At 71.2% G+C, this 54,399-nt stretch carries 59 protein-coding genes, 3 tRNA genes and 2 pseudogenes (2 of these 64 cut by a window edge); 37 read left to right on the plus strand and 27 right to left on the minus strand.

Translation table 11 applies throughout. From position 1 onward, the window contains the following. Positions 1-46, plus strand: partial view of a hypothetical protein gene (locus ACZ4TG_RS04475; protein ID WP_468159845.1) — the 3' portion only. Its footprint begins 464 nt before the window's first position; 46 of the gene's 510 nt are visible here — the last part of the coding sequence; its start codon lies off the left edge, out of view; it ends in the stop codon at positions 44-46. 44 nt (positions 47-90) lie between these two features. Here the strand turns inward: ACZ4TG_RS04475 and ACZ4TG_RS04480 are convergent, their stop codons facing one another. Further along, complete coding sequence (locus tag ACZ4TG_RS04480) at positions 91-903, minus strand: VOC family protein (protein ID WP_468159846.1); 813 nt, start codon at positions 901-903, stop codon at positions 91-93. 107 nt (positions 904-1,010) lie between these two features. Here ACZ4TG_RS04480 and ACZ4TG_RS04485 point away from each other — a divergent pair, with 107 nt between their 5' ends. Both ACZ4TG_RS04485 and ACZ4TG_RS04490 read left to right on the plus strand, forming a co-directional pair. Further along, positions 1,011-1,649, plus strand: coding sequence for an HhH-GPD-type base excision DNA repair protein (locus ACZ4TG_RS04485; protein ID WP_468159847.1), 639 nt, complete (start codon positions 1,011-1,013; stop codon positions 1,647-1,649). Between the two features lie 70 nt (positions 1,650-1,719). Next, positions 1,720-2,193: a cupin domain-containing protein gene (locus ACZ4TG_RS04490; RefSeq protein WP_468159848.1), complete on the plus strand. Its 474-nt coding sequence runs from the start codon at positions 1,720-1,722 to the stop codon at positions 2,191-2,193. On the opposite strand, the gene opcA is transcribed toward ACZ4TG_RS04490, so the two are convergent. Then, positions 2,142-3,074 (minus strand): glucose-6-phosphate dehydrogenase assembly protein OpcA, encoded by a 933-nt coding sequence (gene opcA, locus ACZ4TG_RS04495; RefSeq protein ID WP_468159849.1) that lies wholly within the window; start codon positions 3,072-3,074, stop codon positions 2,142-2,144. The genes ACZ4TG_RS04490 and opcA overlap by 52 nt on opposite strands. Before the next feature lie 121 nt (positions 3,075-3,195). Next, positions 3,196-4,776 carry a helicase HerA-like domain-containing protein gene (locus ACZ4TG_RS04500; RefSeq protein ID WP_468159850.1) on the minus strand — a complete coding sequence of 527 codons (1,581 nt, stop codon included), beginning with the start codon at positions 4,774-4,776 and terminating at the stop codon, positions 3,196-3,198. 88 nt (positions 4,777-4,864) lie between these two features. Between ACZ4TG_RS04500 and ACZ4TG_RS04505 the strand changes: the two genes are divergently transcribed. Beyond that, a complete protein-coding gene (locus ACZ4TG_RS04505) occupies positions 4,865-5,161 on the plus strand; it encodes a type II toxin-antitoxin system VapB family antitoxin (RefSeq protein ID WP_008740979.1) in 297 nt (98 codons plus the stop codon). Between the two features lie 103 nt (positions 5,162-5,264). Then, entirely contained in the window at positions 5,265-5,891 is a 627-nt protein-coding gene (locus ACZ4TG_RS04510) for a LytR C-terminal domain-containing protein (RefSeq protein WP_468160417.1), read from the plus strand. Positions 5,892-6,001: 110 nt separating this feature from the next. On the opposite strand, the gene upp is transcribed toward ACZ4TG_RS04510, so the two are convergent. Then, positions 6,002-6,637 (minus strand): uracil phosphoribosyltransferase, encoded by a 636-nt coding sequence (upp, locus tag ACZ4TG_RS04515; RefSeq protein ID WP_403739308.1) that lies wholly within the window; start codon positions 6,635-6,637, stop codon positions 6,002-6,004. A 187-nt stretch (positions 6,638-6,824) separates the two neighbouring features. On the opposite strand from upp, the gene ACZ4TG_RS04520 reads away from it, so the two are divergent. The 10 genes from ACZ4TG_RS04520 (at position 6,825) to ACZ4TG_RS04565 (ending at position 13,709) form a co-directional block, all read left to right on the plus strand. Beyond that, positions 6,825-7,769 carry a universal stress protein gene (locus ACZ4TG_RS04520; protein ID WP_468159851.1) on the plus strand — a complete coding sequence of 315 codons (945 nt, stop codon included), beginning with the start codon at positions 6,825-6,827 and terminating at the stop codon, positions 7,767-7,769. Positions 7,770-7,869: 100 nt separating this feature from the next. Continuing rightward, positions 7,870-8,055 carry a hypothetical protein gene (locus ACZ4TG_RS04525; protein ID WP_468159852.1) on the plus strand — a complete coding sequence of 62 codons (186 nt, stop codon included), beginning with the start codon at positions 7,870-7,872 and terminating at the stop codon, positions 8,053-8,055. Between the two features lie 303 nt (positions 8,056-8,358). After that, positions 8,359-8,907 (plus strand): tRNA adenosine deaminase-associated protein, encoded by a 549-nt coding sequence (locus ACZ4TG_RS04530; RefSeq protein ID WP_468159853.1) that lies wholly within the window; start codon positions 8,359-8,361, stop codon positions 8,905-8,907. A 65-nt stretch (positions 8,908-8,972) separates the two neighbouring features. After that, positions 8,973-9,401 carry a tRNA adenosine(34) deaminase TadA gene (tadA, locus tag ACZ4TG_RS04535; RefSeq protein WP_468160419.1) on the plus strand — a complete coding sequence of 143 codons (429 nt, stop codon included), beginning with the start codon at positions 8,973-8,975 and terminating at the stop codon, positions 9,399-9,401. Positions 9,402-9,460: 59 nt separating this feature from the next. After that, positions 9,461-9,547, plus strand: a tRNA-Ser gene (locus ACZ4TG_RS04540). Positions 9,548-9,724: 177 nt separating this feature from the next. Continuing rightward, positions 9,725-10,015: a hypothetical protein gene (locus tag ACZ4TG_RS04545; RefSeq protein ID WP_468159854.1), complete on the plus strand. Its 291-nt coding sequence runs from the start codon at positions 9,725-9,727 to the stop codon at positions 10,013-10,015. Positions 10,016-10,421: 406 nt separating this feature from the next. Further along, positions 10,422-10,583 (plus strand): hypothetical protein, encoded by a 162-nt coding sequence (locus ACZ4TG_RS04550; protein WP_468160462.1) that lies wholly within the window; start codon positions 10,422-10,424, stop codon positions 10,581-10,583. A 369-nt stretch (positions 10,584-10,952) separates the two neighbouring features. Further along, positions 10,953-11,819, plus strand: coding sequence for an RNA polymerase sigma factor SigF (locus tag ACZ4TG_RS04555; RefSeq protein ID WP_468160421.1), 867 nt, complete (start codon positions 10,953-10,955; stop codon positions 11,817-11,819). Positions 11,820-12,041: 222 nt separating this feature from the next. Next, positions 12,042-12,881, plus strand: a complete 840-nt coding sequence (locus ACZ4TG_RS04560) for an RNA polymerase sigma factor SigF (RefSeq protein ID WP_468159855.1) — start codon at positions 12,042-12,044, stop codon at positions 12,879-12,881. A gap of 57 nt (positions 12,882-12,938) precedes the next feature. Continuing rightward, complete coding sequence (locus ACZ4TG_RS04565; protein ID WP_468159856.1) at positions 12,939-13,709, plus strand: hypothetical protein; 771 nt, start codon at positions 12,939-12,941, stop codon at positions 13,707-13,709. 34 nt (positions 13,710-13,743) lie between these two features. Here ACZ4TG_RS04565 and ACZ4TG_RS04570 read toward each other — a convergent pair whose 3' ends face one another. Further along, complete coding sequence (locus ACZ4TG_RS04570) at positions 13,744-13,992, minus strand: hypothetical protein (RefSeq protein ID WP_468159857.1); 249 nt, start codon at positions 13,990-13,992, stop codon at positions 13,744-13,746. Positions 13,993-14,136: 144 nt separating this feature from the next. Here ACZ4TG_RS04570 and ACZ4TG_RS04575 point away from each other — a divergent pair, with 144 nt between their 5' ends. After that, on the plus strand, positions 14,137-14,562 hold the full coding sequence (locus ACZ4TG_RS04575; protein WP_468160423.1) for a MarR family winged helix-turn-helix transcriptional regulator: 426 nt from the start codon (positions 14,137-14,139) through the stop codon (positions 14,560-14,562). A gap of 77 nt (positions 14,563-14,639) precedes the next feature. After that, a pseudogene (locus ACZ4TG_RS04580) lies at positions 14,640-16,220 on the plus strand (MDR family MFS transporter); the annotation flags it as partial. Positions 16,221-16,288: 68 nt separating this feature from the next. On the opposite strand, the gene ACZ4TG_RS04585 reads toward ACZ4TG_RS04580, so the two are convergent. From ACZ4TG_RS04585 to ACZ4TG_RS04640, 12 genes are all read right to left on the minus strand, one after another. Then, a complete protein-coding gene (locus ACZ4TG_RS04585; protein WP_468159858.1) occupies positions 16,289-16,912 on the minus strand; it encodes a TetR/AcrR family transcriptional regulator in 624 nt (207 codons plus the stop codon). Positions 16,913-17,002: 90 nt separating this feature from the next. Then, positions 17,003-19,228: a glycosyltransferase family 39 protein gene (locus ACZ4TG_RS04590; RefSeq protein ID WP_468159859.1), complete on the minus strand. Its 2,226-nt coding sequence runs from the start codon at positions 19,226-19,228 to the stop codon at positions 17,003-17,005. Beyond that, positions 19,225-20,499, minus strand: coding sequence for a bifunctional glycosyltransferase family 2/GtrA family protein (locus tag ACZ4TG_RS04595; protein WP_468159860.1), 1,275 nt, complete (start codon positions 20,497-20,499; stop codon positions 19,225-19,227). The genes ACZ4TG_RS04590 and ACZ4TG_RS04595 overlap by 4 nt, the downstream gene beginning before the upstream one ends. A gap of 25 nt (positions 20,500-20,524) precedes the next feature. Then, on the minus strand, positions 20,525-22,075 hold the full coding sequence (locus tag ACZ4TG_RS04600; RefSeq protein ID WP_468159861.1) for a sensor histidine kinase: 1,551 nt from the start codon (positions 22,073-22,075) through the stop codon (positions 20,525-20,527). Continuing rightward, positions 22,075-22,842, minus strand: coding sequence for a response regulator transcription factor (locus ACZ4TG_RS04605; protein ID WP_468159862.1), 768 nt, complete (start codon positions 22,840-22,842; stop codon positions 22,075-22,077). The genes ACZ4TG_RS04600 and ACZ4TG_RS04605 overlap by 1 nt, the downstream gene beginning before the upstream one ends. A 77-nt stretch (positions 22,843-22,919) precedes the next feature. Beyond that, positions 22,920-23,813 carry an amidohydrolase family protein gene (locus ACZ4TG_RS04610; protein WP_468159863.1) on the minus strand — a complete coding sequence of 298 codons (894 nt, stop codon included), beginning with the start codon at positions 23,811-23,813 and terminating at the stop codon, positions 22,920-22,922. Next, a complete protein-coding gene (locus tag ACZ4TG_RS04615; protein WP_468159864.1) occupies positions 23,794-24,135 on the minus strand; it encodes an antibiotic biosynthesis monooxygenase family protein in 342 nt (113 codons plus the stop codon). Before ACZ4TG_RS04615 ends, ACZ4TG_RS04610 begins: the two co-directional genes overlap by 20 nt. A gap of 102 nt (positions 24,136-24,237) precedes the next feature. Further along, positions 24,238-25,116 (minus strand): DUF2797 domain-containing protein, encoded by an 879-nt coding sequence (locus ACZ4TG_RS04620; protein ID WP_468159865.1) that lies wholly within the window; start codon positions 25,114-25,116, stop codon positions 24,238-24,240. Continuing rightward, a complete protein-coding gene (locus ACZ4TG_RS04625) occupies positions 25,113-25,547 on the minus strand; it encodes an Lrp/AsnC family transcriptional regulator (RefSeq protein WP_468159866.1) in 435 nt (144 codons plus the stop codon). The genes ACZ4TG_RS04620 and ACZ4TG_RS04625 overlap by 4 nt, the downstream gene beginning before the upstream one ends. A 164-nt stretch (positions 25,548-25,711) precedes the next feature. After that, positions 25,712-26,221, minus strand: a complete 510-nt coding sequence (locus ACZ4TG_RS04630) for a hypothetical protein (RefSeq protein WP_468159867.1) — start codon at positions 26,219-26,221, stop codon at positions 25,712-25,714. Positions 26,222-26,526: 305 nt separating this feature from the next. Beyond that, the gene (locus ACZ4TG_RS04635) at positions 26,527-26,895 is read right to left on the minus strand and encodes a PH domain-containing protein (protein ID WP_468159868.1); all 369 of its coding nucleotides are present in this window, start codon (positions 26,893-26,895) and stop codon (positions 26,527-26,529) included. A gap of 131 nt (positions 26,896-27,026) precedes the next feature. Then, a complete protein-coding gene (locus tag ACZ4TG_RS04640; protein WP_468159869.1) occupies positions 27,027-27,713 on the minus strand; it encodes a histone deacetylase in 687 nt (228 codons plus the stop codon). 596 nt (positions 27,714-28,309) lie between these two features. On the opposite strand from ACZ4TG_RS04640, the gene ACZ4TG_RS04645 reads away from it, so the two are divergent. Next, entirely contained in the window at positions 28,310-29,800 is a 1,491-nt protein-coding gene (locus tag ACZ4TG_RS04645; protein ID WP_468159870.1) for a hypothetical protein, read from the plus strand. Between the two features lie 242 nt (positions 29,801-30,042). Here ACZ4TG_RS04645 and ACZ4TG_RS04650 read toward each other — a convergent pair whose 3' ends face one another. Continuing rightward, positions 30,043-30,738, minus strand: a complete 696-nt coding sequence (locus tag ACZ4TG_RS04650) for an HAD family hydrolase (RefSeq protein WP_468159871.1) — start codon at positions 30,736-30,738, stop codon at positions 30,043-30,045. Continuing rightward, the gene (locus ACZ4TG_RS04655; protein ID WP_468159872.1) at positions 30,722-31,588 is read right to left on the minus strand and encodes a GntR family transcriptional regulator; all 867 of its coding nucleotides are present in this window, start codon (positions 31,586-31,588) and stop codon (positions 30,722-30,724) included. Before ACZ4TG_RS04655 ends, ACZ4TG_RS04650 begins: the two co-directional genes overlap by 17 nt. 414 nt (positions 31,589-32,002) lie before the next feature. Here ACZ4TG_RS04655 and ACZ4TG_RS04660 point away from each other — a divergent pair, with 414 nt between their 5' ends. The 16 genes and pseudogenes from ACZ4TG_RS04660 (at position 32,003) to ACZ4TG_RS04735 (ending at position 42,952) form a co-directional block, all read left to right on the plus strand. Next, complete coding sequence (locus ACZ4TG_RS04660) at positions 32,003-32,473, plus strand: transcriptional regulator (RefSeq protein WP_468159873.1); 471 nt, start codon at positions 32,003-32,005, stop codon at positions 32,471-32,473. 89 nt (positions 32,474-32,562) lie between these two features. Next, positions 32,563-32,832 (plus strand): DUF6284 family protein, encoded by a 270-nt coding sequence (locus ACZ4TG_RS04665; protein ID WP_468159874.1) that lies wholly within the window; start codon positions 32,563-32,565, stop codon positions 32,830-32,832. Further along, on the plus strand, positions 32,829-33,665 hold the full coding sequence (locus ACZ4TG_RS04670) for a DUF2637 domain-containing protein (protein WP_468159875.1): 837 nt from the start codon (positions 32,829-32,831) through the stop codon (positions 33,663-33,665). Before ACZ4TG_RS04665 ends, ACZ4TG_RS04670 begins: the two co-directional genes overlap by 4 nt. A gap of 44 nt (positions 33,666-33,709) precedes the next feature. Next, a pseudogene (locus ACZ4TG_RS04675) lies at positions 33,710-34,087 on the plus strand (DNA cytosine methyltransferase); the annotation flags it as partial. 375 nt (positions 34,088-34,462) lie between these two features. Then, on the plus strand, positions 34,463-34,648 hold the full coding sequence (locus ACZ4TG_RS04680) for a hypothetical protein (RefSeq protein ID WP_468160464.1): 186 nt from the start codon (positions 34,463-34,465) through the stop codon (positions 34,646-34,648). Between the two features lie 73 nt (positions 34,649-34,721). Beyond that, positions 34,722-34,994 (plus strand): hypothetical protein, encoded by a 273-nt coding sequence (locus ACZ4TG_RS04685; protein WP_468159876.1) that lies wholly within the window; start codon positions 34,722-34,724, stop codon positions 34,992-34,994. A gap of 15 nt (positions 34,995-35,009) precedes the next feature. Further along, entirely contained in the window at positions 35,010-35,381 is a 372-nt protein-coding gene (locus ACZ4TG_RS04690; RefSeq protein WP_468159877.1) for a DUF6251 family protein, read from the plus strand. Positions 35,382-35,415: 34 nt separating this feature from the next. After that, positions 35,416-35,592, plus strand: a complete 177-nt coding sequence (locus tag ACZ4TG_RS04695; RefSeq protein ID WP_468159878.1) for a hypothetical protein — start codon at positions 35,416-35,418, stop codon at positions 35,590-35,592. 26 nt (positions 35,593-35,618) lie between these two features. Next, positions 35,619-35,810, plus strand: a complete 192-nt coding sequence (locus ACZ4TG_RS04700) for a hypothetical protein (protein ID WP_468159879.1) — start codon at positions 35,619-35,621, stop codon at positions 35,808-35,810. A gap of 73 nt (positions 35,811-35,883) precedes the next feature. Next, positions 35,884-36,105 (plus strand): DUF6257 family protein, encoded by a 222-nt coding sequence (locus tag ACZ4TG_RS04705; RefSeq protein ID WP_468159880.1) that lies wholly within the window; start codon positions 35,884-35,886, stop codon positions 36,103-36,105. Between the two features lie 92 nt (positions 36,106-36,197). After that, positions 36,198-38,306, plus strand: coding sequence for an ATP-binding protein (locus ACZ4TG_RS04710; RefSeq protein ID WP_468159881.1), 2,109 nt, complete (start codon positions 36,198-36,200; stop codon positions 38,304-38,306). A gap of 295 nt (positions 38,307-38,601) precedes the next feature. Beyond that, positions 38,602-39,519 (plus strand): bifunctional DNA primase/polymerase, encoded by a 918-nt coding sequence (locus ACZ4TG_RS04715; RefSeq protein WP_468159882.1) that lies wholly within the window; start codon positions 38,602-38,604, stop codon positions 39,517-39,519. Then, on the plus strand, positions 39,516-39,830 hold the full coding sequence (locus ACZ4TG_RS04720; RefSeq protein ID WP_468159883.1) for a hypothetical protein: 315 nt from the start codon (positions 39,516-39,518) through the stop codon (positions 39,828-39,830). The genes ACZ4TG_RS04715 and ACZ4TG_RS04720 overlap by 4 nt, the downstream gene beginning before the upstream one ends. After that, entirely contained in the window at positions 39,827-41,221 is a 1,395-nt protein-coding gene (locus ACZ4TG_RS04725) for a DNA primase family protein (protein WP_468159884.1), read from the plus strand. Before ACZ4TG_RS04720 ends, ACZ4TG_RS04725 begins: the two co-directional genes overlap by 4 nt. Before the next feature lie 250 nt (positions 41,222-41,471). Then, a complete protein-coding gene (locus ACZ4TG_RS04730; protein ID WP_468159885.1) occupies positions 41,472-41,669 on the plus strand; it encodes a helix-turn-helix domain-containing protein in 198 nt (65 codons plus the stop codon). Further along, positions 41,669-42,952 carry a tyrosine-type recombinase/integrase gene (locus ACZ4TG_RS04735; RefSeq protein ID WP_468159886.1) on the plus strand — a complete coding sequence of 428 codons (1,284 nt, stop codon included), beginning with the start codon at positions 41,669-41,671 and terminating at the stop codon, positions 42,950-42,952. Before ACZ4TG_RS04730 ends, ACZ4TG_RS04735 begins: the two co-directional genes overlap by 1 nt. 80 nt (positions 42,953-43,032) lie before the next feature. On the opposite strand, the gene ACZ4TG_RS04740 is transcribed toward ACZ4TG_RS04735, so the two are convergent. Both ACZ4TG_RS04740 and ACZ4TG_RS04745 read right to left on the minus strand, forming a co-directional pair. Further along, positions 43,033-43,105 (minus strand) — tRNA-Arg (locus ACZ4TG_RS04740). A 262-nt stretch (positions 43,106-43,367) separates the two neighbouring features. Continuing rightward, positions 43,368-43,458 (minus strand) — tRNA-Ser (locus ACZ4TG_RS04745). Between the two features lie 215 nt (positions 43,459-43,673). Here ACZ4TG_RS04745 and ACZ4TG_RS04750 point away from each other — a divergent pair. The 3 genes from ACZ4TG_RS04750 to ACZ4TG_RS04760 all read left to right on the plus strand — a co-directional run bounded on the left by ACZ4TG_RS04750 (position 43,674) and on the right by ACZ4TG_RS04760 (position 48,374). Further along, complete coding sequence (locus tag ACZ4TG_RS04750; protein WP_468159887.1) at positions 43,674-44,105, plus strand: SSI family serine proteinase inhibitor; 432 nt, start codon at positions 43,674-43,676, stop codon at positions 44,103-44,105. 119 nt (positions 44,106-44,224) lie between these two features. Next, positions 44,225-47,785: a response regulator gene (locus tag ACZ4TG_RS04755; protein ID WP_468159888.1), complete on the plus strand. Its 3,561-nt coding sequence runs from the start codon at positions 44,225-44,227 to the stop codon at positions 47,783-47,785. A gap of 13 nt (positions 47,786-47,798) precedes the next feature. After that, positions 47,799-48,374: an antibiotic biosynthesis monooxygenase gene (locus ACZ4TG_RS04760; RefSeq protein ID WP_468159889.1), complete on the plus strand. Its 576-nt coding sequence runs from the start codon at positions 47,799-47,801 to the stop codon at positions 48,372-48,374. Between the two features lie 14 nt (positions 48,375-48,388). Here the strand turns inward: ACZ4TG_RS04760 and ACZ4TG_RS04765 are convergent, their stop codons facing one another. From ACZ4TG_RS04765 to ACZ4TG_RS04790, 6 genes are all read right to left on the minus strand, one after another. Next, positions 48,389-50,038, minus strand: a complete 1,650-nt coding sequence (locus tag ACZ4TG_RS04765) for a long-chain fatty acid--CoA ligase (RefSeq protein ID WP_468159890.1) — start codon at positions 50,036-50,038, stop codon at positions 48,389-48,391. A gap of 143 nt (positions 50,039-50,181) precedes the next feature. Beyond that, positions 50,182-50,715 carry a SigE family RNA polymerase sigma factor gene (locus ACZ4TG_RS04770; protein WP_468159891.1) on the minus strand — a complete coding sequence of 178 codons (534 nt, stop codon included), beginning with the start codon at positions 50,713-50,715 and terminating at the stop codon, positions 50,182-50,184. A gap of 133 nt (positions 50,716-50,848) precedes the next feature. Further along, positions 50,849-52,015: a lipid-transfer protein gene (locus ACZ4TG_RS04775; RefSeq protein ID WP_468159892.1), complete on the minus strand. Its 1,167-nt coding sequence runs from the start codon at positions 52,013-52,015 to the stop codon at positions 50,849-50,851. Continuing rightward, a complete protein-coding gene (locus tag ACZ4TG_RS04780) occupies positions 52,012-52,401 on the minus strand; it encodes a MaoC family dehydratase (protein WP_468159893.1) in 390 nt (129 codons plus the stop codon). Before ACZ4TG_RS04780 ends, ACZ4TG_RS04775 begins: the two co-directional genes overlap by 4 nt. Next, complete coding sequence (locus ACZ4TG_RS04785; protein ID WP_468159894.1) at positions 52,398-53,549, minus strand: acyl-CoA dehydrogenase family protein; 1,152 nt, start codon at positions 53,547-53,549, stop codon at positions 52,398-52,400. Before ACZ4TG_RS04785 ends, ACZ4TG_RS04780 begins: the two co-directional genes overlap by 4 nt. Before the next feature lies 1 nt (position 53,550). Next, on the minus strand, positions 53,551-54,399 hold the 3' portion of the coding sequence (locus ACZ4TG_RS04790) for an OB-fold domain-containing protein (RefSeq protein ID WP_468159895.1). Its footprint extends 228 nt past the window's final position; the window shows 849 of its 1,077 coding nt (coding positions 229-1,077); its start codon lies beyond the right edge, outside the window; it ends in the stop codon at positions 53,551-53,553.

Below are 54,399 nucleotides of genomic sequence, written 5' to 3' on the forward strand. Positions count from 1 at the left end.
CATGTGGATGATGATCGTCGACGGAGTGACCAGCGCCCTTCCGTAGCCGCACGGCGGGACCGCTCCCCGGGCCCCGCCGCGCGCCCGGGACTACTCGAACTTCGGCATCTCCCCGACCGTCGTCGACAGGTCGATCACCGCGAAGGCCGCCCCCTGCGGGTCCGCCACCGCGGCGAACCGCCCGAACGGGCTGTCCATCGGCCCGAAGTGCAGCTTCCCGCCGTGCTTCTTGGTCTTGGCCACCGCCTCGTCGCAGTCCGGGACCGCGAAGTACACCTGGACGTACGAGGGGATCTCGGGCGGGAACTCCTCGCCCATGTTCATCCGGCCCATCACCGGGTTCTCCGGGCCGCCCGCGCTGTAGACCTTGTAGTCCATCCCTGCGCTCTCGGGGCTGTCGCCCATGTCCATCTTCTGCGTCCCGTACGGGAAGACCTTGGGCAGGAAGCCGTCCACCTTGCCCACGTCCCGCGAGAAGATCTCCGCCCAGGCGTACGCGCCCGTCTCCCCCAGCTTCTCGAAGCCCTTGTGGTCTCCCGGCTGCCAGACGCCGAAGACCGCGCCGCTCGGCTCCTTCGCGATCAGCATCGTGCCGAAGGAGCCGACCTGCATCGGCTCCATCATCAGTTCCCCGCCCGCCGACTTGATCTTCTCGGCCGTCGCGGCCGCGTCCGACGAGGCGAGGTACAGACACCACTGCGAGGGGGCGTCGCCGCCCGGCATCGGCGGGACGACGGCCGCGACCGCCTTGCCGTCCGAGTAGGCCTGCGTGTAGTTGCCGTACTCACTGCTCGACTCACCGAAGGTCCAGCCCAGCACGTCCGCGTAGAAAGTCTTCGCGCCCTCCACATCGGTGAACATCGCGTCCACCCAGCAAGGGGCGCCATCCGGGAACTCAGCCATGATCGATCGACTCCTGTGTCGTGTACGACGTGACCCGTCTCGGTCACACGCTAGGCCGCCGGAGTGCCGCCCGCGCGCGGAAGGCGAGCACGGGGGAGGCTGGAGTCATGGACAAGGAGATCACCATCCGGCTGGCCCAGCAGCCCGAGGCCGACGCCCTGCTCGGCCGGAGCCCGCTCGCCGCGCTGGTCGGGATGCTGCTCGACCAGCAGGTACCGATGGAATGGGCGTTCTCGGGGCCGTACACGATCGCCCGGCGGCTCGGCGCGGACGACCTCGACGCGCACGCGATCGCCGCGTACGGGCCGGAGGCCTTCGCGGGACTGCTCAGCGAGAAGCCCGCCGTGCACCGCTACCCGGCGGCCATGGCGAAGCGGATCCAGCAGCTGTGCGCGTACCTGGTGGAGCACTACGGCGGGGACGCCGAGGCGGTCTGGCGGGATGCGGAAACCGGCGCCGAGCTGCTCACGCGCCTCAAGGAGCTGCCCGGCTTCGGGGAGCAGAAGGCCCAGATCTTCCTGGCCCTGCTGGGGAAGCGGTTCGGCGTCCGCCCCGAGGGCTGGCGGGAGGCGGCCGGCGGGTACGGCCTGCCCGACGTCTACCGCTCGGCGGCCGACATCACGGGGCCGGAGTCCCTGGCGAAGGTGCGGGCGTACAAGCAGGAGCACAAGGCCGCCGCGAAAGCCGCCGCGAAGGCGCCGAAGACCACCGGCGCGACGGGTACGCGGAAGGCCACGAAGGCCTAGCAGATGCCGAGTTGACGGACCGTGGGCCCCGGCCGGGAACGGCGGGACCCGCGCTCCTAGGATCAGCCGCATGACCGAGAACCTCACCCGCGCCGCGACCGCCGAGACCATCACGGATGGCCCCGGCAGCGTCATCACGCTCCTCACCGACACCGCCGAACTCACCTGCAACACCGCGAGCTTCGAAGTGGGAGCGGCCGGGGCCCCGGTGCACTTCCACACCAAGGCGACCGAGTTCTTCCACGTCACCGACGGGGAGCTCGACGTACTGGTCGGCGACGAGATCCACACCCTCACCAAGGGTGACTTCATCAGCGTCCCGCCCGGTGTGAAGCACGCCTTCGCCCCGGCGGCCGGCCGGACCGCCGAGGTGTTCGTCGGCTTCACCCCCGGCATGGCGCGCTTCGACTACTACCGCCTGCTCGGCCGGGTGCGCGCGGGCGAGGCCACCGTGCAGGACATCATCGACAGCCAGCCGGTGTACGACAACCACTACGCGGAGAGCGAGGCCTGGGCCGGCCGCCCGCGCAGCGCCGAGGCGTAGACCTCGTCGGCGTCGAGGCGCCGCAGCTCCTCCGCCAACAGTTCGGCGAGGCTGCGGACCTTGAGGGCGACCTTGCGGTCGGGCCACCCCGGCAGGACCAGGGTGGCCAGCACCCCTTCGGGCCGGTCCAGCCGGATCTCGCCGCCGGTGGTCTCCAGGCGGACCCGGGTGATGACGGGCCCGTCGGTGGTCACCCGCTCCACGGGCACCCGGAGCCGGCCCTCCAGCCAGCGCGCCAGCAGCTCGGCGCTCGCGTTGTCGGCCTCGCTCTCGACCGCCGCTCCCGTCAGCGGCAGCGGCTTCTGGTCCAGGGCGGCGGCCAGCAGCGAGCGCCACGGCGTCAGCCGGGTCCATGCCAGGTCGGTGTCGCCGGGGGCGTACGAGGCCGCGCGCGCGTCCAGCACCCCGACCGGGTCCGCCGCCGCCTGGGCGTCGGTGATCCGCCGCTGCGCCAGGGCGCCCAGCGGGTCCCGGGCCGGGTCGGCGGGGGCCTCGGCCGGCCACCAGGTCACCACCGGCGCGTCCGGCACCAGCAGCGGCAGGACCACCGGACCGGCGTGCTCGGTGAGCTCGCCGTACAGCCGGAGCAGGACGATCTCGCCGGACCCGGCGTCGGAGCCGACCCTGAGCTCGGCGTCCAGCCGGGTCTGGCGCAGCTTGCGCGGGCCGCGCGCGGTCCGCTTGATCACCGCGATGATGCGGCAGGGATGCTCGCGGGAGGCCTCGGAGGCCGCGCGTACGGCGTCGTACGCGTTCTCCTCGTCGGTGACCACGACGAGCGTCAGCACCAGCCCCAGGGCTGGGGTGCCGACGGCCCGGCGGGCTTCGAGCAGAGCCCGGTCGATCTTGCTGGACGTGGTGTCGGTGAGTTCGGTCCGCATACCCCGAGTCTGTCAGCGTCGGCCTCGTCCGCGGCAACCGGTTCGCTTGATTTCCCCTCGACCTGGTCCTCGACCCGGTCCTCGACCCGGTCCTCGACCCGGTCCTCGGCGGAGCCCCCGGCTACCTGCGCCGGCGGGCCGTGCCGAAGATCGACCGGGAGATCTCGCGGCCCAGCTGGGTGCCGATGGAGCGGGCCAGCGAGCGGAAGATTCCGCTGCCCACGACCTGTTCGGCCAGCGAGGGGTCCGGCTTGGGCGCGCTGCGGGCCGTCTTCGCGGCCTCCTTGGCCTGCTTCTCGGCCGCCGCCGCGGCGGCCGCCGCCTCCGCCTCGGCCTCGGCGGCCGCCTGTTCGGCGCTGATCTTCTCGTACGCGGACTCGCGGTCGACCGGCTCGGCGTAGCGGGAGTAGAGCAGGGAGCCCTTCACGGCCCGGTCCAGGGCTGCCGCGTCGATGGGGCCCATCAGGGACTGCGGGGCGCGCAGCCGGGTCGCCGCGACCGGGGTGGGGGCGCCGTTCTCGCTGAGGACGGTGATGACGGCCTCGCCGGTGCCCAGTTGGGTGAGGAGCTCCTCCAGGTCGTACTCGGAGTTCGGGAAGGTCTTCACGGTCGCCTTCAGCGCCTTCGCGTCGTCCGGGGTGAAGGCGCGCAGCGCGTGCTGCACCCGGTTGCCGAGCTGGGCCAGCACGTCGGCCGGTACGTCCTTCGGGGTCTGGGTCACGAAGAAGACGCCGATCCCCTTCGACCGGATGAGCCGCACGGTCTGGGTGATGGACTCCAGGAAGGCCTTCGAGGCGCCGTTGAAGAGCAGGTGCGCCTCGTCGAAGAAGAAGACGAGTTTCGGCCGGTCCAGGTCCCCGACTTCCGGCAGGTCCGTGTAGAGATCGGCGAGCAGCCACATCAGGAAGGTGGAGAAGAGCTGGGGTTTGTCCTGCACCGCGGGGAGTTCCAGTACGGAGACAAGACCGCGCCCGTCCGCGGCCGTCCGGAGGAATTCGCCGGTGTCGAATTCCGGTTCTCCGAAGAACTCCGCGGCACCCTGCTGTTCGAATGCGGTGAGTGCCCGGAGAATCACCCCGGCGGTCACCGTGGAAAGTCCTCCGATGCCTTTGAGCTCCGCCTTTCCCTTGTCGGAGACGAGGAAGGCGACCACCGCCCGCAGGTCCTTGAGGTCGATCAGCTCCAGGCCCTTGGAATCGGCGTAGTGGAAGATCAGCCCCAGGGACTGCTCCTGGGTCTGGTTGAGCTGGAGCACCTTCGACATCAGCACGGGGCCGAAACTCGTCACCGTCGCCCGGAGCGGAATGCCGGGGCCGATCCCGCCCAGCGAGTAGAACTCGCTGGGGAATCCGGTGCCCGACCAGTCCTGGGCCACGTCCCGGGCCCGCTCCTCGACCTTCGCGTTGGCCGTGCCCGGCGCCGAGATACCGGAGACGTCGCCCTTGATGTCGGCGAGGAAGACCGGCACGCCGTTCGCCGACAGCTGCTCGGCGATGAGCTGGAGGGTCTTGGTCTTGCCGGTGCCCGTGGCGCCCGCGACCAGGCCGTGCCGGTTCAGCATCGAGAGCGGGACACGGATCTGGAGGTCCGGCCGGCACTGCCCGTCCCAGAGCAGCGCCCCCAGGTCGAGCGCGGGTCCGGTGAAGGCGTACCCGGCGGCGATCCGGCCTGCCGGGGACGCGGGGTCGGTGCTCTCGCTCATGCATCACTCCCGAAATAGCCCCGAGTGACACTTTTGCACCAACGCCGCGAGGCTGCGCCCGCAGGCACCGGCCCGGTAGGCTTTCCGTGTGATCTTCAAGCGCATCGGAAGCGGGCGGCCGTACCCCGACCACGGCAGGGAAACCACCCGGCAGTGGGCGGACGTCGCCCCGCGCCCGGTCCGGCTCGACCAGCTCGTGACCACCAAGGGACAGCTCGACCTCGAAACGCTGCTCGCCGAGGACTCCACCTTCTACGGAGACCTCTTCGCGCACGTCGTGAAGTGGCAGGGCGACCTGTACCTGGAGGACGGGCTGCACCGCGCCGTGCGCGCGGCCCTCCAGCAGCGCCAGGTGCTGCACGCACGCGTCCTCGAGATGGACTGATTGCGCCTTTCGGGTCTGCCTTACCCGATCAACAGATCATTTAGTAGGCATCGTTCCGGTACGGCACTACGCTGCGCCCATGAGCATGCTCACTCCCCCCGGCATGGGCGGAAAGTACCGCGTAACGGGAGCTGCCTTCCCCCGCATGAGCCGTCCCCGGCGACGCCGCCGGATCGTGCTCGCCCTGCTCGGATCCGTCCTCGCACTGGCCCTGCTCGGATTCGGGGCATTGCAGCTCATCGACGTGTTCCGAGGCGACAGCGGCAAGAAGACGGCCGCGGCGGCCAAGGACTGTCCCACCGGGGCGCCCGGCAAGGCGGGCCCGGCGGCGGCGGCCTCGCCCAAACCCGCGGTCGTGCTCCCCCAGCCGGACCAGATCACGGTCAACGTCTACAACGCGACGCCCCGGGCGGGCCTCGCCAAGCTCGTCGGCGACGAGCTGAAGAAACGCGGCTTCGCCGTCGGCCAGGTCGGCAACGCCCCCGCCGACTTCGACAAGAAGGTCCCCGGCACGGGGATACTGCTGGGCTCGCCCACCACCGACAAGGCCGCGTACTCCGTGCTCGGCGCCCAGCTGCCCGGGACCACCCTGCAGAACGACGCCCGCGACGGCGCGGACATCGACCTGATCCTCGGTGACGCCTTCAAGGAGCTCAGCACGAAGCAGGACGCGGACAAGGCGCTGGCCGCACTGGCCAACCCCGAGCCCGCGCCCGTCAAGAAATGCTGACCCCCCGGGCCTGACCCCCGGGCCTGACCCCACCCAGGCCCCTCAAGGCCCCCCGAGCCCCTCAAGGCCCTCAAGGCCGGCCCTGAGGGGGTGCTGATCGTCGGGCTCGGCTACTCGGCCGAGCCGTACATGCGGTCGCCCGCGTCGCCCAGGCCCGGCACGATGTAGCCGTGCTCGTTGAGCCGCTCGTCCACTGCGGCCGTCACCACCGTCACCGGCGTGCCCGCGAGGTCTCGCTCCATGACCTCGACGCCCTCGGGCGCGGCCAGCAGCACCACGGCGGTGACGTCGTCGGCGCCGCGCTTGATGAGCTCCTGGATCGCCGCGACCAGCGTGCCGCCGGTGGCCAGCATCGGGTCGACCACGTACACCTGGCGGCCCGAGAGGTCCTCCGGCATGCGCGTCGCGTACGTGGAGGCCTCCAGGGTCTCCTCGTTGCGGACCATGCCCATGAAGCCCACCTCGGCGGTCGGCAGCAGCCGCATCATGCCGTCGAGCATGCCGAGACCGGCGCGCAGGATCGGCACGACCAGCGGGCGCGGGTACGACAGCTTCACACCGGTGGTCGGGCCGACCGGGGTGACGATGTCGGCCTGCTCGGTACGCACGTCGCGCGTGGCCTCGTACGCGAGGAGGGTCACCAGCTCGTCGGCCAGCCGACGGAAGGTGGGGGAGTCGGTGCGCTTGTCGCGCAGGGTGGTGAGCTTGTGCGCGACCAAGGGGTGATCGACGACCTGCAAACGCACTGCATCCTCCAAGACTCAGCTGCCGCCAGCTGCCGGGTTTCGACCTGCGACCTGCGAAAACGGCCGCGATGTGCGACCCACACCCAAAAGGCTACGCGGTGGGAGGACCGCTCCGCGTCCGAAGCGGCGACCCGGGGCGCACGGGCCCGGAGATGCGCCCCGCCCGGCCGCCCAGCACCCTTGACTGGTGAGCAACGCACTGGTGATCGCGGCCGTCGACGGATCCGAGCACAGCCTCAGGGCACTGGAGTGGGCCCGGACCGCGGCGCTCCTGCGCGGCGCCGGGCTCATGGTCGCCCATGTGCTGCCGGACAGTGCCCAGTTGTACGCGGGGCGCCGCTCCGCCCTGCACGACCCCTCCGAACCGGATGAGTACGCCGACCCGGTGAGCGGGCGCGTCGAGCGCATCCTCGCCGCCGCCCCCGAGCTGCCCGACGAGGTCCGCTACGAGGCCCTGGAGGGCTCCGTACCCGAGGCGCTGCGGGCCGTCGCCGGCGAGTCGGAGCCCCTGATGCTGGTGATGGGGTCCCGGGGGCGCGGCGGTTTCGCCGCCCTGCTGCTCGGGTCCAGCAGCCGGGCCGTGGCCTCCACCGCGACCTGCCCGGTGGTGGTGGTTCCGCACGCGGGGCGCTCGGTGGTGGCGGACTCGGAGCCCTCGGCCGGCCGGGTCGTGGTCGGGCTGCACGCCTCGGAGACCCCCGACGACGTACTGGCCTTCGCGTTCGCGGAGGCCGCCGCGCGGGGGGCCACCGTCCAGGTGGTCTCCGCGTACGCCGTCCCGCCCTCGACGATGATCGAGGCCGACACCCCCTTCGCGGTGATCCCGCCGGAGGGTCTGGCCGACGGCGGGGACGGGGTGCCGGCGGAGCGGGAGATGCTGCGGTCCCAGACGGAGCGCCTGGCACCCTTGCGGGTCCGCTTCCCCCGGGTGCCGGTGGAGCAGGCCGCCCTGCCCGGGGAGGCCGCGGGGCGGCTCGTGGCCGCGTCCCGGTCGGCCGCGCTGGTCGTGGTGGGCCGCCACCACCCCCGGCGCAGCGTGGGGCCGCTGATGATCGGGTCCGTGGCGCACGCGGTGCTGCACCACGCGCACGGCCCGGTGGCGGTGGTCCCGACGCTGACGGAAGACGCCTGAGCTGCGAAGACCTGGCACGGGGGTGGCATCAACCGGGCCCTGCCGGGGAAGGTGGGTGCGGGGGGCGAGGACGACCGGACCAGCAGCCGGGGTGGTGCCCATGCCAGAAGCAGAACCGAGCGCGGAGAGCGGAGAACCCGAATCGGCGGCGCAGCGCAGAGCGCGGCGCGCCCAGTTCCTGCGCGACCTGAACGAAGCCCGCGAGCTCCGCGACCGCGTCCAGCCCCGCCGCGCCCGCGCTGCCCGCATGCGCCAGCAGATGCGCATGCGCACGTTCCGTTGGTGACCCGCGCCGCCGGGCGACCCGCGCCGCACCGCCCCCGCCGCGCCCGGCACCGCGCGGGTTCACAGGCGCTCGGGGCACGGGTGCCGGGGGGCCGCGACGCGCCCGGCACGGGCCCCTCCGGCCCGGACGCCCGGCGGCGGCGCCCCGACGCGACACGGCCGAAGACCTCTCGCAATGCCGCCGTTTCTGCCACGATGCCGATTGGGCGGGGGACGAAACGGTGAGCAGCACGACCGTTCCACCCCCATCCTCCGGCCGGGGGGACCTCCAACCGGCACGCCTATGACCAGTGGGAGAGTCACGGTGTATTTCGCCGCACTGCTCGCGCGCACCGAAGACGGGTGGGAAGCGAGCGACATGGAACTCGACGACGTCGAGTCCCTCAGTGATCTGATCGATCTCGCCCGTTCCGCCGCTGTCGACGACGACACGGTGGTCGCCCTCATCGAGCAGGAGGACGCCTGGTTCGGCGTCGTCCGCGTGGACGGCGAGGAGGACCCTCGGTACTTCGTATCGAACGCCTCCGCCGCCGACCGCAGCTCCTACGGCTCGATGCTGACCAAAGAGCTGCTGGGCAGCGACGAGGAGGACGACGAACTCGACGAACTCGACCTGGACGGCACCGAGGACGGCGAGGAAGACCGCATCGCCGCGTTCACGGACGAGGACGACGACGCGGACGACGAGCTCGGAACCGGCGCGGATCCGGTACCGGCCGGTCCGCTCGGCGACCCCCGGCTGCTGGACGACCTCGGGGTGAGTCACAAGCAACTGATGACCCTGGACGGGGACGCACTCTCGGAGATCGCCGATTCCCTCGGCGCCACCGAGGTCCTGGAGGCCGTCCGCTAGTGATCGGCGAGCACGACACGCACCACCCCGGTCCCGACCCCGTACGGGACCCCTGGCGGGACTCCATGCGCCTGGCGCTCCAGGAGGCCGCCCGAGCGGTGCCGGCCGGCGACGTGCCGGTCGGCGCCGTGGTGCTCGGCCCGGCGGGAGAGGTCCTCGCGACCGGGTACAACGAGCGCGAGGCCACCGGGGACCCCACGGCGCACGCCGAGGTACTGGCGCTGCGCCGGGCCGCCGCCGAGCTCGGGGAATGGCGGCTCCCGGGGTGCACCCTGGTGGTGACCCTGGAGCCGTGCGTGATGTGCGCGGGCGCGCTCGTGCAGTCCCGCGTGGCCCGGGTCGTCTACGGCGCGGGGGACGAGAAGGCGGGCGCGGCGGGGTCGCTCTGGGACCTCGTACGGGACCGCAGGCTCAACCACCGGCCGGAGGTGATCCGCGGGGTGCTCGCGGAGGAGTGCGCCCGGCAGCTGACGGACTTCTTCCGCGACCTGTGACGCGGGTCGCTCGGATACGGATTTCAGAGCACGGCGTTCTTTGGGCTAAGCTCTCTCTCGGTAGCGTGTCCGAGCGGCCGAAGGAGCACGCCTCGAAAGCGTGTGATGGTGCAAGCTATCCGTGGGTTCAAATCCCACCGCTACCGCTCTGATCGAGAGCCCCGCCCCGCAAGGGTCGGGGCTCTCGGCGTTCCCCGGCAGGTTCAGCTCCTGGTCCGCGGCCCCGTCCGCCGCCTCGCGCACCGCCTCGTCCGCCGGGCGGTGTCGGCGTCTCTCCGGGGGACACCCGCGTGACCGGCCGCCCTCTCGGCCGTTGTCACGGCATGACCAAGACCCAGCGCATGCTCGCCGCCTTCGCCCTCGCGGGGGCCGCCGCGGGCCTCGCCGCACCCGCCGCCTCCGCCGCGCCGATCGCCCCGCTCACCCTCCCGGACCTGCCGACGGCGGCCCCGGGGATGCCGCAGGGGGCCACGCCCGCTTCCGTGCAGGAGATCGGCGCGAAGCTCAGCGAGGGGGCGAACCAGCTCAACCAGCTCATGGAGCTGCCGAACCAGCTGGCGCCCGTGATCGCGCCCGTCCAGCCGATCACGGACCTGGCGGGCGGCCTCGGATAGCCGTCACCGGATTCGAACGCTTCAACGCCCCGACGCCCGGCCGGACGGTATCGAACGCGAAGAAGGCCCCGACCACGGGTCGGGACCTTCGACGTCGGGACGGGGGAAGTGGCATCGGGGGGACAAGCCACTTCCCCCGGCGAGGACGGAACCTGCCAGCCCGAGCCGCAGTCAGGGGGGAAGCCCGCGGCTCGGACCCCGCAGTGAGGTCCTGTCCCTCGCCCACCGATTTCCTGCCAGAACCGGTGGGCTCGTCTTCAATCCTGCGCCTCCCGGACCCCGGTGCGGTCCGGCAAAGGGCCCGGACGGCCGGGTCATTGGTCCTTAAAGGGCAGGTGAGTGTCCAAAGTTGACCGGTTAGACTCACCCGACTTAGCAGGACCGGTTGGGGAGGCCGACACCGCTCGTGGACACCAAGAAGATCATCATGGGCGCGCTCGTCGTCTTCGTGCTCTACGTGATCATCACCCAGCCGGTTAAAGCTGCAGATTTCGTACAAATAGGCTTCCAGGGAATCTCGGATGCCGCCTCCGGTATCGGCGAGTTCATGACCGAACTGGTGCGCTGAGCCCGTACGCTGAAGCGGATTCCGGACTTACCGGCCCCCCACTCCGACGGGTGGGGGGCCTTTTGCGTTATCTCCGTTCGAACTGAATGCCCGCATATGCCCAACTTGCCCTCAACACGGCGATATACGGTGCTTGCACACAGTGCACATCTCTTGTGATGCTATGACCGCTTTTGACGGATAGTTGACTGAAGGGGTGGCGTGACCGTGCCGGCCAGTACTGCGCCTCAGGTGCCACCCCAGCAGGACCCCCAGGAGCCCCAGCACGCACAGAGCCTCCCGGGTCCGCACGCCCCCGGCCCGCAGGGCCCGCACGCCGCGGCCCAGACCCAGCAGGACGCCCAGGTGCCCCCGCAGCAGGACTCGCCGTTGGAACCCGGTGCGGAGCCCCCGGCGGGATCTCCGGCGGGATCCCCCGCGGGGGATCCCGCGCAGCCTCCCCAAGAGCCTCCAGCCGCCCCGAGACCGCCGAGCCGGGGCGCCGACACCCGGGCCCTCACCCAGGTGCTGTTCGGGCAGCTGAAGGGGCTGGAGCCGGGCACCCGCGAGCACGACCGGGTGCGCGGGGCCCTCATCGAGGCCAACCTTCCGCTCGTCCGGTACGCGGCCGCCCGCTTCCGCAGCCGCAACGAGCCGATGGAGGACGTGGTCCAGGTCGGCACGATCGGGCTCATCAACGCGATCGACCGCTTCGACCCGGACCGCGGGGTGCAGTTCCCGACCTTCGCGATGCCGACCGTCGTGGGCGAGATCAAGCGGTACTTCCGCGACAACGTCCGCACCGTCCACGTCCCGCGCCGCCTCCACGAGCTGTGGGTACAGGTCAACGCGGCCACCGAGGACCTCACCACCCTGCACGGCCGCACCCCCACCACCCCCGAGATCGCCGAACGGCTGCGGATCTCCGAGGACGAGGTGCTGTCCTGCATCGAGGCGGGCCGGAGCTACCACGCAACCTCGCTCGAGGCCGCACAGGAGGGCGACGGCATGCCCGGACTGCTGGACCGCCTCGGCTACGAGGACCCCGAGCTGGCCGGCGTCGAGCACCGCGACCTCGTACGCCACCTCCTCGTACAACTGCCCGAGCGCGAGCAGCGGATCCTCCTCCTGCGGTACTACAACAATCTGACCCAGTCGCAGATCAGCGCTGAGCTGGGCGTATCCCAGATGCACGTGTCCCGGCTGCTCGCCCGGAGCTTCGCCCGCCTGCGATCCGCAAACAGGATCGAGGCTTAACCGGAACGGGTGGAGATCGCCCGACGCGTTTCCCGACAGACCGGGCTCATTCCGCTCTGTCGCTGGAGATACATGTCGACATGGCGCTACAGCGTGTTGCCGACATGTGACATTCTGCTGGAACCGCGTTTGCCGCAGCCCCGCCTCCGGTATTCAGGTGGAGGCTGCGTTCCTCCGACGGGCGCGCAGAGACGCGACCGTCCGCGACCTCAAGGGGGTGGCATGTCCGTAGACCAGGGCAGCTCACAGGTGCTCACGCTCGTCAAGCGTGAAGTGCCGGCAGTGTCCAACCGCTCGGAAGCCATCGACACCCGCACCCTCTCCCGCTCCCTCTTCCAGCGACTTGCCGCCCTGGACGCGGACAGCCCCGAACGGGCGTACGTACGCGACACCCTGATCGAGCTGAACCTTCCGCTGGTGCGCTACGCGGCGGCGCGGTTCCGCAGCCGCAACGAGCCGATGGAGGACATCGTCCAGGTCGGCACGATCGGCCTGATCAAGGCGATCGACCGGTTCGACTGCGAACGCGGGGTCGAGTTCCCGACCTTCGCGATGCCGACCGTCGTGGGCGAGATCAAACGCTTCTTCCGGGACACCTCCTGGTCCGTGCGCGTCCCGCGCCGCCTCCAGGAACTCCGGCTGGCGCTCACCAAGGCCAGCGACGAGCTCGCCCAGAAGCTGGACCGGTCCCCGACCGTGCCGGAACTGGCCGCCGTGCTCGGCGTCTCGGAGGAGGACGTAGTCGACGGCCTGGCCGTCGGCAACGCCTACACCGCCTCCTCGCTCGACTCGCCCTCCCCGGAGGACGAGGGCGGCGAGGGCTCGCTCGCGGACCGGCTCGGATACGAGGACACCGCGCTCGAAGGTGTCGAGTACCGCGAGTCCCTCAAGCCTCTACTGGCCAAACTCCCGCCCCGCGAACGGCAGATCATCATGCTGCGGTTCTTCGCCAACATGACCCAGTCGCAGATCGGCGAGGAGGTCGGCATCTCCCAGATGCACGTCTCCCGGCTGCTGACCCGCACGCTCGCGCAGCTGCGCGTGGGCCTCATCGGCGAGTAGCGGATTATCCGGCGCCGCCGGGTTCCCAATTGACGGAGCGTCAGGAACACTGGCGCGATGCGAACGGGAACCCGCACGGTGCCGGCCCTCGCCCTGTGCTGCGCGGCCGCCGCCGCGGTCCTCACCGGCTGCGGCGGACCGGCGCGCGGCGGCTACGTGGCCGTGGGCGCGGCCGCCCCCGGCCCGGAGCGGGGCGCGGGGGAGAACGTACCGCCGCAGGGCCGCGTGGAGTTCCAGCAGCTCGGCGCCCCGCCGGTGACGGGCCCGTCCTCCGCCTCCACGAGTACGTCGCCCAGCGCGGCGGCCCCACAGGCCCCGGCCGACTCCACCCCGGCCGGCCCAGCCCCGGGCGGACCGACGGCCACCGCGCCCGGCGGCTCCGCACCGGCCCCCGGCACTCCGCCTGAACCCGGGCACACCACCACGGCCCCCGGGAGCACCGGCACGCCCGGGCTCCCGCCCACCGGGCCGGGCACCACCGCCCCGGCGCCGGCGCCGACCCCGCCACCGGCCCCGGCCACCCCGGCGAAGCTGGTGCTCAGCGCCCCGGCCCGGGCCGCGGCCACGGACCGCTGGTGCGAGAAGGTCACGGTCGCCTTCGCCAACACCGGGACCACGGCGGCCCGTTCGGGCACGGTCAGCTTCGCGACGCACATCATCGGCGCCCTCGGCGTCGACTGGGCCACCCTCACGACGACCCAGCCCCTGCCCGCCCCGATCGCGGGCGGGACGACGAAGACGCAGACCTACACGGTCTGCGTCGAGTCCTGGCGAGTGCCGCTGGGCATGCACGTGGACACCCGGAAGGTCACCGCGACCTGGAGCTAGCGGGCGCACTGCCGGGCGACTTCGTGCCGGGCGGCTATCCCAGCGCCAGCCAGACCACCACGCCGACCACCAGCACCGCCGCCAGGCCCAGACCGAGCCACAGCCCGGTCTTCGAGCCGGCCTGCTGCCGCTGGACCCGCTGCTGCCGTCGGCCGCCGGTGGGGCCGGCTCCCGGCCCGGGTGCCGCGGGAGCGGACTCCTCGACGAACGCCCTGAACATCTGAGTGCTGCCCGCGGGGTCGTAGTCGCCCTCGGGACCGGGTGAGTTGTGGTTCGCAGCCATGGCTCCGCACCCTAGCGGGTTTTCCGATTCCTTTACCGCGGGACCCCCCGGATTCATTTGCCTGTAGCAACCATCCGCTTCTATGGTTGCCCTAAGCAACAAGATGGGGGCTGTCCGGTGACCAGTCCGGTGACCACACGGACCATCACGGCGACGACCCGGTACGAGGAGCTGGCCAATCAGCTCACGGGCATCGGCGCGGTCAAGCGGGACCTCTCCAGGATCCTGCCCCCCGACTGCCCCGCCGGCGCCGCCGCCGTCCTCACCGTCCTCGACCGGCACGGGGAGATGCGGCTGAGCCGGCTCGCCGAGCTCATGGCCGTAGACATCTCGGTGAGCAGTCGCCACGTGGCCCACGTCGCGGAACGCGGCTGGATCGCACGCGAACCCGACCCGGGAGACGGCCGCTGCCGGATCCTGCGCCTCACCCCGGCCGGCCGCGCCCTGCTCGGCGAACTCCGCGCCCGCTACAGCGGCGCACTGGAGAAGGCCCTGGCCGACTGGCCGGCCGAGGACATCGACGTACTCAACACGCTGCTGGCCCGACTCCGATCGAGCTTCTGGCACTAAGGAAACACATGGCGACGACCACACCCACCGGTGTGCGGGGAGACGGCCGGCCGGAGACCACGTCCGACGCCGCACCCATGACACACCCGCAGATCATGAAGGCGCTGTCCGGGCTGATGCTCGGCATGTTCGTGGCGATCCTGTCCTCCACGATCGTCTCCAACGCGCTGCCCCAGATCATCAGCGACCTCGGCGGCACCCAGTCCTCCTACACCTGGGTCGTCACCGCCGCCCTGCTGTCGATGACGGCCGCGACCCCGCTCTGGGGCAAGCTGTCCGACCTCTTCAGCAAGAAGCTGCTGGTCCAGATATCCCTGGTGATCTACGTACTCGGCTCCGTGGTCGCGGGCCTGTCCCAGAACACCGGCACGCTCATCGCCTGCCGCGTCGTCCAGGGCATCGGCGTCGGCGGCCTGTCCGCCCTCGCGCAGATCGTGATGGCCGCGATGATCTCCCCGCGCGAGCGCGGCCGCTACAGCGGCTACCTCGGCGCGGTCTTCGCCGTCGCCACCGTCGGCGGCCCGCTGCTCGGCGGCGTCATCACCGACACCGACTGGCTCGGCTGGCGCTGGTGCTTCTACGTCGGCGTGCCCTTCGCGGTCATCGCCCTGATCGTCCTCCAGCGCACCCTGCACCTCCCGGTGGTCCGGCGCGACGTCAAGGTCGACTGGCTGGGCGCCTTCCTGATCAGCGGCGCGGTGTCGCTGCTGCTGATCTGGGTCACCCAGGCCGGTGACTCGTACGACTGGATCTCCTGGACCACGCTGGCGATGACCGGCGGCGCGCTGGTGCTCGGCCTGCTCTTCGTCCTCGTCGAGTCCCGCGCGAGCGAGCCGATCATCCCGCTGCGGCTGTTCCGCAACAAGACCATCACCCTCGCCTCGGCCGCCTCCCTGTTCGTCGGCATCGCGATGTTCTCGGGCACGGTCTTTTTCAGCCAGTTCTTCCAGCTGGCCCGGGGCGAGTCCCCCACGATGTCCGGAATCCTGACGATTCCGATGATCGGCGGGCTCTTCGTCTCCTCCACCCTTTCCGGTGCGGTGATCACCCGGACCGGAAAGTGGAAGGCCTGGCTCGTCTCCGGCGGCGTCCTCCTGACCGCCGGCCTCGGCCTGCTGGGCACCCTGCGGTACGACACCCCGTACTGGCAGATCGCGATCCACATGGCGCTGACCGGCCTCGGTCTCGGCATGATGATGCAGAACCTGGTCCTCGCCACCCAGAACCAGGTGGCCCCCGAGGACCTGGGCTCGGCCAGCTCCGTCGTCACGTTCTTCCGCTCGCTCGGCGGCGCCATGGGCGTCTCGGCGCTCGGCGCGGTCATGGCCAACCGGGTCACGCACTACGTCCAGGACGGGCTGGCCGCACTCGGGCCGAAGGCCGCGGCGATGAGCCCCGGCGGCGCCGCCGGGGGCGGGATCCCCGACCTCGACAAGCTGCCCGCGCCGATCCGCACGGTGATCGAGTCCGCGTACGGACACGGCGTCGGCGACGTCTTCCTGTACGCGGCCCCGTTCGCGCTGCTCTCCCTGCTGCTGGTGGTCTTCATCAAGGAGGTCGCGCTGAAGTCGAAGCCGGCCGCCCCCGCCCCGACGGCCGGGGAGGGCGCGACGGCCGCCGACTCCCCTGCCCCCAAGGCCCCGGCCGACGCTTCGGCCCAGGTCTGACCCCGCGTTGTACGGGGGTCGGGCGCGGGGCCTTGGGTGCGGGGCCTTGGGTGCGGGGCTCAGGCCCCGGGCGGCTTCGCCGACTTGGCTTCGATGCCCGCGATGAGGACGTCGAGGGCATGGCCGAAGTCCCGTTCGGACGCCCGCCGGACCGTGCCTCCGCACCCGTGCAGGAACTGCGAGACGGCCAGGTGCGCGCCCGCCCGGCAGCCGTCCGCCAGCCCGGTGGCGTCGAGCAGGCGCTGCAGGGCGGCGTCGAAGGCCCGGGCGTGCGGCCCGATGTTCGGGTAGGCGGCGGTCAGCGGAGCCACCCACGGGTGTTCCGCCAGCAGCCGCCGGTAGCCGCCGGCCAGCACCCGCAGCCCGGCGGGCCAGCCGCCGGGCTCCGATCCGGCGGGCAGGGGCTGCTCGCCCAGGACCGTGTCCAGGGCGAGTTCCAGCAGATCGTGCTTGGTGTCGACGTACCAGTACAGGGACATCGCGGTGACCCCGAGTTCGGCGGCGAGCCGGCGCATCGAGAACCGGGCCAGCCCCTCGGCGTCGAGCAGCCGCACGGTGGCGGCGGTGATCCGGTCCCGGTCGAGCCCGGAGGGCGCCTCGCTGCGGCGTCTGGCGGGGGCGGCGGGCCTGGCGGCCAGCCACACGCTGGTCCGGGTCTCGCCGGGATCGGCCTCGGTCACCATGGAGGCACCCTCCTCACGACAGGTGGATCAGCCCGGAATGCCCGGTCCGCCCTCTTGATGCTAGGGGGTGCCTCTGGGGTTCCGGTCGGATCAGGACGTGCCGGTGCTGCCGGATACCGGGGTGGTCAGGTCGTAGAAGGTGGCTCCGCCGACCGTGCCCGCCTTGAAGTTGGCCTTCACCCAGCTCTCGATGGCGCTGCTCGTGCCGCCGCCGGGACCACCCGCGCCGCCTCCGCCGCCGGGGCCGCCGGCCGCGCGGTTCGTTGCCGGTGTCTCGCCCGTGCCGCCGCCCGTGGCCCCGCCCTCGGCGCCGCCCTGGCCGATGAACCAGTGGATCTTCCCGGCCTTCACGTACGCCTTGAACTGCTCCAGGGTCGGCGAGGGGTCGCTGCCGTTGAAGCCTCCGACCGGCATCACCGCCGCGCCCGAGGCCAGCTGGTAACTGGCCGCGTTCTGCGAGCCGATGGCGGCCGCCGCCCAGGTGTACCGCCCCGCGTCGGCGCGCAGGGCGGCCCGGGCCTCGGCGCTCGCCTTCGTACCGTTCAGCAGTCCGCCGGGTCCGCCACCGCCCGGGCCGTTGCGAAGCCGCTCGGGCTGTCCGGCCCGGCCTCCGGGGACCTGTCCGCCGCCGGCCGGGCCGCCGACCGGGGCCTGACCGCCCGGGGCCTGGCCCGCCTGCGCCCGGCCGCCGCCGCCCGGCATCATGCCCTGCCGGCCCTGCGGGGCGCCGCCCTGCGGGCCCGGCTGGCCGGCCCCGCCCGGAGCGTAGAACGCCCGCATGCCCTGACCGCCCGGGCCGCGTCCCCCCGCTACCGCCGGACCGGCCGTCACGATGGAGCCCGTGTGCGGGGTGTTCACGGTGGTCAGGCAGTACGCCAGGGGCCCGGCCAGCGCCGCGCCGAGCCCGACCCCGGCCACCGCGAGCAGCGCCCGGCGGCCCAGCCGCGTGGCGAACGGCAGCAGGGCCGCCGATCCGAGTCCGGCCGCCAGTACGGTCCAGCGCAGCCACGGCAGGTAGCCCTCGGCGCGGCCGAGGAGCACGAAGGCCCAGTACGCGGTGAGCGCGAGCGTCCCGGCGAGGGTGAGGGAGGCGGCGCGGCTGCCCCGCTCCTCCCACAGCACCGCGACGCCCATGCCGACCAAGGCGGCCACGAAGGGGGCCAGTGCGACGGTGTAGTACTCGTGGAAGATGCCCTGCATGTAGCTGAAGACCAGCGCGGTGATCAGCAGTGAGCCGCCCCAGGCCAGGAACGCCGCGCGGGCCGTGCTCTCCAGCGAGTCGGTGGTCCGGCGGGCCCGCCAGGTGATCACCAGGCCGGCCACGAGGAAGACCAGGGCGGCCGGCAGCAGCCAGGAGATCTGCCCGCCGATGTTGGCCGAGAAAAGCCGGTCGATCCCGGTCTCGCCCCAGCCTCCGCCCCCGCCTCCGCCGGGGCGTGCGCCCCCGCCGACGCTGCCGGTCTCGTTGCCGTTGATCCGGCCGAGGCCGTTGTAGCCCAGGGTCAGCTCCAGGAAGGAGTTGTTCTGCGAGCCGCCGATGTACGGGCGGGACGCGGCCGGCCACAGCTCCACGACGGCCACCCACCAGCCGCCGGCCACCACCATCGCCAGCCCGGCGAGCAGCAGCTGGCCCAGCCTCCTGCGCAGCCGCGTCGGTGCGCAGACCGCGTACAGCAGGGCGAGCGGCGGCAGGATGACGAAGGCCTGGAGGGTCTTGGTCAGGAAGGCGAACCCGACCGCGACACCCGCCCAGACCAGCCACTTGGTGCGCGCCCCGTCGAGGGCGCGCAGCACGCAGTGGACCGTGACGGTGAGCAGAAGGGTGAGCAGCGCGTCGGGGTTGTTGAAGCGGAACATGAGCGCGGCGACGGGCGTCAGCGCGAAGGCGGCGCCGCTGAGCAGGGCGGCCACGGGTCCGAACTGGCGGCGTACGGCGGCGTGGAGGACGGCGGCGGTGCCCACGCCCATCAGGGCCTGGGGGACGAGGATCTGCCAGCCGCCGAGCCCGAAGAGCCGGACGGACAGTGCCATCGGCCACAGGGCGGCCGGGGGCTTGTCGACGGTGATGGAGTTCCCGGCGTCGGAGGAGCCGAAGAAGAAGGCCTTCCAGCTCTCGGAACCGGCCTGGACGGCCGCGGAGTAGAAGGAGTTGGCGTAGCCGGAGCTGCCCAGGTCCCACAGCAGCAGGAGGCCGGTGGCCAGCAGCAGGACCGCGTACGCGGGACGCTCCCAGCGGGGCCGGTCCGCCACGGCCGCGGCCGCGGCCGGCGGCGCCGGTGGGGTGGGCGGGAACAGGGGGACTGCGGCCGTGGTCATCGGGTCTCGTCCTTCGCGGGTACGGCGCGCCGCTCGGGGAAGACCCAGGCGCGGAAGAGCAGGAAACGCAGCACGGTGGCGGCGAGGTTGGCGGTGATCAGCACGGCGAGTTCGGTGCTGTGGGCGGGGCGGGCGCTGGCCGCGCCGAGGGCGGCCAGCGAGCCGCTGGTCAGCGCCAGCCCGATGCCGAACACGACCAGCCCCTGCGCCTGGTGGCGCACCACGCGGGCCCGGCCGCGCACCCCGAAGGTGAGCCGGCGGTTGGCGGCGGTGTTGGCCACGGCCGACAGCAGCAGCGCGGCCGCGTTGGCGCTCTGGGGCCCGGCCGCCGACCGGAAGGCGGAGTACAGCAGCAGGTAGAGCAGGGTGCTCAGCAGTCCGACGGCGCAGAAGCCGAGGAGCTGGCGGGTCAGCCCGCGCGGCACCCCGGGCAGGGCGGTGCGGTCGCGCGGATCGTCCCCGAAGGGGCGGCCGAGCCGGTCGAGCGGCAGCGCGCCGACGGCCAGCGCCCGGCCCACCCGCCAGACGCCTCTGAGGTCCTCGGCGGCGGTGCGGGCGATGTGGACGGTGGAGTCGGGGTCGTCCACCCAGTCCACGGGCACTTCGTGGATCCGCAGCCCGGCCCGCTCGGCGAGCACCAGCAGTTCCGTGTCGAAGAACCAGCCGGAGTCCTCCACCAGCGGCAGCAGCCGCTCCGCGACCTCCCGCCGGATGGCCTTGAACCCGCACTGGGCGTCGCTGAAGCGGGCGGCGAGGGAGGAGCGGAGCAGCAGGTTGTAGGCGCGGGAGACGAACTCCCGCTTCGCGCCGCGCACCACGCGCGAGGAACGGGCGAGGCGGGTGCCGATGGCGAGGTCGGAGTGGCCGGAGATCAGCGGGGCGACCAGCGGCAGCAGTGCGTTGAGGTCGGTGGAGAGGTCGACGTCCATGTACGCGAGGACGGGTGCCTCGGAGCTGGACCAGACGGTGCGCAGCGCGCGGCCCCGGCCCTTCTCCTCCAGGCGGGTGCTGCGTACGCCGTCGACGGTGGCGGCGAGGGCGGCCGCGACCTCGGGGGTCCGGTCGGTGCTCGCGTTGTCGGCGACGGTGATGCGGAAGGGGTAGGGGAACGTGCGGGTGAGGTGCTCGTGCAGCCGGCGCACGCACGGGCCGAGGTCCTTCTCCTCGTTGAACACCGGTATCACCACGTCGAGTACGGGCACACCGGGCACGGGCGCGAGGGGCGCCCGGGCCGGGAGGGCGCCGGGACCGGGAGAGGCGTCGGTTGGCATACGAAGACCCTCGCGGGGCGGGCTGTCACCGCTGTGTGGTGAGCCTGTGCCCCGTCTGTGAGTCCGCGGCCGCGGTGAGGGGCAGCCGTACCTCGAAGCGGGTGCGGCCCGGCCGGCTCTGTACGTCGACCTGCCCGCCGTGTGCCGAGACCACGGCCTGGACGATGGCGAGCCCGAGACCGGTGGAGCCCGCCGCCCGGGAGCGGGAGGCGTCACCGCGCGCGAACCGCTCGAAGACGTGGGGGAGCAGCTCGGGCGGGATCCCGGGTCCGTCGTCCTCGATCCGCAGCCGGACGGCCGATGTTTCACGTGAAACATCGGCGGTGACGGTGGTGCCGGGCGGGGTGTGGGTGCGGGCGTTGGCGAGGAGGTTCACCAGGACCTGCTGGATCCGGGCCGGATCGGCGCGGATCGGCGCGGGCTCGTCCGGCAGGCGCAGCCGCCAGTGGTGCTCGGGCCCGGCTGCCCGGGCGTCGCTGACGGCGTCGACGACCAGCGGGGCCAGATCGGTGTCGGTGGCTCCGGTGGACAGCGGCCGGCCCGCGTCCAGCCGGGCCAGCAGCAGCAGATCCTCGACCAGGCCGGTCATCCGGGTGGCCTCGGACTCGATCCGGCCCAGGGCGTGCCGGGTGTCGGGGCCGGGCTTCTCGTGGCCGCGCCGGGTGAGTTCGGCGTAGCCGCGGATGGAGGCCAACGGGGTGCGCAGTTCGTGGCTGGCGTCGGCGACGAACTGGCGGACCCGCATCTCGCTCTGCTGCCGGGCCGTGAGGGCGGAGGAGACGTGGCCCAGCATCCGGTTGAGCGCCGCGCCGACCTGCCCGACTTCGGTGCGGGGGTCCGCCTCCGCTTCGGGTACCCGCTCGTGGAGGGCGGGTTCGCCGCTGTGCAGGGGGAGTTCCGAGACCCGGGTGGCGGTGGCGGCGACCCGGTGCAGGGGCCGCAGGGCCACGCCGACCAGGGCCTGCCCGGCGAGGGAGGCGGCGATCAGCCCGGCCACGGTGACGAAGACCTCCACCGCGATCAGGGTGTGGACGGTCGAGTCGACGTCGCTGAGGGGGAAGCCGAGCACCAGGCTTCCGTCGGCGGCGGTCAGCACCCGGTAGCCGCCGAGTTCCGGCAGTTCCACGTCCATCGGAGCGGTGGGTCGCTGTGCGGCCTTGCGGGCGGCCTGCGCCAGGGCCGTCGCCTGCGCCTCGGTGAGCGGCTGGCGGTGGTCGAGGTCGGGCCCGCCGACGGCCGCGCTGCGGCCGGTGCCGACGACCTTGCCCTCGGAGTCGAGCCGGATCCCGGCTGCGCCCAGCGGGCTGCCCGGTGCCAGTACGAAGTTCAGGCTGTTCTCCCGCGTGGCCTTTCCGGCGCCGGGAGGGCGGGTGGCCATGTCCACGGAGACCCGGAGCTGGTCGTCGAGTTTGTCGACCAGGTTGGAGCGCAGCGCGAGGGTGGTGACGGCCCCGATGGCGGCGCCGACGACCGCGATCAGCGCGACCGCCGACAGGACGAGCCGGGTCCGCAGCGACCAGGGCCGGCGGGAGCGGCGCGGGCGCGGCAGTGGGCGCGCGGGGAGCCGTACGGGCACTAGTCGGCCGGCTTGATCAGGTAGCCGGCGCCGCGCCGGGTGTGGATCATCGGGGGCCAGCCGGGCCCGCTCTCCAGCTTCCGGCGCAGGTAGGAGATGTACAGCTCGACGACGTTGGCCTGGCCCCCGAAGTCGTACGACCACACCCGGTCCAGGATCTGCGCCTTGCTCAGCACCCGGCGCGGATTGCGCATCAGGTAGCGCAGCAGCTCGAACTCGGTGGCGGTCAGGTGGACCTCCTGGCCGCCCCGGGTGACCTCGTGGCTGTCCTCGTCGAGCCGCAGATCCCCCACGGCCAGGACCGAGCCGCCGCGTGCGGCCTGCGCCGCGCCCGAGCGGCGGACGAGGCCGCGCAGCCGGGCCACGACCTCCTCCAGGCTGAACGGCTTGGTGACGTAGTCGTCGCCGCCCGCCGTCAGGCCCGCGATGCGGTCCTCGACGGAGTCCTTGGCGGTCAGGAACAGCACCGGTACCTGCGGGAGCTCCCGGCGGAGCCGGCCCAGCACGGCCAGCCCGTCCATGTCCGGGAGCATGATGTCGAGGAGCACCACGTCGGGGCGGAACTCCCGGGCCGCGCGGACCGCGCCGGCCCCGTCCCCGGCGCTGCGGACCTCGCAGCCCTCGTAGCGCAGGGCCATGGACAGGAGCTCGGAGAGCGCGGCCTCGTCGTCGACCACGAGCACCCGGCAGGGGCCGCCATCGGGCCGGACGAGGGCCGTGTGGCCGCCGGTGGACGTGGACGCGTGGGAGGTGGTCGTCGCAGTCATGCGTACACGCTGGCCCGGGCCTCTGAGAGCGTTCTTGCGCCTACCTGTGAATTTCCTGAGAAACCGGAGTGGGCGGCTCAGGCCAGTCGGAACAGCCGGGCGGCGTTGTCGTGGCAGACGGCGCGCAGCCAGTCGTCCCCGAGCCCGAGCCGTTCCAGGGCGGCCAGCTGGTGCTCGTAGGGGTAGGGGATGTTGGGGAAGTCGGTGCCCAGCAGGATGCGGTCCCCGAGGTCGGCGAGCCGCCCGAGTTCCCCGGGAGGAAAGCCGCTGATCTGCTCGGCGAAGTCGGTGAAGGCCATGGTGGTGTCCAGCCGGACCTCGGGGTGGCGGTCGGCCAGGTCGAGGAAGTCGGTGTACTCGGGCATCCCCATGTGCGCGATGACCAGCCGCAGCCGGGGGTGCCGGGCCAGCAGCCGGGCGATCGGTTCGGGCCCGGTGTGCTTGCCCGGGACGGGCCCCGAACCGCAGTGGATCACGATGGGGATCGCGGCCTCGGACAGCAGCCCCCAGACCGGGTCCAGCCGGTCGTCGTTGGGGTCGTACCCGCCGACCTGGAGGTGCGCCTTGAAGACGCGGGCCCCGGCTTCGACGGCCTGGGCGGTGTACGCGGCCACGCCCTCCTCCGGGAAGAAGGTCGCGGTGTGCAGGCAGTCGGGGGTCCGGGCGGCGAAGCCGACGGCCCAGGAGTTGAGCCAGGCGGCCATCGCGGGCTTGTGCGGGTACAGCATCGCGGTGAAGGCCCGGACGCCGAACTCCCGCAGCAGCGCGACCCGCTGCTCCTCCTCGTGCCGGTAGGTGATGGGCCACTCCACACCGGTCAGCGGGCCGAATCCGTCGAAGTAGTCCCACACCTTCGCCAGGACCCGCTCGGGCATGAAGTGCGTGTGCACGTCGACCAGTGCGGGCAGCCCGAGCCGCTCCCGGAAGGCGCGGACGGCCTCCGCCGTCGTGTCAGCGGCCGCCGCGGACAAAGCCGTGGCTCCGTTCGACCGTCGCGACGTGCAGGGTGTAGCTCTCGTACCAGTCGGCGCGGCCCTGCTTCATGGCCGCCTGGTGCTCCAGGTCCTCCCGCCAGGCGGTCAGGGACTCCTGGTCGCGGAAGTAGGCGACGGTGATGCCGAGACCGCCCGGGGTGCGCGCGAATTCGTAGCCGAGGAAGCCGGGGTTGGCCTGGACGATCTCGTTCATCCGGGCGTTCGTCTCCGGATAACCGGTCTCGTCAGAGGTGCGGACATTGCTGAAAACGGCCATCAGATACGGCGGTTCGAACGCCGGTACGGGCTGGATGCTCATGCCCACCACCCTCTGCGGCGGGCCCCGGGCATGTCCACCGGAAAGTGGCCCGGGAGGCCAAAGGGATCCAAGTTTTGACCTGGGCCGTCCCGTCGGCGCAGGTCAGAACAGACCGTCCTGCCCGGCGTCGGCAGGAGCCGCGATCCCGGCCACCGGCACCCGCGCGCCGTCGTCGGCGCCCGGTGCGGCCAGCTCCCACCCGGCCAGCAGCCGGGTGTCCACCACCAGCCCGTCCGCGAAGTGCAGATCGGGCCCGGCCGCGCCCGCCAGCACCCCCGCCACGACCCCGCCGGGCACCATCTCCGTGATCACCCGCGCCGCTTCGGGCAGCCCGCCGAGGCCGAACGGCACCGCGTGGTCCGCGACTTCGCAGCCGATCCGCTCCAGCGACTCCGGCCAGCCCGGCAGCGCCGCGGCGCGGGCGTGCAGTTCGGCGACCTCCCGGGCCCGCTCCGGCTGCGGCGGCAGGTGGGCCCGTACCGCACGCTTGCGGGCGTACGCGATCCGGTCGGGCACCCCGAGGGCGGCCCGCAGCAGCTCCTCGGTGCGCCGGGCGGCCATCAGCGGGCCGCGCCCCAGCCAGGCCCAGGTCACCGCCCCCTGCTCCAGCAGCCGGGCCGGGCCGCGCTCCTCGGCGGTGATGCCGACCTTGACCAGGCCGGGCCCGAACCACGCCAGGTACACCCGGTAGGTGCGCGGGTCGGCGGCGTTGGTGTCGGCGGCCACCGAGAAGGACCGGTCCAGCCGGGCGCACTCGGGGCACTGGGCGCTCCCGGTCCGCCCGGGGACGGGCCGGCCCGTGGGGCACGGGGTCAGCTTCCCGGCGCGCCGCACGCCCAGGCAGTGCCGCTCGCCCCGGGCGGCGAAGGCCAGGTCCCGCCCGTAGGCGAGCACGCTGGAGCGCTCCGCGCCGCCGGGTCCGTACCAGCCGATGCACGGGTGGCCGTCCTTCCACCGGATCCCGGTGCACCACCAGGTCACAGCGGCAAGGGCCGTTCGAAGAAGGTCTCCAGGACGACGGTGGCCTGCGTTCCGCTGACGCCGTCGATGGCGTAGAGGCGGCGCAGCACGTCCTGGAGCTGCTCGGTCGTCGCCGAGCGGACCTTCACCAGCACCGATGCGCTGCCGGCGATGATGTGCGCCTCCTGGATCTCGGGAATGGCGGCGAAGGCGTCGGCCGAGTCCCCCATCCAGGCGTTGGAGTCCACCATCACGTAGGCGAGCACCCCGCTCCCGACGGCGGCCGGGTCCACGTCGACCGTGGTCCGCCGGATGACCCCGCGCTCGCGCAGTTTCCGTACGCGCTCGTGGGTGGCGCCGGCGGAGAGGCCGACGGCGGTGCCGAGGGAGGCGTAGGACTGGCCCGCGTCCTGCTGGAGGCGCAGGACGAGCGCCCGGTCGATATCGTCCACGCGATCTTCCTCTCAGGTGCCCGTCGGGCTCTCGGCTGCCCGTGGGGCTTGCGAGGACGGTACCTGATCCTGCGATCCCGCTGCCGTGCCGAACACGATTCGGCAAGAGGCCGGGCCCGTGCGGCCTGACGCTCCGTCGGCTCATGTGCGGAACTGCGCCGTGCTCACTTGCAGAACTGCGCCAGCGCGGCTTCGGCGCCCGCGTTGTAGCCCCTCTCGTAGTCCGGGTCCAGCGGGGCGACGCCCTGCAGCGGCGCTTCCTTCTTGCAGTCCGCCTTGGTGTCGGCCTTTCCCTGCCGGAAGCCCTTGTTGAACTGGTCCTGCTTGTCCTTGTCCTCGGCCTGCTTGACCGAGCCGCACGAGACCCTGTGCTGGCCGCCCTGCCTCGCGGTGACCGGGAGTTCCTGCGGGACGGCGTGCACGACGGCCGTGCCGTCGGCCTCGACGGTCACGGTGAGCGAGTCCTGCGTGCTCTTGAACGTCACCTCTTCTCCCGGCTTCAGTCCCCGGGCCGTGACGACGAGGTCCTGCGCGTTCTCGGGGTTCTTCGTCACGCTGCACGAAGCGGCGGGCGCCGCGGCCTGGGCCGGTCCCGTCAGGAGCGCCGCCGAGCCCAGCGCCAGGGACGACACGATCACAGGCATGAGCGCGGCCCGGGCGATACGTCGGTTCATGGTTCCTTCTCCCGTCCTGGAGCCGACGGGCAACCTCGCGCGGGGCCGCGGCACGGACCGGGCAGGACGGGGAACGCCCCTGGGACGGCAGCCGCGCCTGGGCGCGGCGCGGCCCGGGGCCCCGAACAGGGCCGGTCCGTCGAGCAGACCCCTGAGGGGCGGGCCGTTGTCCCGGCCCCGCATCTCCGGACGGCCGCCGCCAGCCGGCGGCGGCCTGGGTGACCTCAATCGGCCCTTCCATCCTCCCGCCGCCCACTCACCGTGTCGACCGGGGGCGGGGGGTGCGGCGGACGGCGGACGGCGGCCTACCGGGCGACGAACTGCGTCAGGATCGCCTGCACCTCGTAGATGTTGACGCCCTTGGTGAAGGTCTTCTCCACCGTCGGGGTCGCGCTGCCCGATATCCAGATCTTCAGCTCGGCATCGAGATCGAAGTGCCCGGCGGTCTCCACCGAGAAGTGCGTGATGCTCCGGTACGGGATGGAGTGGTACTCCACCTTCTTGCCCGTGATCCCCTGCTTGTCGACGAGCACCAGCCGCCGGTCGGTGAACAGGATGGTGTCGCGGATCAGCAGGTACGCGGCGTGGACCTGCTCCCCCTGGCCCAGCAGCTTCGCGTAGTCCCGCTGCGCCGACACCGGATCGGTGGTGTGCGCGTTCCCGAACAGACCCATGGAACTCCCCCTTCGAAGACCTCAACGATCTCCCCAGGCTAGCCAGCCCGCTCGCACCCGCCCTCGTCCACCAGGGCGACCTCCACCCGGAGATCCCCCGGAGATCCCCGCGCCCTGCCGACCCTCTCCGATCAGGTCCGGCCGCCGCGCGGCCGAGGTGCCGCGAGCAGCTCCAACACCTGCGCCGGGGTCCAGTTGCCGGCCGCACCGGGGCAGGCGCACAGGTAGTCGGCGATGTCGCCCTCCTCCCAGGGCCCCGACTCCAGCAGACCGCCGGCCAGGTACCGCAGGTACGCGGCGGACGGCATGAAGGGCTCGACGTCGCCGAGGGCCCACGGGGCGGTGAACGTCAGCACGGGGACGCCCTCGATCGTCCCCGGGCAGATCAGGGTCTCGTACCGGCCCGGGCCCAACTCGTCGCGCCCCTTCCGCAGGACCCCGGCAAGATCCAGATCGGCCCCCGGCTCCCGGTACATCTCCTGCGCGGCGATGTCCGACATCTGGCCGACGGTCACCAGGTGGGCGCGCGCCCTCGTCCGGCCGGGTGCCGTCGGGTCGTAGAACGCCCGGCCCCCGGCCCACACCGGGGACTCGGTGGCGAAGTACAGGCGGCCCTGGAGCTCGACGGCGATCGACCGTTCCGGGGCCCGGTGGTCCCGGCACCCCGGATAGCTGCGCGTCGCACCGGGCGGAGTACCGCCCGCGAGGTAGGCGGCCAGCCGGTCCATGTGCATGTTGGAGCCGTAGGACGCGTACCAGACGCGCTCGGGAACGGCGGGGGCTGCGCCGGTCCGCGGGACCGCGGTGTGGACGGTCATGCTCTGTTCCTCCGCCTGAAGGAGCCGGGGGGCGTGACGTCACCCGTTGACGCCAGAAGCCCCCCGGGATGATCCCGGGGGGCTTCTGGTCGCTGTGCACTCGGCAGGATTCGAACCTGCAACCTTCTGATCCGTAGGCGGGTGCGGTCCTCGCTTGAAGCCTGCAGAAGAGCCGATCCGTGGCTGCTACGCCTCGGATGAGGGATCGAGCTGGGCGTCCGAGTACGCCGGCGTCTGCTGACGTTGATGTCAGACGCTGATGTCAGCCGGTTGACATCGACTATGAGTCATCGTCGCTGGTGACGCAGGAGCAGGAGGGCGAGCGCGAGGAGAAGACAGAACGCCGACGCTTCGGTGGTGTCGTCAGACACCAACTCGCCGATCAAACTCAACAACACGACAGCGGTGGGGGTCTCGTCCGGCGTCTGGGGCTCTCCATCACTCGTAGGCATGTTCTAACGACTCCTCAAGTAGGCCTGGCTCATGTGAGTTGGGCTCGCTCGTTGAGATTCGCCGCTCGATGGGGTGTTGCCGCTACTGTCACGCGTTGCCGATACTTGCAACAGTTCACACCCGCACCACGGAGGGGGCAGCAGTTGAACTCCGAGCTGCAGCAGATCAGCGACGAAATATCACCAGAGGCGCGAGCCCTAGCTCAACATCTCCGCGATCTATTCCGCCCCTTGCAGGTTTCGGTACGACGCTATGCAACCCGCTGCCACAGCGACCCCGGTACGGTATCCCGCTACCTAAACGGCACCCGCATCCCGCCGTGGCCCTTCATTCACGGCCTGCTCACAGAGGTAGGGGTGGTGCGGCAGGTGCCCCTCCTCGGCGAAGTCGTTAACCACACGCGTGAGCTCCATCGGGCAGCGTTGCGGGTCAGCAACATGAGCCGCTACGAGGTACAGAACCTCCAGGACCAGCTCGAAGAGGCGGACCGAAGCCACCGCCGGGCCGAAATCAGGGAACAGGCCCTCCTCGAAGCGTTGCAAGCTCGGCAACACCGCATCGCTGAACTAGAGGTCTGCTTGCGCGAGCTGGAGGGGGCAGAGGCACACCGACAGTCGGCACTTCAGCGGCTCGAATCCAAAAACGAGAGCGCGCAGGACGAGATTTTGCGCCTGCGGCAAGAAATCGACAATCTGCAGGAAGAGCTAGCGCGCGCAAGGGAAATCGCTCAATCCGCCCAAGAGCGATGCAACACGCTTGAAAGCCAACTGGAAAGCGCCGAAATAGCCGCCGAATCGGGAAACGAATTCCGCGACGTAGAAACCCTGAACAATGCACTACAAGAGGCGGCCGAAGCGAACTCTAGAGCCGAGAGTCTGCAGCGAGAGCTAGATCGCTTGACGCGGAGAAATCAGACAACCGATTTCACTGGATCGGACGCGGCAGAACTAACACTTTCTCCACCAGAGCTCGCAATAGCCCTGCTCAGCCAGTCGACTCGGAGAACGGACGTTGAAATGCGCATGCTGGCTAGAGCCATCGGACGGAACTACCCCCAGACCGGCGTGGCCGAACTCATCCGAGAGCTCAGGAACAGGCACGAACGCGACTTAAGCTCGCAGATCTGCGTGCATTTCGCAAATCGCGGACCAGATGAGGCGTTTGGCCTCATGAGGGATCTGGGCTGGGATTTCAGGACAATCGACGATAGGGCGCTGACAGAAGACATCCTCGTTTGGTTCACCTGGAATGCCAGCCTGCGCGACATCCTAAAAATGATCGATAGACTCTCAGAGATTCCATCCGGGGAGCCAATCCGCATCGTCTTCAAAGCCGTTGCCCAGCGCAAAGAGCATTTCGAACTTACCGAGTTGATCGGCTCTTTGACTCCAGAGCATCAGCAAATCATAATTGGCAGCATCGCGGCGGACAGGGCAGCAAATAAGATACCGGGCCTTCTATCCGGGTTGCGCGACGCGGGCCAAGGGCAGCTTGCAGACAGACTAATCAAGGAGATCGAGCGTAGCGCGAATCCAATCGAACCATTGCTGGAGTGTTTTAAGGCCCTAGGGGCTAACGGAGAAAGAGACCTACTTCTGCTGCAGCAAGCCAGGCAGGCGCGTTCCACCAATTAGATTTCTGACTCATCTTGCTTAATCTGCAGCATCAGCCCCGAGACTGCTCCTCGGTCTATTGAGGCCAGCTCGCCTAATCTGACCCTTCCGGATATTGATCGACGTATCGAATCACGATGGCGGCATGAATTCGGAGAGAGACAGTCAGGATCGTTGACCCGCGTCGGGAGTAAGAATCTGTGGGATGGCACACCATCAGTCAGGCTCGTTAGTCGGTAGCGGGCACCCAACGGCCCTGCTGCCTAGCGGCTTCCGAGAGCGTCGGCGATCTCCCTCATCCCGAGCACCACAGCGTCTGCACCTGCATCTTTCAAAGACGCTCGCTTGTGGGGCTTGTTCGCGTACCCGACACTCCGCGCCCCAGCTGCGTTCGCAGCCTCGATGTCCGTGATGGAGTCACCCACGAGCACTGTCAAGTGGGGTGCCACCCCAAAGGCTGAGGCGGCGGTCAGCAGCGGATGAGGGGAAGGCTTCATGAGGTCAGGCCGCAGCGGCGAGCGTCCAATGACTACGTCCACAAACACCGCCAACCCTCGCACGGTCAGATACTCCCGGATGCACTCGGCTGAGTTGTTGCTCACGATTGCCACATGCTGGCCTGCCTCGCGCGCTGCCTGCATAGCCTCGACGGCGCCAGCCGTCGGACCCCCGGATGCCTTTACTGCCCGGATCTCTGCTGCGGTAAGGGCTGCCTCCACCGCTGCCAGGACTGTGCTCCCCCCCTCTCGTGAGAGGCGGTGAACTTCCATCGGGTCGTCCGTAGCCAGTGCAGGGGCCGCAAGCACGGGCGCCAACACAGAGACAAGGGAGCCTAGTTCGTCGGCAATAGCAGGCGCCGGAACGCCGTGGAACACGTCACACACGGGCCCGTCGAAGTCGAAGAGAATCGCTTTCGACGCGCCGAGTACAGCGCCTAGCGAGTCAGCTGGCGTCGGCATTGGCGTCCCTTCCAATCGTTTCCCACACGCTGTCGAACCACATGCGGGCCTGGTCTACTTGCTGCGCTCCACTGGATGAGTCGCCGTCGTTAAGCGAGTAGTGGAAGAGGATCGTGTCTTTGCCGACGAGGTCGTAGATCTCGATGGCCTCCCCCTTCGCAACCACCTTGTTCGGGCGGATCGGGTAGTACCCGAAGAAGGCATCCTCGTTGTTGATCACATACAGCTTGAAGAACTGGGTTCCGCTGTGGACCCGCACATCGACGGTGCTCTCCTGAACGAGGCCGAGGTGACTGAGCTCGCTTATGGCGTCGGTGATGCTGCGCGTATAGCCGACCATAATGTCGTGCATGCGGGCGCGAAGCCGCGGGTCGTCGCCACAGTCGTCGCGGCGCACTGGAGCTGCCTGCGGTACGGCCATGTCGGGGACCAGGATGCGGATTCGGATGCTCGACGGCGCCAGGCGGCCCACGCGAATCTTGTCGAGAGGCTCTTGCAGTGCACCATGCAGGGTCTCGCTGGAGAAGCCCGCGAAGTCGATCGTGACATTGCGACTGGCGAAGGCCTGCTCAACATAGGGCCGCAGCCCGGCCGGCCGCTCGGTGCGACTCCGAACGAACACCCCGCTGCCCTTCCGGGAAACTACTAGGCCTTCGTCTTCGAGATCCCGCAGAGCCCGCTGAATCGTGGCACGGGCGAAGCCGTAGTGATCCGTCAGCATCTTGTGCGACGGAAGTCGCTCACCAGGAGCCAACTTCCTCGTTCGGATAGCCGCGCCGAGACTGCGCGCGACCTGCTCGTACGGCGGTCGATCGTCGTCCGGGTCCAGCGGTTCAGGCGCAAAGGTCATGCCTCGATGTTACGACCAACCTGACTATTTGGGCAGCCTGGCTAACCATCTCTTGACGTGGCTAGCCAGGCTGGCTACGTTGTACTCGTGCCCACCGGGCTAGCCAAGTTGGTCAGGCTAGAACGGGTGTCTTGCGCCTATCGGTGCTGGTCAGGGTGCCGAGGCCTTGCGGCCGAGGGTGCCGGATCCCTTGTCAACCGGACGGCGAGTCTCTGCCTACCCCTGGGAGCACGCTCCCGGAAACGGACAACTAATGCACTTGATTCAACGCTCAGCCTTCCGGGCCTCGGCCCGGCCGGTTGCCTCCTCCGCCCGTCCGGCGCTTCGGCGTCGCACGGGGCGGGGTCGAGGGGAGCCGGGGCCCGTTCGTCCGGCCGGTTTCCGCATCTTCGACTGCTCTCGTCTGGAGTCCTCGTGCACGCTGCAACGTTCGCCGCTGTCTTCGCTGCCTTGTACGTCGCTCACAGCGTGGGTGACCACTGGGTGCAGTCCTCCTGCCAGGCCGCCGACAAGGGCAAGCCCGGCTGGACGGGCCGCCTGGCGGACACCCGGCACGTGGTGGGTCTGACCGTCACGAAGCTGGTGGTTCTCCTGCCGGTCGCCTTACTGCTCGACCTGGACCTGACCGCGGCCGGCCTGGTGGTCGGTCTGGGGCTGGATGCGGTCACCCACTGGTGGGCCGACCGCCGAAGCACGCTCGCCTGGCTGGCCAAGGTCGCCGGCAAGGGCGAGTTCTACAGCCTCGGCACCCCCGCCCACCCGGTGCACCCGGTCGCCGCCGCCGGTACTCCCGCGGCTCATCTGGGGACCGGCGCCTACGCGCTGGACCAGTCCTTCCATCACGTGTGGCTGCTGGTTGCCGCGCTGATCATCGCCACCGTCTGACCCGCAGCCTCACCGAACATAGCGCGGCCCCCGGCGCTGGAACGCCGGGGGCCGCTGAGTCCCGTTCCTCTCTCGAAGGAGCAAGACCCATGAAGCCCATCGTTGCACTTCACAGCCTCGTTACCCTCCTGCCCGTCGACCTGGAGCCGACGGACGCGGAGCTGATGGCGATCGAGATCGAGTTGCCGCTGATCCTGGCGGAACGCGACCTCTTGGACGCGCAGATCGGGACGCTGGACCGCACGCCCACCGAGGTCGACCGGCAGCGACTGCGCCGGGCCCGCCGGCGCGTGCTGGCCGAGTGGACCGCGCTGGAGAACCGGGCCGGCCACCTCCCGTCCTCCGGTGACGCGGCATGAACCGCACAGCGAAGATCGCCCTCGTTCTCGCGCTGGTCGTCGTGGTCGCCATGGCCTTCCGGGTCTCCTGGAACGCCTTGCGGGACATCGCGAAGGCCATCGGCGCCGACGACGTCGCGGCGACCCTGTACCCGTTCGTGGTCGACGGCCTGATGGCCCTCGCCCTGGTGGCCGCCCTCGTGCTGACCAACGAGGCCCGCAAGTTCGCCTTGCGGGTTCTTGCCGGGTACACCCTGGCGTCACTGGTCCTGAACTACGTTCACGGACTCCTGCCGGAGCTGCATGCCGAGTCGATCGGCTGGAGTCGACTGGCCGAGGGGAACCTGACGAGCTGGGCTCTCGTGCTGCTGGCGACGTCGCTCCCGGTCGGGTCGATCTACTTCGGCTCCGACCTCGTGGCCAAGGTCCTTCACCACCGCCCGACGGTCGAGCCGGTAGAGCAAGAATCCACCCACATCCCCGTATATCGGTCTACCTCTGAACAGGTCGAACCTCAGGTTGAGCTGCCTGAGCAAGCGGGGGAGGTGGACTCTTCCCTCGTCGTGCCGGTGGAGTCGATCGAGGTGCGTCCGCTGGTGGCGGTGGCTGCCGAGTCGACGCGTCCGCGTCGGGCGACCGGTCGAGTCCCCGCGGTCGCCCGATCGAGTCGACCGGTCCGCTCGGAGGTCGAGTTGTTGGCTGAGGCGCGGAGTCTGACGGAGTCGTGGCCGGTCGAGAAGCTGACCGGCGAAGGGATCCGCAAGGCTCTGCGTACGTCGCCGGCGAAGGCCCGGATCGTGCGCGAGACGTTGAAGGCCGAACGTGAGCGGGATGCCGCGGCGGTGGCCGGATGAGCCTGCGGATCGGCTCTCTGTGTACCGGTTACGGCGGTCTCGACATGGCCGTCCACAACGTGTTCGGCGGGTCTGCCGTGTGGGTGTCGGACAACGATCCCGGCGCCTCTCGCATCCTCGCCCACCACTACCCGCAGGTCCCAAACCTGGGGGACCTGACCGCGGTCGACTGGGATCGGGTCGAGCCGGTCGACGTGGTGTGCGGGGGCTATCCGTGTCAGCCGTTCAGTTCCGCGGGGAAGCGCAAGGGAGTCGCCGATGACCGGCACATCTGGCCCTACATCGCCCGTGCCCTTGGCGTTCTTCGACCCCGCCACGCGGTCTTTGAGAACGTCGCAGGGCACCTTTCCCTCGGATTCGCCACCGTCCTCGCCGACCTTGCCGCCCTCGGGTTCGATGCACGGTGGACGTGTGTACGCGCATCCGACGTCGGCGCCCCCCACCAACGCAACCGCCTCTTCCTCCTGGCCACTGCTGCCGACCCTGCGCACCTCGGACACCAACGGGGCGGGGCACCACGGCACGGGCGGCCTGGACCTGCGGACCACGGTGCGGCTGTTGCCGACGCCGGCGGCGCGGGACGGACGCTCGGGCAAGTCCAACCTGATGGACCGCAACGCCCGACCGCTCAACGAAGTGATCGTCAACCTGCTCCCGACACCGACCGCGGCGGACAGCGAACGGCGATCGGCGACGTTCGGGCGGGGGAACCCCGCGCTGACTGGGGCGGTTACGGTCCCGCGATCCGCAGGTGGGAAGCCGTTCTCGACCGTCCCGCTCCCCGGCCAACTGACCCTGTGGGACGCCTGAACCCGGTCCTGGTCGAGTGGTTGATGGGCCTGCCCGAGGGCCACGTCACCGACGTCCCCGGACTCTCCCGCACGGCCCAGCTCAAGGCCTTGGGGAACGGGGTCGTCCCCCAGCAGGCGACCGCCGCGCTTCACGCCCTCATGGAACCGGTCGGCGCGGCCGCAGCCGCCTGAACCTCGCATCCGCAACTCTGCGCCGACGTAGACGGCGCTTCCGTCACTTGACCTGCCTCCAAGGAGTCCGCTCATGCGTTCCGTCACCCTGTACAGCCTGATCCGCTACTCCGGCCGCTCCAACGTGGCCAAGTGGCGCCCCGAGCCGATGACCGCCGATACCGCCCGCCGCTGCATCCGGCGTGGCCGCCGCAGCAAGGCTGCGATCAGCCTCTACGAGACCACCGACCGGCAGGGCGTCCCCCTGCACGTCGCGCACGTCCACTTCGGCCCGCAGCACTTCTGGGGGGCCGACTTCGTCACGGACATCTACGAGATCCCCACGACCGCCCTGATCGACCTCTGAGAAGGGGGACCGCCCGTGAATCACCTGCCCGAACCCGCCCGCGTCGTCCAACTCCCGGACGGCCGCCACGTCTACGCCGACCAGCTCCCCGAGACGTACACCGGCCCCCAGGTCGTACACCAACACATCCACCAGGCCGCCCCCGACCGGACGGTTCAGCGCCTGGCGCTCGGTTCCGGCGTCGGCGCCGGGGCCGTCGCGGCCGGCGTGTACTTCGGCCCGCTGCTGATCGCCGCACTGACCGCCATGGCCGCGAACATCGCGTTCCTGGCCTTCCTCGCCCTGGTCCTCGGCTGGGGCGTCCACACCGTCGTCAAGGCGGTCGGTGGCGAGGCCGGCACGCAGGCAGCGAAGAACGTGCGCAAGGCCCGCCGCAAGCGCGGCTAACCCCCTCCCCACGTCTCCACTGAGGAGTACTCGCATGCTCACCACTGCCAGCCGCTACCTGCTCATCGTCCTCGTCGGACTCGCCCTCGGAATGGCCCTGCTGTGGATGACCCGGACCTGGGGCCAGGAGATCGGATGGACCGCTTTCCTCGCCGTGGAAGCCGCCCTCGTGATCCGGATCCTCCTCCCGCGCCGCCACGAGGACGGCTGAACCCCTTCCCGCTCTGAGGAGTTCGGATGCCCTTCAACGCAGGGGACAAGGTGCTGATCACGTCCTGTGAGGACGACCCGCGTGCAGCGGGCCGGACAGGGCGGATCGTGGACGAAGTCCCACCCGGACCGCTGACGGCCGGTCGCTGGACGGTCCACCGGATCAGCCCGCTGATCGGCCCCGTCCTGTGCCACACGCACGAACTGCGGCCCGCCTGACGGCTGCCCGATCCACCCGCGTCGCGGGTGGTGAGGGGAGTCGGACAGCCCGGCCCAGAGCAGGAGTTCCGTGATGGCGAAGGACCCGAAGTTCACCGCTGGCGAGATCGCCCAGATCGCCTGGTACACGGCCCGGATGGCCAAGCGTGGCATCGCCAGTCAGACCGTCTACCAGGGTGACCTGGAGCGCAAGGTCGATCGGATCATCGACGGCGCCCGCGAGCGTGAAGAGCGCCAGGCGCTGGACGCGAAGGCGGCCGAGAAGGCCGCGCGCAAGGCCCGCGCCAACAAGTAGTGGTGCCCCAGGGGCGGCCGTCCCGGCCAAGGAAACCGCGCCGCCCCTGGGCCCTACCCACCCGCCTTTCGGCGAGAGCAGGAGTCCACAGCATGACCGACAACGTCGTCCCCCTGTTCAAAGAACCCACCACCCCCACCGAAACGATCCCCGCCCCGACCCCGGCCGCCGGCGCGAGCGTGCGGCCGGTTCGGGCGTGGAAGCGCACCGCCCGCGGCCTGCGCACCGTCGTCACCCACGAACGGACCCGCACCGCGGCCCGGTTGGTGGCACGGCACGGCATGTACGTGATCGGCGGAACCAGGATCACCGCCAAGCGGACCTGGGACGGCCGCACCGGATCCCGCTACGAGCGCATGATCCGGGCGGCGGAAGCGGCGGGGAACTGGGAGGAAGCCAAGGAGTGGGAAGACCGCCTCACCCGCTTCCGCGCCGCCCGCCATCACCGCCGCATGGACCTGTTGAAAGCACCCCAGGACGCTGCCCGCAGCGCTCTGTTCGGCACCGGGCTGACCGTGGGCGGTCTGCTGGCGTTGGGGATCGTGCTGGCCATCGCCAACAAGGACATCGCCGACGTGATCGCCCCGATCGCCGCCGTGATCGAAGCGATCCGCTGGATCGTCCACATCGGCACCGTCGTGTGGGGACCGGCCGTCACCATCGGGCCTTGGCTGGCCTTACTGGCCCTGTGGGGCGTCGGCCGCCAACGGCAGACCGCGCCGCAATGGGCGCTTCCCGCCCAGCAGCGCGACGACGCCGGCGCCCCGATCACCCCCTCGATCGTGGTCACCGCCCTGCGGGATCTGGGCATCGGACCGCTTCGGGGTGCGATCAAGGAGATGGGGGACGCGGGCGCCGGGATGCTCGGGCCGATCCGGATCGCGGGATGCGGCGTGGAAGTCGACGTCACCCTCCCCTCCGGCGTCTCGACCGCCGAAGTCCAAGGCCGCCGACGCAAGCTCGCCGAGAACCTCGCCCGCCACGAACACGAAGTCTTCATCACCCTGCCCACCGCCGCCCGCACCGTCCGGCTGTGGATCGCCGACTCCGGAGCGCTGGACGAGCCGATCGGACCGTCCCCGCTGGTCACCGACCAGACCATGACCGCGAACTACAGGACCGGCAAAGCGCCCTGGGGTCAGGACCTGCGCGGCGATGGAGCGTTCATCAGCCTGTACCAGCGCATGCTGCTGATCACCGGTCTGTCGAACCAGGGCAAGACCGCGGCTCTTCGCGCGCTGGCCCTGTGGCTCGCCCTCGATCGCACGGTGGAGTTCCGGATCGCCGACCTCAAGGGCGTCGGCGACTGGGCCATGTTCGACGGCCTCGCCACCACCCTGATCCAGGGGCCGACCGATGAGCACGTGATCGAGGCGACCGAGATGGTCGAAGGCCTGGTCGCCGAGATGGAACGCCGGATCCAGGCCCCGCCCGGCACCGTGTTCCCGCCCCTGGTCGGCATCGTGGATGAGGCACAGGTCGCGTTCATGTGCCCGGCCGTCGGCGACGACAAGCGCCCCTACGGCGGATCCAAGGCCACATCCCGCTACTTCATGGCCGTCCGGAAGATCAACAACCAGGGCCGGGCCGTGGACGTGATCCTCTACGAGGGCACGCAGGACCCGACCGACCAGAACCTTCCCAAGCTGGTCCGGGAAGGCGCCCACACCCGCGTGTCCCTCGCCCTGGGTACCGAGTCACAGGCCCGCATGGCGTTGGGTGACAAGGCCGTCGACGGCGGGGCCGCACCGCACCTGCTCCGGCAGGGTCTCGACAAGGGGACCGTGGTCGTCGCGTCGGATGGCATCACCATCCCCGCCGGCCAAGCCTCCATCACCGTGCGCACGCACTACGTCGACACCGACCAGGCCACCGCGGTCGCCGAGCGGGCCAAGGCCCTGCGCGACGGAGTCACCACCGCCCACACCACCACCCGAGGGCCGGCGGTCGACCCGCTCGCGGACATCCTCACCGTGTTCGGCGACAACCCGCGCGTCCTGACGCAGGACGTGCTGAAGCGCCTGGCTGCACTGAACGAGGACGCGTACGGCGGCTGGTCCTTCCTCGACCTCAAGCGCGTCCTCGACGGCACCGGCGCCGAACCCTACAAGTCCGACGGGCGCATGGTCATCGGCCGCGACCGCGTCGCCCGCGTCCTCGCCGGACGCCCCGACACCGGTTCCGCTTCCGCCGCCGAGTAGAGGGAGCCGCACCCCGCACGGGGCAGGGAGGCAGGGAGAAGTCCCTGACCGCCTCCCTGACCCCCCTCCCTCGGCTTGACCTGCGCAAACGATCTGCCAGGGAGGCAGGGAGGCGCCGCAGGTCAGACCCCCGAAACCCCCTCCACACGCCCCCCGCCAGGGGGTGCCCAAGCCTCCCTGCCCCACCTGCGGCAGGGATTCCGCATCACCCGTCCGACAGGCCAAGAGCGGCCCCCTCTCACGCCAATGAAGCGGGGCCGCTCTCGTCCAGAACGCAAGAACTGGAGAGACCAGCATGACCCACCCGACCGACTTCCCGCGAGACCCCAACCGCCCGGCCTTACCCACCCACCTGCGAACCGCCATCTGGCTCGCCGAACTCGGCATCCCCGCACTGCCCCTGCGCGAAGGCAAGCTTCCCTTCGGGAACTGCCCCGCCTGTGCCGGCTCTTTCTGTGGGGACCGGCCCCACATGAAGGCCGCCGGCCCTTGCCAGTGCCCCGCTCCGTGCCACGGCTGGGCCGCGGCCCACACCAACCCCGACGTCCTCACCTCCCCCGCGTGGGCGACCGCCTGGCGGCAGGCGGAAGCGGTTGCCTACCACCCGGGCGGCGCGCGTCTGACCGTGGTGGACCTCGACAACGCGGACGCCGTCACCTGGGCCCGCCAGAACCTTCCGGTCACCAAGGTCGTGGCAACGACCCGCGGGGAGCACTGGATCTACCGGGGCGCCATGCAGTCCGCCAACAAGGTCCGGCCCGGCATCGACATCAAGTCCCGCATGCAATACACCCGCTGGTACGGGCCCGGAACCGGCCCCATCACGCTCCTGCCGGACGTCGTCCGCGAGCTGGTCGTGAGGGAAGAGACCACCCGCCCGCTTCGGATGGAGGTGGACTCTTCCTCGCCCACCCGCGCCGTCTGGGATCGCTCGGTAGCCACCGGATGCCGACACACCGACACCTTCGTCCGCACCGGCCTGGAACGGGGTCTCGCCCGGATCGCCGCCTGCCGCAAGGAAGGCGCCGGCAGTACCGCGTACGGGGTCGCACGCTTCCTCGCCAACCAGCACACCGCCTGCCCCGGCCCCTGCGGCCTGGAGATCCTCGGGGACCGCATCATCGACGCGGCCGTCGCCGTCGACGTGCCCAAGGCGTACGCGGCCCGCGCGGTCGCCAACGGCTTCAACACGGTCGCGGTGAGGGCATCGTGACCACCAACCCCCACCCCGCCGAACAGGCCCCCGCCCCGGACGGGCGTGGTGCGGCGAAGGTCGTCGCCGAAGGCGTCCCTTCTGCCCTTCGCCCTGGCCCGCACGGCGACGACGGTCGCCGCCCCGTCGCCTGGCTCCACACCGTCGCTCCCGGCCGCGGCGTGACCCCGTCAGTTCGGTCGTGGTGCTCGTGCGGACGCGACCTGTTCGCCGCCGGGCACCGGCGCGCCCTCGCCCTGATCGCCGACCACCAGCAGCACCGCACCGACTGCCCCCGCATCGCCCCGCAGGAAGGGAGGAAGACCGCATGAGCCGCGCCGAGGAGCTGCCCGCTCCGACCAACCCCATGGCCGTCGCACGCCGGATCCTGCCCGATTGGGAGGACGAACAAGGGCACCTGCTGTGCCGGCGGTGGCGGGGATCGTGGATGCGCTGGACCGGCACCTGCTGGCGCGAGTTCGAGGACCTGCTGATGCGTAAGAGGCTGTACGAGCAGTTGGAGCACGCGACCTACGTGGCCGGCACCGACAGCGACGGACTTCCGGAGATCAGGGACTGGGCGCCGACCCGGACCAAGCTCGGCAACCTCCTGGACGCGCTCTTCGCTGTCACTCTCCTACCCACAGAGGTGGACGCCCCGTCCTGGATCAACCGAGAGAAGGCCGCGGCGGACCGCAGCCCAATCGTCGCGTGCCAAAACGGCATCCTGCGCATCCGGGACCGGGCCTTGTTGCCCCACACTCCCGGGTTCTTCAACATCGTCGCCGTCCCCTTCGACTACGACCCGCAGGCCGTCGCCCCGAACTGGGACAACTTCCTGCGCGAGCTGTGGCCCGAGGATCCCGCGTCGATTGCCGCATTGCAGGAATGGTTCGGCTACGTCCTCTCTGGCCGTACTGACCAGCAGAAGATCATGCTCCTCAAGGGCCCCACCCGGTCCGGAAAGGGCACCATCGCCCGGGTCATGAAGGAGATGGTCGGCGAAGAGAACATCGCCGGCCCGCCCCTCTCCGCGCTGGGCACGAACTTCGGGCTCCAGTCCCTGATCGGGAAGCCGCTCGCCGTCATCGCCGACGCGCGCCTGTCGGGCAACGACAACGGAGTGGTCGAACGGCTCCTGACGATCTCCGGCGAGGACACCATCGACATCGACCGCAAGTATCGCGATGTCTGGACCGGCAAGCTCCCCACCCGGCTGATGGTCCTAACCAACGAACTGCCCTCCTTCGGGGACGCCTCCGGTGTCATCGCCCGCCGGTTCATCGTGCTGAACCTGACCATGTCATGGCTCGGCAGGGAAGACACCGGCCTGGACGCCAAGCTCGCCTCCGAGATGCCCGGCATCCTGAACTGGGCTCTCGAAGGCCTGGCCCGTCTGGAGCGCACCGGCCGCATTACACAGCCGGAGTCGTCCCGGGACGCGGTCATGATCATGCAGGACACCGCGTCGCCCACCAGCGCGTTCGTCCGCGAACGCTGTACCACCGGACCGGCCTGCGAGGTGCAGGTAGACGCCCTGTGGAACGTCTGGCGCGAGTGGGCCGAGGACAACGGGGTTCGCGCCGGCACGAAGCAGATCTTCGGCCGCAACCTCCAATCTGTCGTCCCCCAGCTCACCACCACCCGGCCCCGTGATGGCGGCATCCGCGTCCGCACCTACACCGGGATCACCCTGCGGCTCTCCCCGAACTCGCTGGAGTAGAGCCCGCCTACATTCCGCAGGGCCGCGGACCATCGCGGACCACCCTGTCTGACCTGCGCTTTCATCGACCCCGAAAGCGCGCCCATTGCGGACCACGCCTTCACGGGTGGTCCGCGATGGACCTCACACCACCCCTGAGAAATCCGCAGGTCAAAGGGGGTGGTCCGCGATGGTCCGCGACCCACGACATTGTGCCGCTGACTTTCCAGCGGGGCCGGTACACCCCGCCTCTCATCCCATGGAGCCCGCTTTGAGCTTCACGCTGCCCGCGACCCATGAAGCCATCACCGTGCCCGAGGCCATGCAGGCCCTTCGATACAGCCGCAGCAAGATCTACGACCTGCTGCGCTCGGGCGCACTGCCCAGCTACACCGAGGGCCGCGCACGGCGCATCCCTCGCGTCGCGCTCCAGACCTACATCCACAACAAGCTTGAGGAGGCTGCCTGATGGCCAAGAGGCGCGCCAACGGGGAAGGCACCATCACGAAGCGCAAGGACGGCCGCTACCAGGCGGCTGCCTACGTCTACCGGCCGGATGGCACTCGGGTCCGGAAGTTCGTCTACGGCAAGACCCGCGAGGAGGTGAGCGACAAGATCATCGAGCTGCAAGACAAGACCCGCCAGGGCATCCCCGCCGCGACGTCCTCCATGGCCTTCGGGGAGTACCTGACGTACTGGCTCGCCGCCATCGCTCCGAACCGGCTCAAGCCAGCGACGCTCAGCAGCTACGAGGGACTGTCCCGCCTCTACATCCGTCCCGCGCTCGGCACGAAGCGACTCAACCGGCTGTCACCCACCGACGTGCGCCGGTTCCTCGCCGACTTCAAGGCGGGGTGTCTTTGCTGCATGCGGGGGGCCGATGCCGCACGTGCCAAGGAGGACCGGACCTGCTGCGCGGTTGGCCGCTGCTGTGCGCGCCAGCCGTCGGCTCGAACGGTCCAGTACGTGCACGCAGTGCTGCGCTCCGCGCTCCAGCAGGCAGTCCGTGAGGAACTGGTGGCGCGCAACGTCGCCCGGATCGTGGAGACACCCACCGTGAAGCGCGAAGAAGTGCACCCTTTGGATGCGGCGGAAGTGCGAATGCTCCTGAAGACCGCCAGGCCCCACCGGTTGTACGCGCTGTGGCTCCTGCTGATCTCGACCGGACTGCGCCGCGGGGAGGTCTTGGGACTCACATGGTCGGACGTCGACCTGGTGGGCGGACAGCTCAGGGTCCGACGCAACCTTCAGCGCATCCGACGAGAGCTGATCTTCGGCACTCCGAAGACGGCTCGCTCCATCCGGACCGTGTCACTCCCGAAGCGGTGCGTGGACGCGTTGCGTGCGCACCAGGAACAGCAGGAGACGGTTCGGAGGGTGGCCGGCGAGAAGTGGCAGCCCTTCGCCCACCAGCCGAGTGGGCTGATCTTCACGACGGCGACCGGCCGCGCCACCGATCCGCGCAGTCTGAATCGGATGCTCACGATCTTGTGCGGCAACGCCAAGGTCCGGCGGGTCCGCGTGCACGACCTGCGCCACACGTGCGCGTCACTATTGCTTGCACAGGGTGTGGACGCTCGCACGATCATGGAGACGCTCGGTCACAGCACGATCACCATGACGCTCGACACCTACGCGCACGTCATGCAGACGACGCTGCGGGCGGCTGCCGACCGAATGGATGACGCGCTCGGCGTTGACGAACCCGGCGAGGAAGAGGGCGACGCTCGGGAGGAGCCGCCGGCCGTTTAAGCGGTCCGACTTCATACGTTGATGTCACCCGCTGATGTCAAAGGCCCCCCGGACGATGTCCAGGGGGCCTTTGATCTGCGTGCACTCGGCAGGATTCGAACCTGCAACCTTCTGATCCGTAGTCAGATGCTCTATCCGTTAAGCTACGAGTGCTTGGGCTTATCGGGGTTTTGCGCCCCGTTGGCCTTGCGAGAACAACAATACATGGACCTCGGCGGGACGCGAAATCCATTAGCTCCACCGCCGCTGACCTGCGGAAACAGCCCGGAAGAAGATCATCCGGAAGCCCCCGGGGAAGACCTGGGGAGCAGCCGGGGCGGCTCCGTGCGCAGTCCGGCAGCCGCCCGGAAGGTCCCGGAAACGTCCTGGAACGCACCGAAGCCCCGGTCCTGAGGACCGGGGCTTCGGTGAGGTGCGGAGGCGGAGGGATTTGAACCCTCGATGGGGGGTAAGCCCCAAACCGCATTAGCAGTGCGGCGCCATAGACCGGACTAGGCGACGCCTCCAGCACACCCTCGCGTACGAAGGTGCGTGCAGATGATGACACAGGCCCAGGGCCGGTCACCAATCCGCTCCCACGGTACAAGGAACGACAGGCCCAGGGCAAAGCCTTAAGAACACGCGCGGGGCGCGTACACACGCACGCTCCGCCGGGCACGCAACATCGGGGCGGGCACGTCGTTTGTCAGGCGTACGACGTACGGACGACCTGGAGTGCCACATGCTGCGTCTCGCCGCCTTCGCCGTCACCTCCGCCCTGGCCGCCGCGGCCGCAGGACCGCTGCCACCGCTGCCCCTGGGCCGGCTGCTGGCGCCACCCGCACCCGACCGGCTGACCATCGCCGTGTCCAACACCGGCAACCGGCTCGCCGACGGCGAGTACACCCTGGAGTGCCAACCGGTCGGCGGGACCCACCCCCGCGCCCAGGACGCCTGCGCCCGGCTCGGCGCGTTCGCGAAGGACCACAAGGACCCCTTCGCACCCGTCTCGAAGCGGCAGTTCTGCGCCATGGTCGACGGCGGCCCGGCCACCGCCCGGATCACCGGAACGTGGAACGAAAAGAAGGTGGACACCACGTTCCAGCGGAGGAACGGATGCGACATCTCCCGCTGGAACGAGATGGAACCTGTGCTTCCGAGTGGGAGTTCTTGACCTGGGAGGATGCGGAGGATGGGCGGTATCGGCCGCACTTCGTCCACCCCGCCGGGGGGCCGTGCCCTTAGACTCCTCCCGTGACATGCCGGTAGTTGTGGTCAGGGAGGAAGCTCGTCGTGAGCAGCAGGCCATCCCGAGGCGCTGCTCGCCTCGCAGCAATACTCGACGCTCTTCCCGACGCGCTGTTGCTCGTCAACGCCAACGGCACGGTCGTCAACGCGAATTCGATCGCGCTAGAGATCATGGAGAGCCCCGGCACCGGGCTCGTCGGCCGCGGCGTCCTGGACCTGCTGCCCGAGTTCGACTCGAAGCTGATCCCCGGCTCCATGCGCCGCCCCGGCGACGACGAAGGGGGCCGGGCCAGGCCGAAGCGGATGACCGCGCGGCGCACCGACGGCACCGAGTTCCCCGTCGAGGTCACCAGCGCCCACCTCGACGGCCGTGACGCCTACCGCGAGCCCGCGCCGGCCTACACCGGTGACGAGCTGCTGATGCTCGTCGTACGGGACCTCTCCGAGACCGTGGACACCGAGGCCGAGCTGGCCCGCTCGCAGCGGCAGACGGAGATGATCCTGCGCGCCGCCGCCGAGGGCGTCGTCGGCACGGACACCGACGGCCGGGTCGTGCTCGTCAATCCGGCCGCCGCCCAGATCCTCGGCTACCGCGCCACCGATCTCGGCAACCGCGAGCTGCACGGGCTGATCCAGCACTCGCGCGCCGACGGCTCGCCGTTCCCCTTCGAGGAATCGCCCCTCGCCGACACCCTGCGCAGCGGCCGCAAGCACCGGGTCCGCGGCCAGGTGCTGTGGAACAAGGCCGGGCAGCCCGTCGCCGTCGACCTCACCACCTCGCCCGTACGGGACGGGGAGCTGCTCGTCGGCGCCGTGATGACCTTCACCGACCGGCGCCCGTACGACGCCCTCGCGGCGCGGCACGCCCAGCTGCTGGCGGTCCTCGACGACTCGCTGCGCGGACCCCTGGCCGAGCTGCGCCAGGAGCTGGCGACGCTCGCGGCCGACGACGCGGGCCAGCTGTGGCCCGAGGCCAACCAGCTGCTGCACCACCTGGCCGCCGGGTACTCCCGGATGACCACGCTGGTGGACAACGTCCTCGGCTTCCAGCGGCTCGACGCCGGCGGCGACAAGCTCGCCAAGAAGAAGATCCTGATCAACACGGTGGTCGCGGCCGGTGTCGACGGCGCCGTCGAGCTGATCGGGCCGGGCCGGGCGCAGTTCGCCGTGCACGCCCCGACCATCGAGGCCGAGGTGGACGGCGACCGGATCGCGACCGCGCTCGCGCACCTGGTCGCGGACGTCGCCGGGGTGGACGCCACCGGCAAGACCGCCCAGGGCAGCGGGTACGGGGACTCCACGATCGTGGTGGCCGCCGCGCAGCGCGGTGACGTCGTACGGATCGAGGTGCGCGGCCCCTATGAGGGCGGCAACCCGGTGCACGAGCCCATCGTGCGGGGCATCGTCGCCGCGCACGGCGGGGTGCTCCAGACGGTGGAGGTCCCGGGCGCGCCCGGCGGGGCGTACGTGCTGGAGCTGCCGCTCGGCGCGGGAGCCGGGACGGTGACGCTGCCGGAACCGGAGCCGGTGCCGGAGCCGGCCAAGGAGCCCGAGACCGGCGGCAAGGGCGAGTCCGGCGGACGCCGCGCCCGGCGCGGGGTGGACGCGTTCCTGGAGGAGGACACCGACGAGCCGAAGGCTCCCGGAGACCGTGACCCGCGCGGATCCCGCGAGGGCGGCGCGCTGGCGCTGCCGTCCGGGCGGCGGCGGGCCGACGGCGGCCCGGTCGACGCCGGCCCGGCCGGATCGCAGCTGGCGCAGTCCCCCGTGAACCCGGCGGGTCTCGGGACCGGGCGCCGCCGCGGGCGGGACGGCGACGGCAGCGGGAACGGCGTCGGCGGCGGAGTCGGCGTCGGCCCCGGTGTGCTGAACGGCCCGATGGGCGGACCGGGGGGCGGCCCGATGGACGGGCCCGCGAACGGTCCGATGAGCGGGCCGGCCGGTGGCCCGGCGGGCGTTCCCGTGGGCGGCCCGATGGGCGGGCCCGCCAACGGCCCGATGAGCGGGCCGGCGAACCGGCCGGCCAACGGGCCCGCCGACGGCTCCGCGAACGGCGGGGCCGGCGGGCAGGGCGGCTCCGGGCGGCCCGTGCCCCCGCAGGGCACCGGCATGCCGGCGCTGCCTCCCGTACCGCCGGTGCCCCCGGTTCCGGTGACCGAGCACCCGGCGGGACGCCGCCGGGCGCTGGGGCCCGCCGGCCCGCCCGCGCAGCCCGGCGGTCCGGTCCCGGCGGCCGGCCTCGCGGCTCCGGTTCCGCCGCGGCCCATCGCCCCCGAGGGCGGCTTCGCCCTGCCCGCGGGGCCCACCGCGGCCGCGGGTCCCGCCCCGGTGCCTCCGGGCGCCGCACAGACTCCCGCGATGGCCGGCCCGGCCGCCGCTCCGGCCGAGGCCGAGGCCGACGCTCCGGGCGGGCGGCGCGGACGCCGGGTGCTCGGAGCGCCCGCGGCCGAGCCCGAAGCCCCGGGCGCCCAGGCCGACTCGGGTGCGCAGGACCCTGCGGACCCCGCCCACCCGACCGGCCGGCGCCGCGCGCTGCCCGGTACCCCCGCGTGGCCGGTTCCGGCGGCCCGGACCGCCATTGAGGACGACGAGGCCGCGGGCCAGGCTGCCGTCCCCGGGGCCCGGCAGCCGCAGGACGCCCAGGCGGACCCGGCGCAGCCGATCAGCGTGCGCGCCCTCGGCACCCTGGGCCAGGGCATCTCCGTCGACGCGAGCGGCTCCGGCCGGCGGCGCCGGCTGGCCGAGCCCGCGCCCCAGGGACGGGCCTTCGCCATAGGAGCTCCGGAGGCGGGCTCCGACGAGGGCCCCGAGCCGCTGGACGGCCCCGGTGGCGCCGTCGAGGTGGTCAACCGTCCGGTGCCGCGCCCGGTGGACGACGAACTGCCGCCCGAGCCGCTGGACAACCCGCGCCGGCTCCTCGTGTGGCCCGCGCCCGACGTCCAGACGCAGCAGGCGCTCAGCGACCGCGGCTACCGCCCGGTGATCGTGCACTCCCGCGAGGAGGTGGACGCGCAGATCGCCGCCTTCCCGGCCGCGCTGTTCGTCGACCCGCTGACCGGGCCGATCACCCGGACCGCCCTGCAGTCGCTGCGTCAGGCCGCGGTGGCCGCCGAGGTGCCCGTACTGGTCACGGCCGGACTGGGGCACGCCACGCGCGAAGCCGCGTACGGCGCCGATCCGGCCGTGCTCCTCAAGGCCCTCGCGCCGCGCGACAGCGAGCAGCACCCCTCCCGGGTCCTGCTCATCGAGGAGCACGACGAGATCGCCACCGCGCTGACCGCCGCCCTGGAGCGGCGCGGCATGCAGGTCGCCCGGGCGGGCGCCGACACGGACGCCGTGGAACTGGCCTCCCGGATGCGGCCCAACCTGGTGGTCATGGACCTGATGCAGGTGCGGCGCCGCCGGGCCGGGATCGTGGACTGGCTGCGCGCGAACGGGCAGCTGAACCGCACCCCGCTGGTCGTCTACACGACCGCCGGGATCGACCCGGCCGAACTGCCGCGGCTGGCCTCGGGCGAGAGCGTGCTGTTCCTCGCCGAACGGGCCACCACCACGGACGTGCAGGGCCGCATCGTGGACCTGCTGGCGAAGATCGGCACCAACTAGTCATCCTGGCCGCATGGCCATCACCGACACGACCGAGCACACCGTCCCCGCCGACAACGGGGAGGTGAACCTGCTCATCGCCCGTCAGGTGGACCCGGGTCACGAGGAGACCTTCGAGGCCTGGGCCCACGGCATCCTGGAGACGGCCTCGACGTTCCCGGACCACCTCGGGTACGGGCTGTTCCGCCCGGCGACGGAGGGCGGGCCCTGGTTCCTGGTGCACCGCTTCCGCAGCCAGGAGGCGTTCCAGCGCTGGCAGGACTCCGCGGAGCGGGCGCAGTGGTTCGCCAACTGCCTCGGCCACCACCACACCGAGATAGCCCGGCGGGAACTGCACGGCATGGAGACGTGGTTCGCCAAGCCGGGTTCGGGCCGGCCCGCGCCGCCGCGCTGGAAGATGGCGATCAGCTCGGGGCTGGCCATCTTCCCGATCTCGCTCGCGGGCAACGCGGTGCTCGGCCCGTTCCTGGTGGACGTGCACTTCGTGGTGCGCACGGCCGCCTTCGCGGTCGTCTTCAGCACCCTGATGACCTACGTGGCCATGCCCGCCGTCAGCAAGCTGCTGCGGCCATGGCTCACGCGGGGCTGACGGGGCTGACGCGGCTAGCCGAGCGTGGTGACGTCCAGCTCGCCGTCCGCGTACTGCTTGCGGATCACCTTCTTGTCGAACTTGCCGACGCTCGTCTTCGGCACCGCCTCGACGAACGCCCAGCGCTCCGGCAGCTGCCACTTGGCGATCGACTGGGCGAGGAACCGGTGGAGCCCCGGGAAGTCGACGTCCGCGCCCTCCTTGCGGACCACGGTCGCCAGCGGGCGCTCGCCCCACTTCTCGTCGGGGACGGCCACGACCGCCGCCTCGGCCACCTCGGGGTGGGCCATCAGCGCGTTCTCCAGCTCGACGCTGGAGATCCATTCGCCACCGGACTTGATGACGTCCTTGGCCCGGTCGGTCAGCGTGAGGAACCCGTCGGCGCTGATCACACCGACGTCGCCGGTCTTGAGCCAGCCGTCCGCACTGAACTTGTCCTCGGGGCGGACGGGTTCGCCGCTCGCGCCGCCGTAGTAGGCGCCCGCGATCCAGGCGCCGCGCACCTCCAGCTCGCCCGCCGACTCGCCGTCCCAGGGCAGGTGGTCGCCGCCCGGGCCCACCAGGCGGGCCTCGACGCTCGCGGGGAAACGCCCCTGCGTGATCCTGTACGGCCACTGCTCCTCGGGCGTCAGACCGGCCGGCGGGTGCGCCATGGTGCCGAGCGGGGAGGTCTCCGTCATGCCCCACGCGTGGCAGAGGCGGACGCCGAGCTTCTCGTACGCCTCCATCAGGGAGGGCGGGCAGGCCGCTCCGCCGATGGTGACCTGCTTCATCGAGGTCAGGTCGCGCGGGTTGGCGGTGACCTCGGCGAGCAGCCCCTGCCAGATGGTGGGGACGGCGGCGGCGTGCGTGGGCTTCTCCCGCTCGATCATCTCGGCGAGCGGGGCGGGCTGGAGGAAGCGGTCCGGCATCAGCATGTTGATTCCGGTCATGAACGTGGCGTGGGGCAGGCCCCAGGCGTTCACGTGGAATTGCGGAACCACGACGAGGGAGGTGTCGTTGTCCGTCAGGCCCATCGACTCGGCCATGTTGACCTGCATGGAGTGCAGGTAGATCGAGCGGTGGGAGTAGATGACGCCCTTGGGGTCCCCCGTGGTGCCGGAGGTGTAGCACATGGCCGCGGCCTGGCGCTCGTCCAGCTCGGGCCAGTCGTAGGTGTCCGGGCGGCCCTCCAGGAGCTCCTCGTACTCGTGCACGCGCACGCCGAGGCCTTCGAGCGCGGAGCGGTCGCCGATGCCGGAGACCACGACGTGCTCGATGGTGGGCAGGTGCGGCAGGAGCGGCGCCAGGAGCGGCAGCAGGGTGCCGTTGACCAGCACGACCCGGTCGGCCGCGTGGTTGACGATGAAGACCAGTTGCTCGGGGGGCAGTCGCAGGTTCAGCGTGTGCAGGACGGCACCCATGGAGGGGATCGAGAAGTACGCCTCGACGTGCTCCGCGTTGTTCCACATCAGGGTCGCGACCCGGTCGTCCTGCTGGACTCCGAGCTCGTCACGCAGGGCGTTGGCGAGGCGGGTGGCGCGGGCACCGATCTCGGCGAAGCTGCGGCGGTGCGGCTCGGCCTCCCCGGTCCAGGTCGTGACCTGGGACTTCCCGTGGATCGTCATCCCGTGCTGGAGTATGCGGGTGACGAGGAGCGGTACGTCCTGCATGGTGCTGAGCAAAGCGTCCTCCCGGTGAGCGCTGCGGCGCTGCGGCGGCTACGGATGCTGCCGATTCTGCGCACGTACCGGTCGGCATGTCACTACCCAAGAGTAGAAACCCTCTCGATGTTTCACGTGAAACATCGAGGTGCCGAAGGGCGCCCTCAGCGGATGACGGTGAGTTCCGGATCCTCGCGGAGCTTGACCAGAGCGCGGGAGACCGCGCTCTTGACCGTGCCGACCGAGACCCCGAGCAGCTCGGCCGTCTGCACCTCGCTGAGGTCCTCGTAATAGCGGAGTACCACCATCGCCCGCTGCCGGTCCGGCAGCCGGGTCACCGCCCGCCACATCGCGTCGCGCAGCGCCTGCGCCTCCGCGGGATCGGCGGCCGGGACGTCTTCCGTTTCCGGGAGCTCGTCGCAGACGAACTCGTCGACCTTGCGCTTGCGCCACTGGGAGGTGCGGGTGTTGACCAGCGCCCGCCGGACGTAGCCGTCGAGGGCCCGGTGGTCCTCGATGCGGTCCCAGGCGACGTACGTCTTGGCGAGGGCCGTCTGGAGCAGGTCCTCGGCGTCGCAGGGGTTGGCCGTCAGGGAGCGCGCGGTGCGCATCAGGACCGAGCCGCGGGTCCGGACGTACGCCGAGAACGACGGGTACGGCGTCGGATTCGAGGCGAGCGTGCACACAGGCGTGGTCATGCCTCCACGCTAGGAGCGCGGCACGCTCCTGGGATCGGCCGCAGGTGCCGAAGCCAGGTCCATCTCAGGTTGTAGGGCCGGGCCGTGCCCCACCTCCTGAAGGTGGAGGAGGCGGGGCCGACCGGCGGGGCGCTCAGCCGTCGGAGCCCAGGATCAGACCGGACGTGGGAACGCCGGTGCCCGCGGTGACCAGAGTGTGGGCGGCGCCCCCGACCTGGTTGACGGAGGTCCCCCGGAGCTGGCGCACGGCCTCCGCGATGCCGTTCATGCCGTGCAGGTACGCCTCTCCCAGCTGCCCGCCGTGGGTGTTGAGCGGCAGCGCGTCGGCGGCCACGAAATCGGCGGCCTCCCCCTGGCCGCAGAAGCCGAACTCCTCCAGCTGCATGAGCACGAACGGGCTGAAGTGGTCGTAGAGGATGCCCACGTCGATGTCGGACGGCCGCAGCCCGCTGGTCCGCCACAGCTGGCGCGCGACCACGTCCATCTCGGGCAGCCCGGTGAGGTCGTCCCGGTAGAAGGAGGTCATGCCCTCCTGGCGGCGGCCGGCGCCCTGAGCGGCCGCGGTGATCACGGCCGGCTTCTGCCGCAGGTCCCGGGCCCGCTCGGCGGTGGTGACGACGAGCGCCTGCCCGCCGTCCGTCTCCTGGCAGCAGTCGAGCAGGCGCAGCGGCTCGACGATCCAGCGGGAGGCGGCGTGGTCGGCCAGGGTGATGGGCTTCCCGTGGAAGTACGCGGCGGGGTTGTTGGCGGCGTGCCGCCTGCCGGTGACCGCGACGTGGCCGAAGGCGTCCGGGGTGAGGTTGTGGGCGTACAGGTAGCGCTGGGCGGTCATGGCCACCCAGGAGGCCGGGGTGAGCAGCCCCCAGGGCAGCGACCAGCCCAGCGCCGCGCCTTCCGCCGAGGGCTCCCGCTGCTGCACCCCGGACCCGAAGCGGCGGCCGGAGCGCTCGTTGAAGGCGCGGTAGCAGACCACCACCTCGGCGACCCCGGTGGCGACGGCGAGGGCCGCCTGCTGGACGGTGGCGCAGGCCGCGCCGCCGCCGTAGTGGATGCGGGAGAAGAAGGAGAGCTCCCCGATGCCGGCGGCCTGGGCGACGGTGATCTCGGGGCTGGTGTCCATGGTGAAGGTGACCATGCCGTCCACGTCGGCGGGGGTGAGCCCGGCGTCGTCGAGGGCGGCGTGCACGGCTTCGACGGCCAGCTTGAGCTCGCTGCGGCCGGAGTCCTTGGAGAACTCGGTCGCGCCGATGCCGGCGATGGCGGCGCGTCCGCCGAGCTCGTCGCGGGTACGGGCGCTCATGCCGCGGCCCCCAGGGTGACGGTGACGGTGCCCGTGACGTGGTGGCCGATGCCGTTGGCGCCGACGACGCGGATCTCGGCGGTATCGCCGTCGCGGGCGGTGACGGTGCCCGTGAGGGTCATGGTGTCGCCGGGGTGGTTCGGGGCGCCGAGGCGGATGGCCACCTTGCGCAGCACGGCGGAGGGCCCGAGGTGGTCGGTGATGTACCGGCCGACCAGACCGTTGGTGGTCAGGATGTTCATGAAGATGTCCGGGGAGCCCTTCTCGCGGGCGAGCGAGGCGTCGTGGTGCACGTCCTGGTAGTCGCGGGAGGCGATCGCGCCCGCGACGATCAGGGTGCGGGTGACCGGGATCTCCAGCGGCGGCAGTCGGTCGCCGACGTTCATACGGGCTCCCCCTCGGGTGTCACGGTGTCGTCGGCGGGCGGTATCGCGGGCCGGGTGGCGGGCGGTATCGCGGGTGGTGGGGGCTGTGGGGCTGGTAGGTCCTGCGGAGCCTGTGGGCCCTGAGGGGCCGCCGATATGAGTGCGCCCAGCTCGGCCAGCAGCTCGCTGCCGCAGCCCAGGTACGCGTCCAGCTGCCGCCCCCACAGGAAGTGCCGGTGGACGGGGTGGTCCAGGTCGGCGCCCATGCCGCCGTGCAGGTGCTGGCCCGCGTGCACGACCCGCTTGCCCGCCTCCGAGGCCCACCAGGCCGCCGTCAGCGCGTGCTCGTGGGCGGGGAGCCCCGCGTCGATGCGCCAGGCCGCCTCGTACGTGGTGACCCGGATCGCCTCGGTGTCCATGTGGGCGTCGGCGGCGCGCAGCATGACCCCCTGGTTGGTGGAGAGCGGCCGCCCGAACTGCTCGCGGGTGGAGGTGTACTCCACGGCGCGGGCCAGCGAGCCCGCGCAGACGCCCGCCTGGAGGCCGGCGAAGGCGGTGCGGGCGGCCGCCAGCACCTCCTCGTATGCCTCCGGTCCGCCGAGCCGCTCGGCCTCGGCCCCCGCCAGGGTCAGCGCGCCCGCCGACCAGGGCGCGGTCGTCTCCACCGCCGAGGTGCTCGCCCCGGGCGCGTCCGTCCGTACGAGCCACAGGGCCCGGTCCGCGTCCGGCACCAGGACGTGCGTGGCATCGCGCAGCCAGGGCACGACAGCGGCGGTTCCGGTGAGCCGGCCGTCGGGTGTGGCGGTGATCCGGCCGCGTGCCGGGAAGGCCCCGGTGGCGACCGCCTCGCCGGTGCCCAGGGCGGACAGCAGGCGGGAGCGCTGCTCGGGGCTGCCGTGGCGGGCGACGGGGAGGACGCCGTAGGCGCAGGTGGCGGCGTAGGGGACCTGCGCGGTGGTGCGGCCCTGTTCCTCCAGCAGGAGCACCAGGCCGAGCAGGCCGGTCTCCTCGACGGCGGCGATCAGTCCGGATGCGGTGAGGGCCTTCCACAACTCGGCGTCGCTGCCGGCGCCCGCGGCGGCGAGGCGTTCGTGGGTGGCGAGGTCGCGGAAGATCCGTGCGGCGAGTCCGGCCGCGGCGGCCTGCTCCTCGGTGGGGTGGAAGTCCATGTCAGCCGGCCTCCCCTCGGAAGACGGGGAGTTCGAGCGTGTCGTCGACCCGCAGGAACTCCAGCTGGACGGGCAGGCCGATGCGGACCTTGTCGTACGGGACGCCGGTGATGTTGCTGATGATCCGGACGCCCTCGGCGAGCTCGACGAGGGCGACCGCGTACGGGGGGTCGAAGGCCGGGAAGGGCGGATGGTGCATGACGACGTACGAGAAGACCGTGCCCGCCCCGCTCGCCTCGACGGTGTCCCAGTCGGGGGAGGCGCAGGCGCTGCAGCCGGGGAGCCAGGGGAAGCGGAGGGTGGAGCAGGCCGTGCAGCGCTGGATCAGCAGCCTGTGGTCCCGGACCCCGTCCCAGAAGCCCTGGTTATCACGGTTGATCACGGGTCGGGGGCGCTGGGGCCGGACGGTCGGGGGTGCTGCCTCGGCCGGCTCGGGCCGCCGCTTCGGGGCGGGGGCGTACTTGAGGATCCGGAAGCGGTGCGTCCCGGCGAGTTCGCCGTTGGCCCGGACGTCCATGCGGGTGGTCACGAAGTGCCCGGTGCCGAGTTTCGTCGTCTTGGCCGGCGACACCGACTCGATGACGGCGTCGAACGTGATGTCGTCGCCGGGGCGCAGCGGGCGGAGGTACTCCTGCTCGCAGTCGGTGGCGACCACGGAGGTGCAGCCCGCGCCGTCGAGGAGCGCGAGGAGTTCGTCGTAGGCGGAGGAGCGGCCGGTGTGGCCGGAGAGCCCGCCCATCGTCCAGGCCTGGAGCATGGTGGGCGGGGCGATCGCGTCCGGACCGGTGTAGACGGGGTTGGTGTCGCCCATCGCCTCGCACCAGTGGCGGATCATCGGCTGGTTGACCGC

This window comes from Streptomyces sp. NPDC028314 (genome assembly GCF_055565795.1).

Excerpts from the sequence above, each read along its gene's own strand:
- ACZ4TG_RS04480 (WP_468159846.1), bottom strand. The coding sequence starts at position 903 with ATGGCTGAGTTCCCGGATGGCGCCCCTTGCTGGGTGGACGCGATGTTC.
- ACZ4TG_RS04485 (WP_468159847.1), top strand. The coding sequence starts at position 1,011 with ATGGACAAGGAGATCACCATCCGGCTGGCCCAGCAGCCCGAGGCCGAC.
- ACZ4TG_RS04490 (WP_468159848.1), top strand. The coding sequence starts at position 1,720 with ATGACCGAGAACCTCACCCGCGCCGCGACCGCCGAGACCATCACGGAT.
- opcA (WP_468159849.1), bottom strand. The coding sequence starts at position 3,074 with ATGCGGACCGAACTCACCGACACCACGTCCAGCAAGATCGACCGGGCT.
- ACZ4TG_RS04500 (WP_468159850.1), bottom strand. The coding sequence starts at position 4,776 with ATGAGCGAGAGCACCGACCCCGCGTCCCCGGCAGGCCGGATCGCCGCC.
- ACZ4TG_RS04510 (WP_468160417.1), top strand. The coding sequence starts at position 5,265 with ATGGGCGGAAAGTACCGCGTAACGGGAGCTGCCTTCCCCCGCATGAGC.
- ACZ4TG_RS04525 (WP_468159852.1), top strand. The coding sequence starts at position 7,870 with ATGCCAGAAGCAGAACCGAGCGCGGAGAGCGGAGAACCCGAATCGGCG.
- tadA (WP_468160419.1), top strand. The coding sequence starts at position 8,973 with ATGCGCCTGGCGCTCCAGGAGGCCGCCCGAGCGGTGCCGGCCGGCGAC.
- ACZ4TG_RS04545 (WP_468159854.1), top strand. The coding sequence starts at position 9,725 with ATGACCAAGACCCAGCGCATGCTCGCCGCCTTCGCCCTCGCGGGGGCC.
- ACZ4TG_RS04560 (WP_468159855.1), top strand. The coding sequence starts at position 12,042 with ATGTCCGTAGACCAGGGCAGCTCACAGGTGCTCACGCTCGTCAAGCGT.
- ACZ4TG_RS04565 (WP_468159856.1), top strand. The coding sequence starts at position 12,939 with ATGCGAACGGGAACCCGCACGGTGCCGGCCCTCGCCCTGTGCTGCGCG.
- ACZ4TG_RS04570 (WP_468159857.1), bottom strand. The coding sequence starts at position 13,992 with ATGGCTGCGAACCACAACTCACCCGGTCCCGAGGGCGACTACGACCCC.
- ACZ4TG_RS04585 (WP_468159858.1), bottom strand. The coding sequence starts at position 16,912 with ATGGTGACCGAGGCCGATCCCGGCGAGACCCGGACCAGCGTGTGGCTG.
- ACZ4TG_RS04590 (WP_468159859.1), bottom strand. The coding sequence starts at position 19,228 with ATGACCACGGCCGCAGTCCCCCTGTTCCCGCCCACCCCACCGGCGCCG.
- ACZ4TG_RS04595 (WP_468159860.1), bottom strand. The coding sequence starts at position 20,499 with ATGCCAACCGACGCCTCTCCCGGTCCCGGCGCCCTCCCGGCCCGGGCG.
- ACZ4TG_RS04605 (WP_468159862.1), bottom strand. The coding sequence starts at position 22,842 with ATGACTGCGACGACCACCTCCCACGCGTCCACGTCCACCGGCGGCCAC.
- ACZ4TG_RS04615 (WP_468159864.1), bottom strand. The coding sequence starts at position 24,135 with ATGAGCATCCAGCCCGTACCGGCGTTCGAACCGCCGTATCTGATGGCC.
- ACZ4TG_RS04630 (WP_468159867.1), bottom strand. The coding sequence starts at position 26,221 with ATGAACCGACGTATCGCCCGGGCCGCGCTCATGCCTGTGATCGTGTCG.
- ACZ4TG_RS04635 (WP_468159868.1), bottom strand. The coding sequence starts at position 26,895 with ATGGGTCTGTTCGGGAACGCGCACACCACCGATCCGGTGTCGGCGCAG.
- ACZ4TG_RS04640 (WP_468159869.1), bottom strand. The coding sequence starts at position 27,713 with ATGACCGTCCACACCGCGGTCCCGCGGACCGGCGCAGCCCCCGCCGTT.
- ACZ4TG_RS04650 (WP_468159871.1), bottom strand. The coding sequence starts at position 30,738 with ATGCCGACGCCAGCTGACTCGCTAGGCGCTGTACTCGGCGCGTCGAAA.
- ACZ4TG_RS04655 (WP_468159872.1), bottom strand. The coding sequence starts at position 31,588 with ATGACCTTTGCGCCTGAACCGCTGGACCCGGACGACGATCGACCGCCG.
- ACZ4TG_RS04665 (WP_468159874.1), top strand. The coding sequence starts at position 32,563 with ATGAAGCCCATCGTTGCACTTCACAGCCTCGTTACCCTCCTGCCCGTC.
- ACZ4TG_RS04670 (WP_468159875.1), top strand. The coding sequence starts at position 32,829 with ATGAACCGCACAGCGAAGATCGCCCTCGTTCTCGCGCTGGTCGTCGTG.
- ACZ4TG_RS04685 (WP_468159876.1), top strand. The coding sequence starts at position 34,722 with ATGCGTTCCGTCACCCTGTACAGCCTGATCCGCTACTCCGGCCGCTCC.
- ACZ4TG_RS04695 (WP_468159878.1), top strand. The coding sequence starts at position 35,416 with ATGCTCACCACTGCCAGCCGCTACCTGCTCATCGTCCTCGTCGGACTC.
- ACZ4TG_RS04700 (WP_468159879.1), top strand. The coding sequence starts at position 35,619 with ATGCCCTTCAACGCAGGGGACAAGGTGCTGATCACGTCCTGTGAGGAC.
- ACZ4TG_RS04705 (WP_468159880.1), top strand. The coding sequence starts at position 35,884 with ATGGCGAAGGACCCGAAGTTCACCGCTGGCGAGATCGCCCAGATCGCC.
- ACZ4TG_RS04710 (WP_468159881.1), top strand. The coding sequence starts at position 36,198 with ATGACCGACAACGTCGTCCCCCTGTTCAAAGAACCCACCACCCCCACC.
- ACZ4TG_RS04715 (WP_468159882.1), top strand. The coding sequence starts at position 38,602 with ATGACCCACCCGACCGACTTCCCGCGAGACCCCAACCGCCCGGCCTTA.
- ACZ4TG_RS04725 (WP_468159884.1), top strand. The coding sequence starts at position 39,827 with ATGAGCCGCGCCGAGGAGCTGCCCGCTCCGACCAACCCCATGGCCGTC.
- ACZ4TG_RS04735 (WP_468159886.1), top strand. The coding sequence starts at position 41,669 with ATGGCCAAGAGGCGCGCCAACGGGGAAGGCACCATCACGAAGCGCAAG.
- ACZ4TG_RS04750 (WP_468159887.1), top strand. The coding sequence starts at position 43,674 with ATGCTGCGTCTCGCCGCCTTCGCCGTCACCTCCGCCCTGGCCGCCGCG.
- ACZ4TG_RS04760 (WP_468159889.1), top strand. The coding sequence starts at position 47,799 with ATGGCCATCACCGACACGACCGAGCACACCGTCCCCGCCGACAACGGG.
- ACZ4TG_RS04770 (WP_468159891.1), bottom strand. The coding sequence starts at position 50,715 with ATGACCACGCCTGTGTGCACGCTCGCCTCGAATCCGACGCCGTACCCG.
- ACZ4TG_RS04775 (WP_468159892.1), bottom strand. The coding sequence starts at position 52,015 with ATGAGCGCCCGTACCCGCGACGAGCTCGGCGGACGCGCCGCCATCGCC.
- ACZ4TG_RS04780 (WP_468159893.1), bottom strand. The coding sequence starts at position 52,401 with ATGAACGTCGGCGACCGACTGCCGCCGCTGGAGATCCCGGTCACCCGC.
- ACZ4TG_RS04785 (WP_468159894.1), bottom strand. The coding sequence starts at position 53,549 with ATGGACTTCCACCCCACCGAGGAGCAGGCCGCCGCGGCCGGACTCGCC.